This is a genomic window from Streptomyces lothianensis (genome assembly GCF_047779955.1).
Classification (GTDB): Bacteria; Actinomycetota; Actinomycetes; order Streptomycetales; family Streptomycetaceae; genus Streptomyces.
Genome location: NZ_JBLMKT010000041.1, coordinates 170,779 through 228,449 on the forward strand (window position 1 = coordinate 170,779; position 57,671 = coordinate 228,449).

A 57,671-nucleotide genomic window follows, 5' to 3' on the forward strand; every position below is an offset into this window, starting at 1 on the left:
TGCTCGCCCAGGCCCGCACCGGACTGGACGAGGCGGCCCGCCTCGAAACTCCCAACGAGCGCTATGCGGCCGCCCACCTCGCCGCCCTGCGCACCGCCGCCGCCGTGCTCGCCGCGCGCGGGCGGCCCGAGACCAGTGCCCGCAAGCGGGCGAAGATCCGGAGCGCCTGGGAAGTCCTCCCCGAGATAGCCCCGGAACTGACCGAGTGGAGCGCCCTGTTCGCCTCCGGCGCCACCAAGCGGGCCCGCGCCGTCGCGGGCATCCGGGGCGCGGCGGGCACCCGCGATGCCGATGACCTGCTGCGCGATGTCGCCATGTTCCTGCGCCTGGTCGAGCGGATGCTGGTGCTGCAGCCGGTCCTGCCGCAGGCGCGCACCGAGCGGCCGGACGCGGGGTGAAGGGCGGGGCGCAGGCAATAGGGTGGGGAGGAACATCCCCACCCCGCCCCATCAGGCGGATCCGCGCCGAGGAGAAAATGTCGTGTCGGACCCGATGCGCCCGCCCGTCGCCCCCCACCACCCTCAACGGTCGTCGCTCCGCTCCGGCACCCCTGGTTCCCGTGCCTCCCTCCGTACCGCCGTGGTCTGGGACGTACTGAAGGAGGCCCTCGACCGGCAGGTCAAGGCCTCCGGCCGGGAGCAGCTCGACGTGCTCGACACCGGCGGCGGCAGCGGGAACTTCGCGGTGCCCGTGGCCGCGCTCGGCCACCGCGTCACCGTCGTCGACCCGAGCCCCAACGCACTGTTCGCCCTGGAGCGCAGAACCGCCGAGGCCGGCGTCGCGGACCGGGTGAGCGGGGTGCAGGGCGATGTGCACGGCCTCTTCGACGTCGTGGAGCGCGGCGCGTACGACGCCGTGCTCTGCCACGGCGTCCTGGAGTACGTGGACGACCCGGCGGAAGGCGTGCGGAACGTCGCGGGGGCGCTGCGCGAGAAGGGCGTCCTCAGCCTGCTTGCCGCCGGCCTCGGCGGTGCCGTGCTCGCCAGGGCCCTGGCAGGCCACTTCACCGAGGCCCGGCAGGCGCTCGCCGATCCGGCCGGGCGCTGGGGCGAGGGCGACCCGGTGCCGCGCCGCTTCAGCGCCGAACAGCTGACCGGCCTGGTCGAGGACGGCGGCCTTCGGGTCGGCTCGGTGCACGGCGTACGGGTCTTCGCGGACCTGGTCCCGGGCGTCCTCGTGGACACCGAGCCCGGCGCCCTCGACGCCCTGATCAAGCTGGAGGCCGCCGCCGCCGAACAGCCCGCCTTCCACGCCGTCGCCACCCAACTGCACGTACTGGGCGAGAAGAACTGAGAACGGGCCGCGTGATCAGGGGCGCAGCCGCACATGGAGTACGCCACAGGCCCCCCGATCGGGGCCCGTGACCCGTATGATCGAGGGACAACGTCCGGCATGACGGCCGTCCACCGGGGAATGAACGCCTCGGAAGCGGGCGCCGTGGTGGGCCCGAACGGCGAATTGGCGTAGAGGGGCGGGTTTCACGGGGGCGATTCCCTGCCTATCCTGAAGGGGACCCCCGGTCGCCCCGGCGACTGCACGATGAGGAGGGACTCCGTGCCGCTCTCAGAGCACGAGCAGCGCATGCTCGAGCAGATGGAGCGAGCGCTGTACGCCGAAGATCCCAAGTTCGCGACAGCGCTTGAGGGAAGCGGGCTGCGTACGTACACCCGGAAGCGGGTCTACCAAGCGGTCGCAGGCTTCCTTGTGGGTATCGCGCTCCTCATGACAGGAATGGTCGCGCAGCAGATCTGGATCAGTGTGGTGGGATTCCTCGTCATGCTGGGCTGTGCAGTGCTCGCGGTGACCGGTTGGCGCAAGGCGCCCAAGCCCGGCGAGCAGGCCCCCGCGGCGGATGGCTCCGACGGCGGCCAGGCGGGCTCCCAGAGCCCCCGGCGCCAGGGCCGCCAACGGCGGTCGATGATGAACCGAATCGAACAGCGCTGGCAGAAGCGGCGCGACGAAGGACACTGAGCTGACCCGAACGTGGGGGCGGACGCCATTGGCGTCCGCCCCCACGTCGCTGTTTGGGTGGGCCCAGCCAGTGGGCGGCTGTCAGCCCATGGGGCAACTGTCAGCCCGTCCGGCGTTCGAGGGCGAGCGCGTTCAGCGCGATATGGGGGCCAGGGGCGAAGCCCCAAGGGGGGTCCGGGGGCTACGTCCCCGGTTTCGGGAAGGGGCGGGTAGGGGAAACGCCGCCCGCCGCAGGCGCATCCCACCCGCACCCGGCAACCCCTACTTCGCCCGCCGCGGCACCAGCCGCTCAAGCCCCCAGTTCCTGACCCCCCACCGTTCCTTGAACGCCGCCCAGCGGTCCGAGCAGGCCCAGGCCACCCGGACGGCCGAACGGGGCGCGAACAACGCGCGCAGGCGGGACATGCGGTTCACCGACGCCTGCAGCCCCGCCCGCACCGTACGGACATCCGCCGCCACTCCGGCCGTCGCCTGCGGAACCGGCGCGTACAGCACCCGCTCCACCGCCACCGCGAGCCGCTGCACGGCCTCCGCCGCATCCGTGTGCAGCTCACCGAGCCGGATGATCCGCTCCGCCGCCTTCCGCGGCGTCTGCGCCTCGTCGGGCACGATGCCGTGGTCCCAGGCCGAATCCGTCACCTCGAGCCACGCGGCCAGCGTCCGCGCCGCCGCCTCGGCGGGCGTACGGCCATGCGAGGCCAGCCGCACCCGGCGCACCCGCGTCCGCCACAGCAGCGGGAGCAGCGGCACCACGAGCAGGACCAGCACACCAGCCGAGATCCCGAGATAGGTGCCCCAGGGGGTGCCGTCGTCCGGGCCACCGCCACCGGCCCCGGCATCCTGTTGCCCGCACTCGTTGAAGCGCCGCAGCTCGGGCGGGCAGGACGGATCGGCGGACTCGGAGGGCCGGTCGCTGGGCGCCGCCGACTCCGTGGCCTCGGGGGCCTCGCTGCTCGGGGTGTCCGAGGGGGTGTCCTCCCGGGTGTACTCGGGCGCCGTGCCCCGGGTCGGGGTCGGCTCGAAGCGGGTCCAGCCCACGCCCTCGAAGTACAGCTCGGGCCAGGCGTGCGCATCGCGCAGCCCCACCGACATCGCGCCGTCCGAGGAGAGCGAACCGGGCGTGAAGCCCACCGCGACCCGGGCGGGGATGTCGAGGGTGCGGGCCATGGAAGCCATCGCGAAGGAGAAGTGGACGCAGAAGCCTTCCTTGTCCTTCAGGAAGCGGCTGATCGCCGCCGAGCCGCTGCCCGAGTCGACCTCGGTGTCGTAGGTGAAGCCGCCGCTGACCGCGAAGTAGTCCTGCAGCTTGACGGCCTTCTCGTAGTCGTTGGCGGCCCCGTCCGTCACTTCCAGGGCCCGCTTGTACACATCGGCCGGCAGCGACCTGGGCACCACGGTGAACTCGCGGGCGATCTCCGGGCTCGGGGCCGGCGCGTTCGCCAGCTGCTCCGCCGTCGGCTGCACGATCAGGCTCCTGACCGTGTATGTCTCGCCCTCGGTCGTCTGCGTGCGGTCACCGACGATGGCGCGTCCGACGGGTTCGTAGCGCCAGGTGCCGTCGAGGTCGACCCCCGTCGCGGGGAACGGCATCGGCAGCCACTTCTGTCCGTAGTCGTCGTCGGCGGTGATCTGGGTGGTGACCTCCCTGACCTGAACGTCGTCGGCGAGCCCGCGTGGATCCGGGAACGACGAGGGCACATCGGTGATCGCCCGCTTGGCGGGCCGCCAGCTCGTACCGTCGAACTCGTCGAGCGCGACGAACCGCATGTACATGTCCCGCGTGGACTCGGCGTCCGTACGGTAGGAGAGGACCTCGCGGTCGGTCGGCTGGTTCAGGCTGTCCTTCAGCGAGACCAGCGGATCCACCGTGGAGATCGTGCCGCCGCCCCCGCTGCCGCCGCCGCTGCCCCTGCCGTCGAGCAGCCCGCCGTCGAGCGCGGGCAGCGCCGCGGGCACCACCAGGGCGATACCCAGGGCGAACGCGCCGATCCGCCGTCCGGTGCGCACCGGGGCCGTGACCCCGCCGCTGTCCAGCCCGGCGGCGGACTCCTGCCCCCGCCGCGTGGCGCCACCGAAGACCCGGCCCCACTGCGAGAGCCGGTCGCGTCCCTCGGCGAGCAGCAGCAGCAGATAACCGGCCGCGGCGAGCAGGAACAGCGCCCAGCCCGCACCGTCCTCGGACAGCCCGGCCGCCACCGAGTACAGGGCGAGCAGCGGAAGGCCCGCGGGAGCGGCGCTGCGGAAGGTCACCGCGAGCGCGTCCACGAGCAGCCCGATCACCAGGACCCCGCCGACCAGCATCAGCCGGATGCCGTCGGTCAGCGGCGCAGGCGTCGCATAGGCGCCGACGTCCTCGGCGCCCGTCTGCAGCAGCAGCCCGAGCTCCCGTACGGAATCGGGGGTCGGCACGAACAGCGCCAGCGCCTGCTCCCGTACGAAGACCACGGTCAGGAGCAGGAAGGTCGCCAGGACCTGCGCTCCGACCGTCACCGGACGCGCCAGCGGAATCCGCCGGGCCCCGGCGCCCACGCCGGACTGCACGGCGAGCAGGAGCGCCCCCTGCGCCAGCCATCCCGCCGAGTCGATCAGCGGCAGCAGTGCGCAGGCAGCCGCCAACGTGGCCGCGTAGGCGCACAGCGCGAGGCGTGTGCGGCCGCTCATGACCCTCCCCCTGTTCCTGGTTCCTGAGGACGCCCCACGACGCCCGAGCGCTGCCGGTCAGCCTGCCGCCACAGATCGGCCAGGGACAGCCCCGGCGATACGGCGAGCGCGGTCCAGCCCGACTCGCGAAGCAGCCGCAGCCGCTCCTCGACCTGGGGCGAAGGCCCCTGGGCGGCTCCGTGCACCCAGGCCGGGCCATCCAGTACGAAGGCCACGGCGGCGCCGCTGCGCCGCCGCATCCGGGCGACCACAGCCGTCTGTTCCTCGTCGAGCGCGCCGAGGAAGGCGATCAGCAGCCCCTCGCTCCCGCCGCGCAGCACGTCGTACGCGCGGGCGAGGCCCGCGCCGTCCGAGTGGTCGATCACGGCGAGCGTGTCCATCATCAGCCCCGCGGCATCCGCCGACTCCTGTGTGGAGCCCGCGAACCCGTCCGCGCCCTCACCGGGCACAACGGTGCCGGTGTCGGTGAGCAGACGCACCGAGAAGCCCCGTTCAAGCATGTGCACCAGGGCCGACGCGGCACCCGAGACCGCCCATTCGAAGGCCGAGTCGGGGCCCGCGCCCTGATGGCCGACGCGACGCGTGTCGAGCAGGACGGTGCAGCGCGAGCGCTGCGGCTGCTCCTCGCGGCGCACCATCAGCTCGCCGTACTTGGCGGTGGAGCGCCAGTGCACCCGGCGCAGGTCGTCGCCGTGCCGGTAGCCGCGCGGGATCACATCGTCGTCGCCGGCCAGGGCGAGCGAGCGCTGCCGCCCGTCGCCGTAGCCCTGCGCCTCGCCCGAGAGCCGGACGGCGGGCAGCGGCTCGACGCGCGGGATCACCGTCAGCGTGTCGAAGGCGCTGAAGGACCGCGTCAGTTCGCACATGCCGAAGGGATCGCTCAGCCGCAGCTGCAGCGGCCCGAGCGGATAGCGCCCGCGCAGATCCGAGCGCACCCGGTAGGAGACCTCGCGCCGACCGCCCGCCTCGACCCGGTCGAGCACGAACCGCGGCCGCGGCCCGAGCACGTAGGGCACCCGGTCCTGGAGCATCAGGAGCCCGGTGGGCAGCCGCGAGACGTTGTCCATCCGCAGATGCACCCGCGCCTCCGAACCGGCCGGCACCCGTCCGGGCGCGAGCCGGCGCGAGGCCGCCACCCGGTAGCGCGTGCGGTACAGGACGATCGCGCTGACCACCGGCAGTACGGCGAGCAGCAGCCCCACCCGCAGCAGATCGCTCTGGCCGAGCACATAGGCGCACACGGCCGCGGCCACACCGGCGGCGAGGAAGGAACGCCCGCGTGTGGTCAGCCCGGCGAACGCGGTCCGCAGCCCGCCCCTGTCGTCTTCCTTCCCGTCCCCGTGGGACACCCGGCCCCAGGTCCGCGGCGTGGTGTCCTGCGCCGGCGCCCCGGCCGCCATCACAGCCTCCGCGCGCCGTGCTGCTGCTGGCCGTAGGGGGCCTGGCCCCCGGGCATCTGCGCAGGTGCCTGGGGGTAGCCGGCCGCGGGCGGCTGTGCGGCCGGGACCGGGACGCGCTGCAGGATGTCGAGGACGACCTGCTCGGACGTACGACGGTTCAGCTGGGCCTGCGCGGTGGGCAGCAGACGGTGTGCGAGGACCGCGACGGCGAGCGCCTGCAGATCGTCGGGCAGGACGTACTCGCGGCCGCTCAGCGCGGCGGAGGCCTTCGCCGCCCGCAGCAGATGCAGGGTCGCGCGCGGCGAGGCCCCGAGTCTGAGGTCCGGGTGGTTGCGGGTGGCGGAGACGATCTCCACCGCATACCGCCGTACGGCCTCGGCGACATGGACCCCGCGGACCGCGTCGATCAGCTTCACGATGTCGTGCGCGTGGGCCACCGGCTGCAGATCGTCCAGCGGTGAGACGCCGCCGTGCACGTCGAGCATCTGCAGCTCGGCCTCGGCGCCCGGATAGCCGATCGAGACCCGTGCCATGAACCGGTCGCGCTGGGCCTCGGGCAGCGGGTAGGTGCCCTCCATCTCGACCGGGTTCTGGGTCGCCACGACCATGAACGGGTCGGGCAGCTCGTAGGACCGCCCGTCGGTGGTGACCTGCCGCTCCTCCATGGACTCCAGGAGCGCGGACTGCGTCTTCGGCGAGGCGCGGTTGATCTCGTCGCCGATCACGATCTGCGCGAAGATCGCACCCGGCTTGAACTCGAACTCCCCGCGCTGCTGGTCGAAGATGGACACACCGGTGATGTCGGACGGCAGCAGATCCGGTGTGAACTGGATGCGCCGCACCGAGCAGTCGATGGACCGCGCGAGCGCCTTGGCGAGCATGGTCTTGCCCACGCCCGGTACGTCTTCGATGAGCAGATGGCCCTCGGCGAGCAGCACGGTCAGCGAGAGCCGTACGACCTCGGGCTTGCCCTCGATCACTCCCTCCACCGACCTGCGGACTCGATCCACGGTGGTGGTCAGATCTGTGAGGCTAGCTCGATCTTCATAGGTCGTCACCCCGGCCCTCCTCGGCCACTTTCTTCGGGCCGATGTCTCCTGTGCGACCCGGCCCGCCCCGGTACTTGGACAGCGCGCACGGATGGTTCCGGCGCGGTGTCCCACCCGCATTCTTGTTTGCCCTCCCCGTTCGTGTCACTCGCCTGTGGCCAAGTGACCGCCCTTTGTCGGGGTTTGGGCGGGTTTATCCGGGGCTTTTCAGGCGGCGTCGATCTCGCGCAGGAGGCCGGTGGACACATCGAAGACGAAGCCGCGGACATCGTCGTTGTGCAGCAGGAACGGTGAGGTGCGCACCCGCTGCATCGACTGCCGTACGTCCTGGTCGACATCGCGGAAGGCCTCGACCGCCCAGGCCGGACGCTGGCCGACCTCGTCCTCCAGCTCGTGCCGGAAGTCCTCGGTCAGGGAGAGCAGACCGCAGCCGGTGTGGTGGATCAGGACCACGCTGCGGGTGCCGAGCGCACGCTGGCTGATGGTGAGGGAGCGGATGACGTCATCGGTGACCACCCCGCCCGCGTTGCGGATCGTGTGGCAGTCGCCGAGTTCGAGACCCAGTGCGTCGTGCAGGTCGAGCCGGGCGTCCATGCAGGCCACGACGGCGACCTTGAGGACCGGGCGGGCGTCCATGCCCGGGTCCACGAAGTCCGTGGCATAACGCTGGTTCGCCTCGACGAGCCGGTCGGTGACGGTGCCCTGGTCGGCTGTGGCACCGCTCGGGCCAGGGGAGAACGATCGCGAAGTCGACATGGCCAAACGGTACCGTTGCGGGTGTAGGCGGGCGCGCTGTGAGGTGCGACAAAAGAACGTCAAACGGCGCTGCCGTGACGCACTCCACAGGAGTGGCGCCAGAGGCCTGTACGGGTGAGGGAGGGGCGCGGCGACGCGCTTGCCCGGTTGATTGACCGGGACAACCGGTGGACTAAAGTGACGCGAACCGACAGACGTGTACGTGTTTGACGGTAACCGAACTCCAGGAGACCGTCCCCTCTCGAACGACGGGCTCCCCGCGCGTGCGGTCGTACGTACGGCCCGGGGATCCGGCCGGCCGTCGCGGCCGTGCCCGACCTGAGAGGGTGCGTTGAGCGAGCAGCAGCGACACGTCCCGGTGATGCTCCAGCGGTGCCTGGACCTGTTGGCCCCCGCGCTCACCGAGCCCGGTGCGGTCGTCGTCGACTGCACCCTCGGCCTCGGTGGACACAGCGAGGCCCTGCTGCGGAGCTTCCCCGAAGCCCGCCTCGTGGCACTCGACCGCGACAAGGAGGCGCTGCGCCTCTCCGGCGAGCGGCTCGCACCCTTCGGCGAGCGCGCCACCCTCGTGCACGCCGTCTACGACGAACTCCCCGATGTACTCGACCGGCTCGGCATCGGCCAGGTCCAGGGCGTCCTCTTCGACCTCGGCGTCTCCTCGATGCAACTCGACGAGGCGGACCGCGGCTTCGCCTACGCCCAGGACGCACCGCTCGACATGCGCATGGACCAGACGGCCGGGCTGAGCGCCGCCGAGGTCCTCAACACCTACCCGCCGGGTGAACTCGTCCGGATCCTGCGGGCCTACGGTGAGGAGAAGCAGGCCAAGCGGATCGTCAGCGCGATCGTGCGCGAACGCGAGAAGGAGCCGTTCAGCAACAGCGCGCGGCTCGTGGAGCTGATCCGTGACGCGCTGCCGCAGGCCGCCAAGCGCACCGGCGGCAACCCCGCCAAGCGCACCTTCCAGGCGCTGCGGATCGAGGTCAACGGCGAACTCTCCGTCCTGGAGCGGGCCATCCCCGCGGCCGTCAGGGCGATCGGCGTCGGCGGCCGGGTCGCGGTCCTCTCGTACCACTCGCTGGAGGACCGCCTGGTCAAGCAGGTCTTCGCGGAAGGCGCCGCCACCACCGCGCCGCCCGGCCTGCCGGTGGTGCCCGAGCGCTACCAGCCGCGCCTGAAGCTGCTCACCCGCGGCGCCGAACTGCCCACCGAGGAAGAGGTCGCCGAGAACCGCAGGGCCGCTCCGGCCCGGCTGCGCGGCGTGCAGCGCATCCGGGAGGACCTGTCGTGAGCCCGCGCGGGATGGCGCAGCTGCGGGGGCGGGCCGCACGGCTCGCCCAGCTGCTTCCCGCGGGGCCCGCGTCGGCGGCCCGTACCCCGTTCGTCGTGCTCATCGTGGCGCTGCTCGGCGGCGGCCTGATCGTGCTGCTCGTACTCAACTCGGCGCTGAACGAAGGATCCTTCCAGCTCAGCAAGTTGAAGCGGGAGACCACCGAGCTGACCGACGAGCAGCAGCAGCTGAAGACCGAGGTCGACGGGCACGCCGCGCCCGACGCCCTGGAACGGCGCGCGCGTGAGCTCGGCATGGTGCCCGGGGGTCCGCCCGCCTTCCTCGGCCCCGACGGCAAGGTGCACGGCGAGCCGCGGGAGGCCACCGCGCCCCCGAAGCCGAAGAAGTCGCCGAAGGCGACGGATCCGGCGGATTCGACGGATTCGACGGATTCGGTGGATCCGGCGGATCCGGATTCGGCGAGGGAGGCGTCCCCGACCGGCTCGGCGGACGAGGCGTCGGGGTCTCCGGCGGCCGAGGAGTCCGCAGGGGCTGCGAGGCCCGAGGGGGCCGAGTCGGCCGACGGTGCCGACGCCTCCACCGCACCGGGCTCCCGGTCGTCCGCCTCAACCGCGTCCAGCCCGTCGCCTTCCACGACCCCCGGCAGGTGAGCCCGTGACCGACCGGAAACCACCGGGCCGCCGCGTCCCCGGCCCCTCGAAGCCCCCGCGCTCCGGCGCCTCCCGCCGCACGGAGGGCGAGGGGCGGGAGGGCCGCCCGTCCGAGGGCGGTCGTCCGTCCCCGGACGGGCGTCAGGGCGAGGACGGCCGCCGGGCCAGGGACAGCCGCGCGGAGCAGGACGGCCGCCGGGGCCAGGGCAACCGCCAGGACCAGGACGGCCGCCCGTCCCGGGACAGCCGCCGGGGCCGAGGCAGCCGCGCGGATCAGGAGGGCCGCCCCGCCAGGGACGGCCGCCCTACCAGGGACGGCCGCCGGAGCCAGGGCAGCCGCGCGGACCGGGACAGCCGCCAGGGCCAGGCCGCCCGGCCGGCCCCCGTCACCCGCGGACCCCAGCGAGGCTCCGGACCTCAGCCGGGCTCCCGGCCGCAATCGGGCTCCCGCCCGCAGTCGGGTTCCCGCCCGCCGTCCAGCTCGCGCCCCCGGTCCGGGTCCGCCCCGAAGCCCGCCTCGGGCCCGCACCCCGGTTCCCGCCCGAAGCCCAGCGCCCGCCGGGACGGGGCCTCGGACCCGAGCGCCCCCCGCCCACGCTCCCAGGGCTCCCGCCGGGACGCCGCCCCGGGGCCGAAGGCCCCCCGATCTCAACCCCGCTCCCGCCGGGACGCCGCCTCGGGCGCGAAGCCGCCCCGCCCACGCACCCATGGCCCCCGCCGCCCCGCCCCGCCGCCCGCGCTCCGCCTCGGCAGCCCCCGCCCCCGCCTGCGCCTGGTCAGCCTCGGCCTGACCCTGGTGCTGCTCGCCTTCGTCGTGCGGCTTGTGCAGGTGCAGGCCGTGGACGCCCGCGCGTACGCGGCCAAGGCACAGCAGAACCGCTACCTCGACCTCACCCTGCCCGCCACCCGCGGCGAGATCACCGACCGCAACGGCAAGCTGCTCGCGACCAGCGTGGACGCGTACGACATCACCGCGGACCCCTCGATGTTCAGCGAGGAGGCCGCCGAGACGAAGGACGCGCCCGAGCAGGCCGCCGCGCTGCTCGCCCCGATCCTGGGCCTGGACGCCGAGAAGCTCGCGGCCAAGCTCGACAAACCCGAGGACCGCTACGCCCTGCTGGCCCGCCGCCAGACCCCGCAGGTCTGGAAGCAGATCAAGGATCTGAAGCGCGCGCTCGCCGAGAAGAATCCGCGGACCGGCGGCGTCCTGGCCGGGATCTTCCCCGAGTCGAGCACCCGGCGGCTCTATCCGAACGGTGATCTCGCCGCCGGGATACTGGGCTGGGTCAACGCCGACGGCAAGGGCGGCGGCGGTATCGAATCGCAGCTGAACAAGCTCCTCGCGGGCGAGGACGGCAGCATCGAGTACGCCCAGTCCGGCGGCCGCCGGGTACCGACCGCGGACAGCAGCGAGACGCCCGCCGTTCCCGGCTCGGACGTGGAGCTCACGATCGACCGCGACATCCAGTACGTGGCCCAGAAGGCCATCGCGCAGCAGGTCGCCAAGTCGGAGGCCGACAGCGGTTACGTGGTCGTCCAGGACACGCGGACCGGCGAGATCCTCGCCATGGCCAACGCTCCGGGCTTCGATCCCAACGACCTGTCGAAGGCGAATCCGAAGCACCTGGGCAACCCGGCCCTCCAGCAGGCCTTCGAGCCCGGCTCGACCAGCAAGCTGATCTCGCTGGCCGCGGTTCTGGAGGAGAAGGCCGCAACCCCCGACACCCATGTCACGGTGCCCAACCGGCTGCACCGCGGCGACCGGCTCTTCCGGGACGACGTCGACCACGAGACCTGGTACCTGACGCTCAGCGGTGTGCTCGCCAAGTCCTCCAACATCGGCACGATCCTCGCCACCCAGCAACTCGGCAGGACACAGAAGGAGGCCAACCAGGTCCTCCACGGCTATCTGCGCAAGTTCGGGATGGGCAGCAAGACGGGCATCGGCTTCCCCGGCGAGACCGCGGGCATCCTGCACAAGCCCGGCGACTGGTCGACCTCCACCCAGTACACGGTCCCCTTCGGCCAGGGCTATTCGATCAACGCCGTCCAGGCCGTGTCCGCCTACTCGACGGTCGCCAACGGGGGAGTACGGGTGGAGCCCACCCTCGTACGCGGGAAGAAGGGCCCCGACGGCCGCTTCACGCCCGGCGACGAGCCGGAGAAGACCCGGGTCATCAGCGAGCCGACCGCCGAGACGCTCTCCGAGATGCTGCAGTCCGTGGTCGACGACCCGGAGGGCACCGGCAAGCTGGCGCGGATCGACGGCTACCGGGTGGCGGGCAAGACCGGTACCGCCAACCGCGTCGACCCGGAAACCGGCCGATACAGCGGCTACACGGCCTCGTTCGCCGGCTTCGCCCCGGCCGACAAGCCCAGGATCTCCGTCTACTGCGCCGTGCAGAACCCGACCGAGGGCAGCTACTTCGGCGGCGAGATCTGCGCCCCCATCTTCAAGGAGGTCATGGAGTTCGCCCTGAAGACCCTGAAGGTGGCTCCGACCGGAGCGAAGGCGCCGGGACTGCCGGTCACGTTCGAACCGAAGGACTGACCCGGACGCCCACGAAGCAGTCCCACGTACGCAAACCCGCACTCCCACGAGCACGAACAGGTACCGCCGCCGTGACAACCATCACCCCGGGTTCCGGGAACCGGAGCGAGCAGCCGGGCAGCCACGCCGCCCCATTTCGCTCCCCGACGCCCGCGCCCGGTACGCTCACCGCCGTGCCACACGCTGATCAGTCCCCCACTTTCCGTGAGGGCGGCCCCGTGACCTATCCGGGACCGCCGCGGCCGGAGCGGGTCACTCCGTTCCCCCTCGCCGGCCTCGCCGCCGCACTCGGCATCGATCCCCCCGCCGAAGCCGAGGTCACGGGCATCACCCACGACTCCCGTGCGGTGCGCCCCGGTGACGTCTACGCCGCTCTGCCCGGCGCCCGCGTCCACGGCGCCGACTTCGCCGCCCAGGCCGCCGACCTCGGCGCCGTGGCGATCCTGACCGACCCGGCGGGCCTGCCCCGCGCCCAGGCGACCGGTCTGCCGGTCCTGGTCGCGGGCGATCCGCGCGGCCGGATGGGCGAGCTGGCGGCCACGATCTACGGGCGGCCCGGCGAGGACCTGCTGCAGATCGGGATCACCGGCACCTCGGGCAAGACCACCACCGCGTATCTCGTCGAGGGCGGCCTGAAGGCGGCCGGCAAGCAGACCGGCCTCATCGGCACGGTCGAGATGCGCATCGGCGAGGAGCGCATCAAGTCCGAGCGCACCACCCCCGAAGCCACCGATCTGCAGGCCCTGTTCGCGGTGATGCGTGAACGCGGCACCGACTCGGTCGCCATGGAGGTCTCCAGCCACGCCCTGGTGCTCGGCCGGGTGGACGGCTGCGTCTTCGACGTCGCCGTCTTCAACAACCTGAGCCCGGAACACATGGAGTTCCACTCCGACATGGAGGACTACTTCCGGGCGAAGGCGCAGCTCTTCACCCCGGAGCGCTCCAGGCTCGGCATCATCAACCTCGACGACGAGTACGGGCGCCGCCTCGCCAAGGAGGCCACCGTCCCGGTGGTCACCTTCTCCGCCGAGGGGCACCCGGACGCCGACTGGCGCGCCGACGACGTCGAGGTCGGCCCGATGGACTCGACGCTGACCGTCATCGGCCCGCACGGTGAACGCATCGCCGCCAGGTCCCCGCTGGCCGGGCCCTTCAACGTCGCCAACACTCTCGCGGCGATCGTCTGTCTGGCCGCCGCGGGCATCGACCCGCAGACCGCCGCCGACGGCATCGCGGCCGTCCCCGGGGTGCCGGGGCGCCTGGAGCGGGTCGACGAGGGCCAGCCGTATCTCGCCGTCGTCGACTACGCCCACAAGACGGACGCCGTCGAATCGGTTCTGCGCGCCCTGCGCAAGGTCACCGAGGGCAGGCTGCACATCGTCCTCGGCTGCGGCGGCGACCGCGACACCACCAAACGCGGCCCCATGGGCGCGGCGGCCGCACGCCTCGCCGACACCGCGGTCCTCACCTCCGACAACCCGCGCTCCGAGGACCCCCTCGCGATCCTCGCCACGATGATCGCGGGCGCCGCCGAGGTGCCCGTGCACGAGCGTGGCGACGTCGTGCTCTACGAGGACCGGGCCGCCGCCATCGCCGCCGTGGTCGACCGTGCCGAGCCCGGGGACACCGTGCTCGTGGCCGGCAAGGGCCACGAACAGGGCCAGGACATCAACGGGGTGGTACGCCCCTTCGACGACCGCGACGTGCTGCGGACCGCGATCCGGCGGCACCGCGCAGCCGCCAAGCTGCATTCTCCCGGGGGACAACCCCCGGACCCCCGGCCGGGCAAGCAGGTCGACCGGCGTGACCGGGACGGAAGCAGTGAGGCAGACCTGACAGAACCTCCGGGGATGAACCTGTGATCGCCCTCTCCCTCGCCGAGATCGCCTCTCTCACCGGCGGACAACCGCACGACATACCGGACACGAGCCGCGAGGTCACCGGCTCCGTCGTCATCGACTCGCGCAAGGTGGAGGCGGGCGGCCTGTTCGCCGCGTTCGCCGGCGAGCAGGTCGACGGCCACGACTACGCGGAGCAGGCCATCGCCTCCGGGGCGGCCGCCGTGCTTGCCACCCGGCCCCTCGGCGTGCCCGCGATCGTGGTTGACGACGTGCAGACCGCGCTCGGCAGACTCGCCCGCGAGGTCGTACGGCGCCTGGGCACCGATGTCGTCGCGCTCACCGGCTCCGCGGGCAAGACCTCCACCAAGGACCTCATCGCCCAGGTGCTGCAGGAGCACGCGCCCACCGTCTGGACGCCCGGCTCGCTCAACAACGAGATCGGCCTGCCGCTCACCGCGCTCACCACCGACGCCGCCACCCGCCATCTCGTCCTGGAGATGGGCGCCCGCGGCATCGGCCACATCCGCTATCTCGCGGACCTGACCCCGCCGCGGATCGGCCTGGTGCTCAACGTCGGCACCGCGCACATCGGCGAGTTCGGCGGCCGCGAGCAGATCGCCCAGGCCAAGGGCGAGCTCGTCGAGGCGCTGCCGCCGGCGGACGAAGGCGGCACGGCGGTGCTCAACGCTGACGATCCGCTCGTACGCGCCATGTCCTCCCGTACGAAGGCGAAGGTGCTCTTCTTCGGAGAGGCGGAGGATGCCGACGTACGGGCCGCGAACGTCCGCCTGACCGAGCACGGGCGGCCCGCGTTTACGCTGCACACACCCTCCGGGTGCAGCGAAGTGACCTTGCGCCTGTACGGTGAGCACCACGTGTCGAACGCGCTCGCCGCGGCCGCCGTCGCCCATGAACTGGGTATGTCCGCCGAACAGATCGCACACGCGCTGTCCGGGGCGGGCAACCTGTCGCGCTGGCGCATGGAGGTCACCGAGCGCGCGGACGGTGTGACCGTCGTCAACGACGCCTACAACGCGAACCCCGAATCCATGCGGGCCGCACTGCGCGCGCTCGTCGCCATGGGCAAGGCCTCCCGGGCCGAGGGGGGTCGCACCTGGGCGGTGCTCGGGCAGATGGCCGAGCTGGGCGACGCGGCACTGGCCGAACACGACGCGGTCGGACGGCTCGCCGTCCGGCTCAACGTGAGCAAGCTCGTCGCGGTCGGGGACAGGGAAGCGTCCTGGCTGCAGCTGGGCGCATACAACGAGGGTTCGTGGGGTGAGGAGTCGGTGCACGTGTCCGACGCACAGGCGGCTGTCGATCTGCTGCGCAAAGAGCTGCGCCCGGGAGACGTCGTGCTCGTGAAGGCCTCCAGGTCGGTGGGCCTGGAGCAGGTCGCGCTCGCGCTCCTCGAGGGTGAGGTCTGAGCCGATGAGGCAGATCCTGTTCTCCGGTGTCATCGGTCTGTTCCTGACCCTGATCGGCACCCCGCTGCTCATCAAGCTGCTCGCGAAGAAGGGCTACGGGCAGTACATCCGCGACGACGGCCCGCGCGAGCACGCCAGCAAGCGCGGTACGCCGACGATGGGCGGTATCGCCTTCATCCTGGCGACGATCATCGCGTACTTCGCCACGAAGCTGATCACCGGAGCACCGACCACGTTCTCGGGTCTCCTGGTGCTCTTCCTGATGGCGGGCATGGGCCTGGTCGGCTTCCTCGACGACTACATCAAGATCATCAAGCGGCGTTCGCTCGGTCTGCGGGCCAAGGCGAAGATGGCCGGACAGTTGATCGTCGGCATCACCTTCGCGGTGCTCGCCCTGCAGTTCGCGGACATCCGGGGCAACACACCGGCCTCCACGAAGCTGTCGTTCGTACAGGACTTCGGCTGGCAGATCGGCCCGGTCCTGTTCGTGATCTGGGCACTGTTCATGATCCTGGCGATGTCCAACGGCGTGAACCTCACCGACGGCCTCGACGGTCTGGCCACCGGCGCCTCGGTGATGGTCTTCGGCGCGTACACCTTCATCGGCGTCTGGCAGTTCCAGGAGTCGTGCGCCAACGCCGTCACGCTCACCAACCCCTCGGCCTGCTTCGAGGTACGTGACCCGCTCGACCTGGCGATCGTGGCCTCCGCGCTGATGGGTTCCTGCTTCGGCTTCCTGTGGTGGAACACCTCGCCCGCCAAGATCTTCATGGGCGACACCGGTTCGCTGGCGCTCGGCGGAGCTCTCGCCGGCCTCGCGATCTGCTCCCGTACGGAGCTGCTCCTCGCCATCCTCGGTGGCCTCTTCGTCCTGATCACCATGTCGGTGGTCATCCAGGTCGGCTCGTTCCGTCTCACCGGCAAGCGCGTCTTCCGGATGGCGCCGCTGCAGCACCACTTCGAACTCAAGGGGTGGTCCGAAGTCCTTGTGGTGGTCCGCTTCTGGATCATCCAGGGCATGTGCGTGATCGTCGGTCTCGGTCTCTTCTACGCAGGGTGGGCGAACAACAAGTGACCGCACACGGCGCCCCGGACAACCCGGACGCCCCGGACACCCCGGATGCTCCGGACACCCCGCACGCGCTGGACGTCGCGGGCCGGCACGTCACCGTCGCCGGTCTCGGCGTGAGCGGCATCAGCGCCGCCCGTGCCCTGGCCGGCCTCGGCGCCGCGGTGACCGTGGTGGACGGCGGCTCGGGCGAGCAGCACAAGGAGCGGGCCGCGACCCTGGAGGCGGACGGGATCTCCGTACGGCTCGGGGATGCCGAGACCCTGCCCGAGGGCACCTCCCTGGTCGTCACCTCGCCGGGCTGGAAGCCCTCGTCCCCGCTGTTCGCGGCGGCCGCCGAGGCGGGCGTGGACGTGGTCGGGGACGTCGAGATCGCCTGGCGCCTGCGCGGCCCGGACGCGGCCGAGTGGCTCGCGATCACCGGCACCAACGGCAAGACGACCACCACGCAGATGCTCGCCTCGATCCTGCGCGCGGCCGGCCTCAGGACCGCCGCCGTCGGCAACATCGGTACGCCGATCATCGACGTGATCCTCGAAGGCGACGAGGCCTACGACGTGCTCGCCGTCGAGCTCTCCTCGTACCAGCTGCACTGGGCGCCGTCCCTTCGCGCCCACTCCGCCGCGGTCCTCAACCTCGCGCCCGACCACCTCGACTGGCACGGCTCGATGGCGGCGTACGCCGCCGACAAGGGCCGCGTCTACGAGGGCAACCGGGTCGCCTGCGTCTACAACATCGCGGACCGGGCCACCGAGGACCTGGTCGTCGAGGCCGACGTCGAGGAGGGCTGCCGCGCGATCGGCTTCACCCTCGGCACTCCGGGCCCCTCCGAACTCGGCGTCGTCGAGGGCCTCCTCGTCGACCGCGCCTTCGCCCCGAACCGGCAGAAGAACGCCCAGGAACTCGCCGAGGTCGCCGACGTCAACCCCCCGGCCCCGCACAACATCGCCAACGCCCTCGCGGCCGCGGCCCTCGCGCGCGCCTACGGCGTCGAGCCGTCCGCCGTACGGGAGGGCCTGCGCGCCTTCCGCCCGGACGCGCACCGCATCGCCCACGTCCAGGATGTGGCGGGCGTGGCCTACGTGGACGACTCCAAGGCGACCAACACCCATGCCGCCGAGGCCTCGTTGGCCGCGTACGAGTCGATCGTCTGGATCGCGGGCGGCCTCGCCAAGGGCGCCACCTTCGACGCGCTCGTACAGAAGTCGGCAAAGCGACTTCGCGGTGCGGTGCTCATCGGCGCCGATCGCGCGCTCATCGCCGAAGCGCTTCGGCGACACGCCCCACACGTCCCGGTCGTCGACCTCGAACGGACCGACACTGGGGCGATGTCCGCGGCCGTACGCGAGGCGGCACGGCTCGCCGAACCCGGGGACACCGTCCTCATGGCGCCCGCCTGCGCCTCGATGGACATGTTCGTGAACTACAACAAGCGCGGCGAGGCCTTCGCACAAGCGGTCCACGCACTCGCCGCCGAGAACTCCTAGCCCGGTCCGAGCAGACGTCCGCCCGGTCCGGGCGGTGGCGATGACTGGAGGGGACACGAGATGGGTGCGAGCCGTTCCGGCACTGTGAAGCGGGCCCCGGCGCGCCCTGGCAGCCCGCGCCCCCGCACCCCGCGCCCGGCCCGCGGCCCTTCGGGCGAGAACCCGCTCAGGCGGCTGTACCTGCGGGCCAAGCGGGCCTGGGACCGGCCGCTGACCGCGTACTACCTGATCCTCGGCGGCAGCCTGCTCATCACGACGCTCGGGCTCGTGATGGTCTACTCGGCCTCGCAGATCCAGGCGCTCGAATACTCCCTCGTGCCCTCGTACTTCTTCCGCAAGCAGTTCTTCGCGGCCGTGCTCGGATCAGTCCTGCTGGTCATCGCGATGCGGATGCCGGTGCGGCTGCACCGGGCACTCGCGTATCCGATCCTCGTCGGCAGCGTCTTCCTGATGGTCCTGGTGCAGGTCCCGGGGATAGGGCACGAGGTCAACGGCAACCAGAACTGGATCGCGCTCGGCGGCCCCTTCCAGCTCCAGCCCAGCGAGTTCGGCAAGCTGGCGCTCGTGCTGTGGGGCGCCGACCTGCTCGCCCGCAAGGGCGACAAGCGGCTCCTGACGCAGTGGAAGCACATGCTGGTGCCGCTCGTTCCGGTGACGTTCATGCTGCTCGGCCTGATCATGCTCGGCGGTGACATGGGCACCGCGATCATTCTCACGGCCATCCTCTTCGGCCTGCTCTGGCTCGCCGGCGCCCCGACCCGGCTGTTCGGCGGAGTGCTCGCGGTCGCCGGCCTGCTCGGCTTCATCCTCATCAGGACCAGCCCCAACCGCATGGCCCGGCTGGCCTGCCTGGGCGCCTCGGACGCCGGTCCCGACGACCAGTGCTGGCAGGCACTGCACGGAATCTACGCGCTCGCCTCCGGCGGATTCTTCGGTTCCGGCCTCGGTGCCAGTGTGGAAAAATGGGGACAACTGCCCGAGCCTCACACGGACTTCATCTTCGCCATCACCGGCGAGGAACTCGGCCTCGCGGGGACGCTGTCCGTACTCGGTCTCTTCGCGGCTCTAGGCTATGCGGGTATCCGCGTGGCCGGACGCACGGAGGAGCCCTTCGTGAGGTACGCAGCGGGAGGCGTGACCACCTGGATCACGGCCCAGGCCGTGATCAACATCGGTGCGGTGCTCGGTCTGCTGCCGATCGCCGGAGTCCCGCTCCCGCTGTTCTCCTACGGAGGCTCGGCCCTGCTGCCGACCATGTTCGCGGTCGGGCTGCTGATCGCGTTCGCGCGCGACGACCCCGCGGCACGGGCCGCGCTTGCCATGCGGTCGGCCGCCTCTGATAAGAAGCGGGCTGCGGGGAGATGGAACACGATGCGACGGCGCGCCAAGGCGCGGCCGTCCGGAGAGCGGTGAATTTCGGTGCATGTCGTACTCGCCGGTGGGGGGACCGCCGGCCACATCGAGCCGGCGCTCGCCCTCGCGGATGCCCTGCGCAGGCAGGACCCGACCACGGGCATCACGGCCCTGGGCACGGAGCGCGGCCTGGAGACCCGGCTCGTGCCCGAGCGCGGCTATGAACTGGCGCTGATCCCGGCCGTGCCGCTCCCGCGCAAGCCCACGCCCGAACTGCTCACGGTCCCGGGCCGGCTGCGCGGCACCATCAAGGCGGCCGAGCAGATCCTGGAGCGCACCAAGGCGGACGCCGTCTGCGGCTTCGGCGGATACGTGGCGCTTCCCGCGTACTTCGCGGCCAAGCGCCTCGGTGTGCCGATCATCGTGCACGAGGCCAACGCGCGCCCCGGCCTGGCCAACAAGATCGGCTCGCGCTACGCCTCGGCCGTCGCGGTCTCCACCCCCGACAGCAAGCTCCGCGACGCGCGCTACATCGGCATCCCGCTGCGCCGTACCATCGCCACCCTGGACCGCGCCAAGGTCCGTCCCGAGGCGCGCGCCGCCTTCGGGCTCGACCCCCATCTGCCCACGCTCCTGGTCTCCGGCGGTTCGCAGGGCGCACGGCGGCTCAACGAGGTGGTCCAGCAGGCCGCCCCGTACCTCCAGCAGGCGGGCATCCAGATCCTGCACGCGGTCGGCCCCAAGAACGAACTGCCGCAGGTGCAGCAGATGCCCGGGATGCCCCCGTACATCCCGGTACCGTACGTGGACCGGATGGATCTCGCGTATGCCGCGGCCGACATGATGCTCTGCCGCGCGGGCGCGATGACCGTCGCCGAGCTCTCCGCCGTCGGACTCCCGGCCGCCTACGTCCCGCTGCCGATCGGCAACGGCGAACAGCGGCTGAACGCCCAGCCGGTGGTCAAGGCGGGCGGCGGACTCCTCGTCGACGACGCGGAACTGACGCCGGAGTGGGTGCAGCAGCAGGTGCTCCCGGTTCTCGCCGATCCGCACCGGCTGTACGAGATGTCCCGCGCCGCCTCCGAGTTCGGCCGCCGGGACGCCGACGAACTCCTGGTCGGCATGGTGTACGAGGCGATCGCCGCACGCCACCGGGCGTGAAGCGGCGACCGGACGACACGGCACGCCGGATGGCGTGAGAAGGCAGGCGAGCGTGGCCGGATCCCCAGCTGTCACCGGTGAGCGGCAGCGGCCCGAGGCTCCGGCCCGCCCGCCGCAGCCGGGGCCCGCCCGCCGCCGGCTGCCCTCGCCCCGGCTGCTGCTCCTCCTCGCGGTGCTCGTGACGCTGCTCGGCGCCGCGGTCATCTGGCTCCTGTACGGCTCGCAGTGGCTCCGTGTGGAGAAGGTGACGACCTCGGGCACACGGGTGCTGACCGCACAACAGGTGCTCGACATCGCGGCCGTTCCGGTCGGCGCACCGCTCGTCTCCGTCGACACCGAGGCGATCGAGGACCGGCTGCGACGCGAACTGCCCCGTATCGACTCGGTCGACGTGGTGCGTGCGTGGCCGCACGGGATCGCCCTGAAAGTGACCGAACGCAAGCCCGTTCTGCTCCTGCACAAGGGCGGGAAGTTCGTCGAAGTGGATGCTCGGGGCGTGCGGTTCGCGACCGTCACGCGCCCGCCCGAGAACGTACCGAAGCTGCGATTGAACGCCGGGCGTTCACCGAGTCTGCACCGTTTCGGCACCGATCGGCTCCTGGTGGCGGCCGTCGACGTGGCCGGCGACCTCCCACGGGCCGTGGTCGCGCGCACCCGCACCATGGAAGTGCGTTCATATGACTCCATCTCCCTGGAGTTGACCGACGGCCGGACCGTCGACTGGGGAAGCAGCGAGAAGGGTGAGTCGAAGGCCGCCGTGTTGACCGCGCTCCTGAAAGCCGCGCCGGATGCCCGGCACTTCGATGTGAGCGCCCCCACCTCGCCCGCCGTATCAGGGAGTTGACGGACATACGCCCTGGCCAGCACCCTGGTGTGCCGACGCGACGGCTGATCACATAGGGTGAAAAGAAAAACGGGAGGTTCGGCGTGTTCGTTGAACGCGCGCCACTTGTCGACTTAGTGTCCTGTTCGGAAGGGTCAGACAAAGGCCAGCAACAGACGCACTGGTAACCCTAAACTTCAGCGTTAGGGTTCGGGTCGGCGTTCGGACCGTCCCAATTCGGCATCAGTCGCCGCCGCGCACGACCGGCGGGCGGCGACACGTAACTCGAGGCGAGAGGCCTTCGACGTGGCAGCACCGCAGAACTACCTCGCAGTCATCAAAGTCATCGGTGTCGGCGGCGGTGGTGTCAATGCCATCAACCGGATGATCGAGGTCGGCCTCAAGGGTGTCGAGTTCATCGCCATCAACACCGACGCGCAAGCCCTGTTGATGAGCGACGCCGACGTCAAGCTCGACGTCGGCCGTGAACTCACCCGCGGACTCGGCGCCGGCGCCAACCCGGCCGTCGGCCGCAAGGCCGCAGAGGACCACCGCGAGGAGATCGAGGAGGTCCTCAAGGGGGCCGACATGGTCTTCGTCACCGCCGGCGAGGGCGGCGGCACCGGCACCGGCGGCGCACCCGTCGTCGCCAACATCGCCCGCTCGCTCGGCGCGCTCACCATCGGCGTCGTCACTCGGCCGTTCACCTTCGAGGGGCGCCGACGCGCCAACCAGGCCGAGGACGGCATCGCGGAGCTCCGCGAAGAGGTCGACACCCTCATCGTCATCCCCAACGACCGGCTGCTTTCCATCTCGGACCGCCAGGTCTCCGTCCTCGACGCCTTCAAGTCGGCGGACCAGGTCCTGCTCTCCGGTGTCCAGGGCATCACCGACCTCATCACCACCCCCGGCCTGATCAACCTCGACTTCGCGGACGTCAAGTCCGTCATGTCCGAGGCGGGTTCCGCGCTCATGGGCATCGGCTCCGCACGCGGCGACGACCGCGCGGTGGCGGCCGCCGAGATGGCGATCTCCTCGCCCCTGCTCGAAGCCTCCATCGACGGCGCCCGCGGCGTGCTGCTGTCCATCTCCGGCGGCAGCGACCTCGGTCTCTTCGAGATCAACGAGGCCGCCCAGCTGGTCAGCGAGGCCGCACACCCCGAGGCCAACATCATCTTCGGCGCGGTCATCGACGACGCGCTCGGCGACGAGGTGCGGGTCACGGTCATCGCGGCCGGCTTCGACGGCGGCCAGCCACCGTCCAAGCGGGACAACGTGGCCGGTGCCTCCTCCTCGAACAAGCGCGAGGAACCGGCACCCGCCGCGGCCCCGGCCCGCACCGAGTCCCGCCCCGCGTTCGGCGGCCTCGGCAGCGTCACCCCGCGCGAGGACACCGCCCCGGCGCCCGAGCCGGTCGCCGAGGCCAAGCCGGCCGAGTCCACGGCCGCACCGATCACCCCGCCGCAGGTCCCGCCGGCCCGTCCCTACCAGGACAGCCAGGCCGAAGAGCTGGATGTACCGGACTTCCTGAAGTGACACCGGTACCGATAGCGGCACAGCGCTACATCGTGAACATGGCGAGCGGCAGCAGCGGCGTTCACTTCGCCTTCACCGACCGGTGGGGCGGGGTGAGCGCCGCTCCGTACGAGCAGCTCAACCTGGGCGGCGCGGTCGGCGACGACCCCGCCGCGGTGCTGAGCAATCGCGAACTCGCTGCCCGCTCCCTCGGGATCGACCCCGCCCGGGTCGTCTGGATGAACCAGGTGCACGGCAAGGACGTCGCCGTGGTCGACGGACCCTGGGACGCCGGTACGGAGATCCCCGCCGTGGACGCGGTGGTGACCGCCCGCCGGGGCCTGGCCCTCGCCGTGCTCACCGCCGACTGCACCCCCGTACTCCTCGCCGACCCCGAAGCCGGCGTCATCGGCGCCGCGCACGCGGGCCGTCCCGGCATGCTGGCCGGGGTGGTACCCGCGACCGTCGAGGCGATGGTGGCGCAGGGCGCCGCACCGGGCCGGATCATCGCCCGCACCGGACCCGCGGTCTGCGGCCGCTGCTACGAAGTGCCCGCGGACATGCGCGCCGAGGTCGCGGCCGTCGAACCCGAGGCCTACGCGGAGACCGGCTGGGGCACACCCGCCGTCGACGTGACGGCCGGGGTGCGGGCCCAGTTGGTGCGGCTCGGGGTGCACGACATCGTGAGCTCCGAGGTGTGCACCCGGGAATCGGCCGACCATTTCTCGTACCGCCGCGAGCACACCACCGGGCGGCTCGCAAGCTACATCTGGCTGGACTGATACGACATGACGGACCCCACGGATCCGACGGACCCCATGGACACGGCGGACCCCATGGACACGGCGGGCCTCACGGACGCGGCGGGCCTCGCGGACCGCAAGGCCGAACTCGCCACGAACCTCGCGGAGGTGGAGAAGCGGATCGCGGCCGCCTGCGCCGCCGCGGGACGTGACCGCGAGGAGGTGACGCTCATCGTCGTCACCAAGACCTACCCCGCGAGCGATGTCCGGCTGCTCGCCGAACTCGGCGTGCGCCATGTCGCGGAGAACCGCGACCAGGACGCGGCGCCGAAGGCCGCCGCCTGCGCGGATCTGGACCTGGACTGGCATTTCGTGGGTCAGCTGCAGACCAACAAGGTCCGTTCCGTGGTGGGTTATGCCGATGTGGTGCAGTCGGTCGACCGGGCGAAGCTGGTCAACTCGCTCTCCGCGGCCGCCGTTCGCGCGGGGCGCGAGGTGGGCTGTCTGATCCAGGTCGCGCTCGACGCCGAGGTCGGCGGCCGGGGCGACCGCGGAGGCGTCGCCCCCGATGGAATCGGGGAGTTGGCTCGGCTTGTGGCGGAATCGCCCGGATTGCGGATCGACGGTCTGATGACGGTGGCGCCGCTCGCCGGTCCGTACGCGGGTGAACAACTCAAGGCGTTCAAGCGGCTGATGGATTTGTCGACTGACCTGCGCCGCGCCCATCCGGCTGCGAACATGGTCTCGGCGGGGATGAGCTCGGACCTCGAACAGGCCGTGGCGGCAGGGGCGACACATGTGCGCGTCGGCACTGCGGTACTCGGAGTCCGACCCCGGCTCGGGTAACGTCGCCAAGAAGTCGGACCACAGCAGAAAATATGGTGATTCTCGCAGATCAGCGGGGATGTCCAGTGGATCGTGGGCACTTGGCGGCCCCGGCGTATCCACCTCAGAGCGGAGGACTCAGAGCATGGCCGGCGCGATGCGCAAGATGGCGGTCTACCTCGGCCTCGTGGAGGACGACGGTTACGACGGCCGGGGCTTCGACCCCGACGACGAGTTCGAGCCCGAGCTGGAGCCCGAGCCGGAGCGGGACCGCAGGCGGCACGAGCCGCAGCGCGAGCTGCACCGGGAGGAACCGGAACGAAAGGCGCAGACCCCCGCACCCCGGGCGCCTCTTTCCTCGTCCGTCCCCGTTGCCGCGGGCGGATCGAGCGCAATTTCGTCAGAAATCGGGCGTCCTGCTCGAATCGCCCCCGTGGCATCCATCACACCTGAACGTCAGAACCAGGAGAAGAACGCACCGGTGATCATGCCCAAGGTTGTCTCCGAGCGGGAGCCGTACCGCATCACGACGTTGCACCCACGGACCTACAACGAGGCCCGTACCATCGGGGAACACTTCCGTGAGGGCACTCCGGTGATCATGAATCTGACCGAGATGGATGACACGGACGCCAAGCGTCTGGTGGACTTCGCGGCCGGTCTGGTCTTCGGGCTGCACGGCAGCATTGAGCGGGTGACACAGAAAGTGTTCCTGTTGTCTCCTGCTAACGTCGATGTCACGGCGGAGGACAAGGCCCGCATCGCAGAGGGCGGGTTCTTCAACCAGAGCTGAGACGCAGGACCGGAAAAACCGAGAAGTACAGGACACGGGGAGAGGGAAGCGCGAGTCATGAGCGTTGTCTGGGATGTGCTCTACATCGCGTTGTCGCTGTTTCTGGTCGTGCTGATCTTCCGGCTGGTCATGGACTACGTCTTCCAGTTCGCCCGCTCATGGCAACCCGGCAAGGCGATGGTGGTCGTTCTGGAGGCCACCTACACTGTCACTGATCCACCGCTCAAGCTACTTCGGCGGTTCATCCCGCCGTTGCGTCTCGGGGGCGTGGCGCTCGATCTGTCCTTCTTCGTGCTGATGATCATCGTCTACATCCTGATCTCCGTCGTGAGCCGGCTGTGAGCACGATGTCTATTACGGTCTTGCCGAATGCCGACGACTACGTTGAGGTGAAGAGATGCCGTTGACCCCCGAGGACGTGCGGAACAAGCAGTTCACAACCGTCCGCCTCCGAGAAGGCTATGACGAGGACGAGGTCGATGCCTTCCTCGACGAGGTCGAAGCCGAGCTGACCCGCCTGCTCCGCGAGAACGAGGACCTGCGCGCCAAGCTGGCCGCCGCGACCCGCGCCGCCGCGCAGAACCAGCAGCAGGGCATGCGCAAACCCCCCGAACCGCAGGACCAGCGACCCGGTGGGCCCGGTGGCCCGGGCGGTCCTGGTGGCCCCGGCGGCCCCGGTGGTCCGGGCGGCCCCGTGCCCGCCGGTATATCGGGCCCGCCGCAGCAGCAGATGGGCGGCCCCATGGGAGGCCCGCCGCAGCTGCCCAGCGGCGCCCCGCAGCTTCCGGCCGGCCCCGGTGGACACGGTCCGCAGGGCCCCGGCCCGCAGGGCGGCCCGATGCAGGGCGGCCCCATGGGCGGTCCGATGGGCGGCCCCCACGGTCCGCAGCTGCCGCAGCAGGGCGGCCAGGGCGGTCCCGGCGGCGACAGCGCCGCCCGTGTCCTCTCGCTGGCCCAGCAGACCGCCGACCAGGCGATCGCCGAGGCCCGCTCCGAGGCCAACAAGATTGTCGGCGAGGCGCGTTCGCGTGCCGAGGGCCTGGAGCGGGACGCCCGCGCCAAGGCCGACGCCCTGGAGCGGGACGCGCAGGAGAAGCACCGCGTCGCGATGGGCTCCCTGGAGTCCGCCCGCGCCACCCTCGAGCGCAAGGTCGAGGACCTGCGCGGCTTCGAGCGCGAGTACCGCACGCGCCTGAAGTCCTACCTGGAGTCGCAGCTGCGCCAGCTGGAGACGCAGGCGGACGACTCGCTCGCCCCGCCGCGTACGCCCGCGACCGCCTCGCTGCCGGCCTCGCCCTCGATGGCTCCGGCCGGTGCCGGTGCGCCCTCCATGGGCGGCAACAACGGCGGCGGCCCCAGCATGGGCGGTCAGCAGTCGATGGGCGGCCAGCAGTCCATGGCCGGAGCGCCCTCGTACGGCGGCCAGCAGCAGATGGCCCCGGCGATGACCCAGCCGATGGCGCCGGTGCGGCCGCAGGCACCGCAGCCGATGCAGCAGGCGCCCTCGCCGATGCGTGGGTTCCTCATCGACGAGGACGACAACTGACGCGTCTACGCGCGTGAAGCACGCGTAGCCGTCGGCGGCATACGAAGGGCCGGGCCCCGGGATCAGATCCCGGGGCCCGGCCCTTCTGTGTGCGTCGCACCCACGCGGTGGGTGGGCCCAGTCGTGCGGAGCACCCACGGATGGGTGGGCCACCCGGGGCTGTGCCCCTGGACCCCCCTTTGGGGCTGCGCCCCTTGCCCCCATGCGCTGAACGCGCTCGTCCTCAAGCGCAGGACGGGCTGGATCTTCCGGCCCGGCCTTGAAGCCCGCCCCTTGGCTGGAAGCGCCGACCCGGGCTGGGAAAACCCGGGCCGGCGGTCGGCCTGTGTCTAGGCAGGCGTCTTGCGGAGGCGGAAGGTGAGGCCCAGGGGCTCGTCCGTGAAGGGGGAGCCGTAGGAAGCGTCGGCTTCGCCCTCGGCGTAGTCCACCGCCAGGACCTCGTCGGCGATCAGCCCGGCGTGCTCCCGGAGCGCTGCCGTCAGGGCGGGGTCCGTCGCGGACCAGCGGACCGCGATCCGGTCGGCGACGTCGAAGCCGCTGTTCTTGCGGGCCTCCTGGATCAGCCGGATCGCGTCGCGGGCCAGGCCCGCGCGGCGCAGTTCCTCGCTGATCTCCAGGTCGAGGGCGACCGTCGCACCGGCCTCGGAGGCCACCGACCAGCCCTCGCGCGGGGTCTCCGTGATGAAGACCTCATCGGGGGTCAGGGACACCGTCTCGTCGTTGACCTCGACGGTGGCGTTGCCCGCACGCAGGGCCAGGGACAGCGCCGCGGCGTCCGCGTTGGCGACCGCCTTGGCGACGTCCTGGACGCCCTTGCCGAACCGCTTGCCCAGCGCGCGGAAGTTCGCCTTCGCGGTCGTGTCGACCAGCGAACCGCCCACCTCCGAAAGCGACGCGAGGGACTGGACGTTCAGCTCCTCGGTGATCTGTGCTCGCAGTTCCTCGCCGAGCTGTTCGAAGCCGGCCGCCGCGATCAGCGCACGCGACAGCGGCTGGCGCGTCTTGACCCCGGACTCGGCACGGGTCGCGCGCCCCAGCTCGACGAGGCGGCGGGCCAGCGCCATCTGCGTCGAAAGGGACGGGTCCACAAGGGACTTGTCCGCTTCCGGCCAGGTGGTGAGGTGCACCGACTCGGGGGCGCCCGGAGTGACCGGGACGACCAGGTCCTGCCACACCCGCTCGGTGATGAACGGCGTCAGCGGCGCCATGAGCCGCGTGACCGTCTCGACGACCTCGTGCAGGGTGCGCAGGGCCGCCTTGTCGCCCTGCCAGAAGCGGCGACGGGAGCGGCGTACGTACCAGTTGGACAGGTCGTCGACGAACGACGAGAGCAGCTTGCCGGCCCGCTGGGTGTCGTAGGCCTCCATCGCCTCCGTCGACTGCTCGACGAGCGTGTTCAGCTCGGAGAGCAGCCAGCGGTCCAGGAGCGGGCGCTCGGCCGCGGCCGGATCGGCCTCGCTCGGCGCCCACTTCGACGTACGGGCGTACAGCGCCTGGAAGGCGACCGTGTTCCAGTACGTGAGGAGCGTCTTGCGGACGACTTCCTGGATCGTGCCGTGGCCCACCCGGCGCGCGGCCCACGGGGAGCCGCCGGCCGCCATGAACCAGCGCACCGCGTCGGCGCCGTGCTGGTCCATCAGCGGGATCGGCTGCAGGATGTTGCCCAGGTGCTTGGACATCTTGCGGCCGTCCTCGGCGAGGATGTGGCCGAGGCAGACCACGTTCTCGTAGGAGGACTTGTCGAAGACGAGCGTGCCGACCGCCATCAGCGTGTAGAACCAGCCACGCGTCTGGTCGATGGCCTCCGAGATGAACTGCGCCGGGTAGCGCGACTCGAAGAGCTCCTTGTTCTTGTACGGGTAGCCCCACTGCGCGAACGGCATCGAACCCGAGTCGTACCAGGCGTCGATGACCTCGGGCACGCGGACCGCTTCGAGCGAGCAGCCCTCGTGGGTGCAGGTGAAGGTGACGTCGTCGATGTACGGGCGGTGCGGGTCGAGCGCCGACTGGTCGGTGCCGGTGAGCTCGGAGAGCTCGGCGCGGGAGCCGACGCACGTGAGGTGGTTCTCCTCGCAGCGCCAGACGGGCAGCGGGGTGCCCCAGTAGCGGTTGCGGGAGAGCGCCCAGTCGATGTTGTTGGTCAACCAGTCGCCGAAGCGGCCGTGCTTGACCGAGTCCGGGAACCAGTTGGTCTTCTCGTTCTCCTCGAGAAGCCGGTCCTTGACGGCGGTCGTACGGATGTACCAGGACGGCTGCGCGTAGTAGAGCAGCGCCGTGTGGCAGCGCCAGCAGTGCGGGTAGCTGTGCTCGTACGGGATGTGCCGGAAGAGCAGACCGCGCTCGTCGAGGTCGGCGGTGAGCTTTTCGTCGGCCTTCTTGAAGAAGACGCCGCCGACCAGCGGGACCTCGGGCGCGAAGGTGCCGTCGGGCAGGACCGGGTTGACGACCGGCAGGCCGTAGGCCTTGCAGACCAGGAGGTCGTCGGCGCCGAAGGCGGGGGACTGGTGGACCAGACCGGTACCGTCCTCGGTCGTCACATAGTCGGCGTTGACGACGAAATGCGCCGGTTCTGGGAACTCCACCAGCTCGAACGGACGTTGGTAGTTCCAGCGCTCCATTTCGGCGCCCGTGAAGGTCCGGCCGGTGGCCTCCCAGCCCTCGCCCAGGGCCTTTTCGAGCAGCGGCTCGGCGACCACGAGCTGCTCGGTGCCGTTGGTGGCGACCACGTACGTGACGTCGGGGTGCGCGGCGACGGCGGTGTTGGACACGAGCGTCCAGGGCGTCGTCGTCCACACCAGGAGCGCGGCTTCGCCCGCCAGAGGACCGGAGGTGAGAGGGAAACGGACGAAGACCGACGGGTCGACGACCGTCTCGTAGCCCTGCGCGAGCTCGTGGTCCGAGAGGCCCGTGCCGCAGCGGGGGCACCAGGGGGCCACGCGGTGGTCCTGGACGAGCAGGCCCTTGTTGAAGATCTCCTTGAGCGACCACCACACGGACTCCACGTACTCGGGGTCCATGGTGCGGTAGGCGTCGTCGAGGTCCACCCAGTAGCCCATACGGGTCGTGAGCTCGGCGAAGGCGTCGGTGTGCCGGGTCACGGACTCACGGCACTTGGCGTTGAACGCCGCGATGCCGTACTCCTCGATGTCCTTCTTGCCGGAGAAGCCGAGCTCCTTCTCGACGGCGAGCTCGACCGGGAGGCCGTGGCAGTCCCAGCCGGCCTTGCGGGCCACGTGGTAGCCGCGCATGGTGCGGAAGCGAGGGAAGACGTCCTTGAAGACGCGGGCCTCGATGTGGTGGGCGCCCGGCATGCCGTTGGCGGTCGGCGGGCCTTCGTAGAACACCCACTCGGGGCGCCCCTCGGACTGTTCGAGGCTCTTCGCGAAGATCTTCTGCTCGCGCCAGAAGTCGAGCACCGCGTGCTCGAGGGCGGGCAGGTCGACCTGGGCGGGCACCTGGCGGTACTGCGTCATCAGTCTTCCTCCGGCGGATGTGCTTCTCTCCGTCGGAGGGACGAGAGGCCGTCGCCGTTGCCGTGCGACGTACGCCGTGTGCGGCGCGCTCCCGCGGTACCACCCTCCTTGGCCTGCTCCGGCGCCGGTGTGCGCCTCGGTGGGCCCCCTCATTGGGTTCGCGAAGCCGGGTCTACCGGCCGCTGCTGTGCTGCGGCTTTCTTCCGGCGGCTCCGGGGTGATCTTCGCATCGCGCTCGCCCCCGGGCTTCCACCGTCCCCGGGTCGCTCATGGCTGCGTACGTCGCTACTCGTCCCCATCCAAGCCTTTCGCTGCGCCCAGTGTACGGCGCCCGGGTGGGGGCGGCCGACCGGTTTTGCGGCGCGGGGAGGGTGGGGACGAGGGCGGGGGCGGGGACGGGCGAGGTCAGGCGTGCTGGGGGACCTCGTCCTTGAGGCCGCTGCGGATCATTTCCCGCAGTTCCGGGCCGTCGGTGTGGCTGTGGACGGAGACGGCGTGCTCGGCGGCGGCGCGCACGACTTCTTCTTCCTCGCCCGAGATGGTGAGAGTGCAGTTCATCTCGCTGGGCGTGTCACGGCAGTCGATCACTTTGCGCATGATGGCGCACCTTCTTTCCTTGTCTCGCATTTTATGTCCGTGGGGTGGCTCCCGGCGAGGCGGGACGGGGCTCGCGCGGGGTGGCCGCGGGTGAGCGGAGTGACCCGAATGGCCATATGGAGGTCACCCCCGGTGGGGCGGGGGATCGGTCGCGGATTACCGGGCGGGGAGCTGGGCACAACGGATGCAGACCCGTCGCGAGCGCGCTGCGGGGCGGACGGATCGGGCGGCGTGCCCCGTTGCCGCGGGCCTGGAGTCGATTTATCGTCCCAGCACGATTCGCGAGCAAGATCACAATATGTGAAGGGGCCGCGGCCATGGTGGCGAAGAAGACCGCCGTACAGCACTCGGCATCGAGTGGTTCCGCTTCCGCGGCCAAGGATGTCGGCGGCAAGAAGTCGACGGCGGCCGCGGCCGCCCGTACGGCGAAGGCGGCGAAGGCCTCGGCGAAGAAGACGGCGGTCGAGTCGACGCCCGTCGAGAAGGCGGTGGCGAAGAAGGCGACGGCCAAGCAGGCGATGACGAAGAAGGCGACGTCGAAGGCGGCGACGGCGGCCGAGAAGGCCCCCGCCAAGAAGACTGCCGCCAGGAAGTCCCCTGCCGAGAAGTCCGCGGCCAGGAAGACCCCTGTCGAGGAGTCCGCCGCCGAGGAGGCCGCGGCGAAGGAGCCCACGGCGAAGAAGGCGGGAGCCAAGAAGGCCGCGGCGAAGAAGGCCGCGGCCAAGAAGGCGGTGGCGAAAAAGGCGGTGACCAAGAAAGCCGCGGCCGGGAAGGCGACGGCGGCCAAGACGACGGGCAGGGCGCCCGGCAGGACGACGAGCAAGGCGACGGGTAAGACGGCGGCCAAGGCGACGGACAAGGCCGTGACCGGCGCAGCGACCAAGGCAGCGAGCAAGCCCGAAGGCAAGGCGCAGAGCAGGCCGGACAGCGGCGGACAGGCCGTGAAGCAGACGGGAGCCAAGTCGGTGGGTGCGAAGAAGGCTGTGAAGACGGTGGAGACGGCCGCATCGGCCAAGGACGGCGGCGCGGTGCCCAAGGCGCGCGCGGCCCAGCCCGGTGAGCTCGCGGTGCGTCCCGGTGAGGACCCGTGGACCCCCGAGGAGGTCGAAGAGGTCCGCACGGAGCTGCAGACCGAGGTCGAGCGGCTGCGCGCGGAGATCACCGCGGGCGAGGCGGCGCTGCAGGGCCTGATGCGTGACTCGGGCGACGGGGCCGGTGACGACCAGGCCGATACCGGTACGAAGAACATCACGCGCGAGCACGAGCTGGCCCTGGCGAACAACGCCCGGGAGATGCTGGAGCAGAGCGAGCGCGCCCTGGAGCGGCTGGACGCGGGCACGTACGGACTCTGCGAGAGCTGCGGCAACCCGATCGGCAAGGCCCGCGTGCAGGCCTTCCCGCGGGCGACCCTGTGCGTCGAGTGCAAGCAGAAGCAGGAGCGCCGCCACTGAGTGCCGGAGCCGTCCACGGGGTCCGTGGCCTCGGGTGCCGTGCCGTGCCGGATCGGCGCCGGGCGCCGAGCCGGATGCGAGGCTCGGCCCCCGTACGTACGTGCCGTACCCTCGTGCTCAGTCAGGCATCTAGGTTGAGGGACTCACGTGGCAGAGGCGGAGAGCGTCATCGGTACGCCGGATGTTGAGGGTGCGGAGCCGGAGAAGGACCCGCAGTCCGAGGGAGTCCAGGAAGCCGGGAAGACCGAGGCCGGGAAGGGCGAGGCCGGGAAGGGCGAGGCCGGCAAGGAAGCCGAGGCCGGCGAGGAGCCCGGGGCCGAGAACCCGGACACCGAGCCCGGGGCCGAGAACCCGGACACCGAGCCCGGGAAGCCGGAGGCCGAGCAGCCCGAGGCCCCCAAGGGGCGGCGCAGGATCCTCGCGCTCTTCGCGGTGGCCGCCGTGGCCTATGCCCTCGACCTGATCAGCAAGATGATCGTGGTCGCCAAGCTGGAGCACCACGAGCCGATCGAGATCATCGGCGACTGGCTGCGCTTCGAGGCGATCCGCAACGCGGGCGCGGCCTTCGGCATGGGCCAGGCCTTCACGATCGTCTTCACCTTCATCGCCGCCACCGTGATCGTGGTGATCGTCCGTCTTGCCCGCAAGCTTTACAGCCTGCCCTGGGCCATCGCGCTCGGCCTGCTGCTCGGCGGTGCGCTCGGCAACCTCACGGACCGTCTGCTGCGTGCGCCCGGCGTCTTCGAGGGGCATGTTGTCGACTTCATCGCGCCGAAGAACTTCGCCGTTTTCAATCTGGCGGACTCGGCGATCGTCTGCGGCGGCATCCTGATCGTGATCCTGTCCTTCAAGGGCCTGGACCCGGACGGCACCGTCCACAAGGACTGAGCACCCACCACCCGGCCCACCATCCGGACCGGCGCCGCCCCACCCCCGGCCCGACGACCCCACCGCCCGGCCCTCCAGGGTGCCCGGACAGGGGCACTCGCGCCGTCCGTCATAATTCCGGGGTGAGCACACACCCCGAGATCCGCAGTCTGCCCGTACCCGACGGCCTGGAGGGCGAGCGCGTCGACGCCGCCATCGCCCGTATGTTCGGCTTCTCCCGTACGAAGGCGGCCGAGCTGGCCGCGGAGGGAAAGGTGCAGGTCGACGGGTCCGTGGTCGGCAAGTCCGAGCGGGTGCACGGCGGTGCGTGGCTCGAGGTCGAGATGCCGCAGGCGGCCGCGCCCGTGGAGATCGTGGCGGAGCCCGTCGAGGGCATGGAGATCGTGCACGACGATGACGACATCGTCGTGATCGTCAAGCCCGTCGGTGTGGCCGCGCACCCCTCGCCCGGCTGGACCGGCACCACCGTGATCGGCGGTCTCGCGGCCGCCGGCTACCGGATCTCCACCTCCGGCGCGGCCGAGCGGCAGGGCGTCGTGCACCGCCTCGACGTCGGCACCTCCGGTCTGATGGTGGTCGCCAAGTCGGAGCGTGCGTACACCTCGCTCAAGCGGCAGTTCAAGGAGCGCGTTCCGGAGAAGCGTTACCACACGCTCGTCCAGGGGCACCCGGACCCGCTGAGCGGCACGATCGACGCCCCGATCGGGCGCCACCCGCAGCACGACTACAAGTGGGCGGTGACCGCCGAGGGCAAGCCCTCGGTCACGCACTACGACCTGATCGAGGCATACCGGGCGGCCTCGCTGCTCGATGTGAAGCTGGAGACCGGGCGTACGCATCAGATCCGCGTGCACATGGCGGCGCACCGCCACCCCTGCGTCGGCGATCTGACCTACGGCGCCGATCCGACCCTAGCCAAGCGCCTCGGGCTGACCCGCCAGTGGCTGCACGCGGTCAAGCTCGGCTTCGAGCACCCGGCCGACGGGCGCTGGGTCGAGTTCGAGAGCGCCTATCCGGCCGATCTGCAGAAGGCGCTGGATGTGATCGCGGCGGAGACCTACCGCTGAGCGTAGGTCCGAGGGTGAGCGTAGGTCCGAGGGTGAGCATAGGGCCGAGGGTGAGCGGGGGTTCGAGGGTGAGTGAGGGGTCGAGGGCGGGAGAGGCGTCGACGGTGAGCGAGTCCTGCACGGTGCGCGAGGCGGTGGGCGAAGAGGACCGCGCCGCCTGTTTCGCCGTACGCAAGGAGGTCTTCGTCGGCGAGCAGGGCGTGCCCGAGGACATCGAGTACGACGCGTACGACGCCGAAGCCGTGCATGTCCTCGCGGTCCGCACCGCGGACGGGCAGCCGCTCGGCACCGGACGGCTGCTCATCGGCGAGGCGGGGCGCGCGAAGAGCGGCGAGGCGGGCGTGGGCTCGCTGGGGCGCCTCGCCGTCCTGAACGCCGCGCGCGGGCTGGGTGTCGGGGCCGCGCTGGTGCGGGCCATCGAGGGCTGCGCGCGGGAGCGCGGGCTCGCCGGCATCGACCTGCACGCCCAGACGCACGCACTCGGCTTCTACGCACGGCTCGGCTATGTCGCGTACGGCCCGGAGTTCGACGATGCGGGCATGCCGCACCGGGGGATGCGGCGGGACCTGCAGGGCGAGTAGTACGTCCCGTTCTGTCCTGAAGGTGGCAGTCTTGGGTTCTTGATCGGAACCGGCCGCCGGAGGACGCGTGGAACAGTTGGCGCTGCTGTTCATCCTGTTGCTCGGGGCCGTGGTGAGTGTGCCGATCGGGGAGCGGCTGCGGCTGCCCGCGCCGGTGCTGATGACGCTCGTCGGGATCGTCCTCGCCCTGGTCCCGGCGGTGCCGAACGTGGACATCCCGCCGGACTACATCCTTCCGCTGGTTCTTCCGCCGCTGCTCTACGCCGCCGTGCAGCGGACGTCCTGGCGGCAGTTCGCCGCCAACAAACGGCCGATCATCCTGCTCGCGGTGGCGCTGGTCTGCGTGACCACCGTGGCCGTCGCCTTCACGGCGCACGCCCTCGTGCCCGGTCTGCCGGTCGCCGCCGCCGTCGTGCTCGGCGCCCTGATCGCCCCGCCCGATCCGGTGGCCGCCACGGCCGTGGCCGGTCAGCTCGGCCTGCCCCGGCGGCTCGTGTCGATCCTGGAGGGCGAGGGCCTCTTCAACGACGTCACCGCGATCGTGCTCTACCACGTCGCGATCGCCGCGGCCGTGAGCGGCACGTTCTCACTGCCCGAGGCCGCGCTGGAACTGGTGCTCTCGGCCGTGGTCGCCGTCGCCGTCGGTACCGCGCTGGGCTGGGCCGCCAACAAGCTCATGGGGCTGCTCGGCGATGCCACGCTCCAGGTCGGGCTCACCCTGCTCGTGCCGTTCGTCGCGTATGTGATCGCCGAGGAGCTCAAGGGCTCCGGGGTGCTCGCGGTCCTGGTGACGGCGCTGTTCCTCGCCGAGTACGCCTCCGATGCCGATGACGTCATGGGGCGCCTGGTCAGCCGGAGCTTCTGGGAGATCGTCGACACCCTCGTCACCGGTGTCGCCTTCGGTCTGATCGGCCTCGAACTGCACAACGCCATCGGCTCCGCGGCCGGCAGGTGGGCCGAGTGGAGCGGCTGGGCGGCGGTGATCGTCGGGGTCGTCGTGTTCCTGCGGCTGCTGTGGCTGCTGCCGGCGACCTGGCTGGCGCAGCGGCTGCACGGCCGGCGGGACTACGAGGAGGAGATCCCGGTCAGCTGGCGCGAGACCGTCGTCATGTGGTGGTCGGGCATGCGGGGCGTGGCCTCGGTGGCGCTCGCCCTGGCCATTCCGCTGCACATGGACGACGGCTCGCCGTTCCCCGGCCGCGACGAGATCATCTTCATCGCCTTCGGGGTCATCATGGCCACCCTGATCGTCCAGGGCCTGACCCTGCCGTGGCTGGTGCGCAGGCTCGGAGTCGAGGCGGACGCCGAGGCCGAGGACGCCTTCGAGCAGGAGCTCGCGCTGCGGGCCACCAAGGCGGCGAAGGCGCGCCTCAAGGAGATCGAGGCGGTCGAGGAGCTCTCCCAGGAGTCCCTCGAACAGCTCCAGCGCTCGGCCCTCGACATCGGGCTGCGCATCAGCCCCGACATGCTGGACGAGCAGCGCAGGGAACACTTCGCACAGCGGGCCGACATGATGAAGCGGCTGCGCGCGATCCGCGCCGAGATGTTCTCGGCGGCCCGGCACGAGGTGCTGGCGGCGCGCAGCGAGGCCGGTGCGGATCCGGAGATCGTGGACCGGGTGCTGCGCCATCTCGATGTGCGCAGCATGCGCTGAGGCGCGCCGCCCCGTTCCTACCCTGCTCCGCGCCCGGCGCCCGCCCTGCTCCGCCCTGCTCTGCCCTGCCCCGCAGCCCGCGCTGAGACGCCCCGCCCCGCAGCCCGTGCGGGAGGTGCTCAGCCGCGCCCGGTCTTCGGCGTCTCCCCCTCCGGGGCCGAGTGGTCCGGCAGGTGCTTCGGCCGCGGCGAGGCCTGCGCGGTCGTGACCCGGGGGAGCGCGTACGGGTGGTGCTCGGAGAGCCAGCTGATCATCTGCTCGCGGACCGTGACCCGCACTGTCCACACGTCGTCCGCGTTCTTCGCCGTGGCCACCGCGCGCACCTGCATCGTGGTCGGTGTGGTGTCGGTGACCGCGAGACCCCAGTCACGGCCGTCCCAGGCCGGGCACGCCTGCAGGATCTCGTGCAGCTTCTCGCGCATCTCGTGCAGCGGCGCGGTGTGGTCGAGGTGGAAGTAGGCCGTGCCGGTGAGCTGGCCGCCGCCGCGTGACCAGTTCTCGAAGGGCTTCGAGGTGAAGTACGAGACCGGCATGGTGATCCGGCGGTCGTCCCAGGTGCGTACGGTCAGGAAGGTCAGGGTGATCTCGTCGATCGTGCCCCACTCGCCGTCCACCACCACGACGTCGCCGATCCGCACCATGTCGCCGAAGGCGATCTGCAGACCCGCGAACAGGTTTCCGAGGGTCGACTGGGCGGCGATGCCCGCGACGATGCCGAGGACACCCGCCGATGCCAGCATCGAGGCGCCGACCGTACGCATCGTCGGGAAGGTGAGCAGCATCGCGGCGGCCGCCACCACCCCCACGACCGCGGTGACCACGCGCTGGATCAGCGTCACCTGGGTACGCACCCGGCGGACCCGGGCCGGATCGCGATGCGTGGCAGCGTAGCGGGCGTAGCTCGTCTCGACCACCGCCGCGGCGATCCGCACCACCAGCCAGGCGCAGGCGCCGATCAGGACGAGGGTGAGGGCATGGCCGATGCCCTCCGCATACTTCTCCAGCACCTGCGCGTGCCGGTACGCGCCACGCAGCAGCGACGCGAGCAGCACGCACTGCAGCGGGAGGCGGGCCCGGCGGAGCAGATCCCACAGCGGGGTGTCCGGGTGGCGGCGGTCGGCCCGGCGCAGCAGGCGGTCCACCAGCCAGCCGACGGCCAGCGTGATGAGAACCGCGGAGCCGATCACGATCAGTGGGCGCAGCACGTTCTCCATACGTCAGAGAGTATGTGGGGTGCTCCGGAAGGCTCGGCGCGGGTGGCACGATGGCGCCATGAACATCATGCTTTTCCATTCGGTCCTCGGTCTGCGGCCCGCCGTGCACAGCGCCGCCGAGCGCCTGCGGGCCGCCGGCCACGAGGTGTGGGTACCGGACCTCTACGACGGCAGGACCGCCGACTCCGTGGAGGAGGCCCGGAAGATCAAGGACGAGATCGGCACGGACGAACTGCTGCGCCGCGCGGTCGCCGCCTCCGCGCCGCACTCCGAGAAGGGCCTCGTCTACGCCGGCTTCTCGCTCGGGGCGGCCCTCGCGCAGAACGTGGCCCTCGCCGACGAGAAGGCCCGCGGGCTGCTCCTCCTCCACGGCACCTCGGACCTCACCGACGACGCCTCCGTGGACGATCTCCCCGTACAGCTGCATGTGGCCGATCCGGACCCCTTCGAGTCCGACGACTGGCTGAACGCCTGGTACCTGCGGATGGGCCGGGCGGGGGCCGATGTCGAGGTCTTCCGCTACCGCGGTGCGGGCCACCTGTACACGGACGCGGACCTGCCGGACTACGACGCCGAGGCGGCGGAGGAGACCTGGAAGACCGCGCTGGGCTTCCTGGAGACGCTGTAGCCCTACGGCAGTCCCACCCGGTGGTCCCACCGGCCGCGCGGGCGCTGCCCGGACGCGTCACCGTCGTCGGCAGGTCCCCGAGGGGGATGCGGCCGGCGGGTAGCACTGCAGGCCGAAGTCCGCGGAATCGGTGCTGATGTAGCGGCCGATGCAGCTGTTCTTGTCGGTCCGGCCGATTCCGGCGCAGTACGTCAGGGCCGCGCGGCCGTCGGGGAACGAGCCGGTGTGGATGACCCAGTATCCCGGGCGCAGCGAGGCGTAGTCGTCACTGAGCAAGTAGTCCGCATCGGGCACCGTCTGCCGGATCTTCGCCAGCCGTTTGTCGCGCGCGGCTGTGCCGGTCGAGGTCGGCTCGGAGAACAGCATGGCCACCCAACGTCCCTCGTCCCGGGCCGGCTGCGGGGTGCTCGGCGGGGGAGTGGAGGGCGTGGCCGTGCCGGTCGAGGGCGTGCTCGACTGCGTGCGGCTCTCCGAGGGCCCGGCGGACGGGCTCCCGGCGGGCGTCGTCGAACCGGCCGGGACATCGGGGTCCTTGCCGTTCGAGCCTTTGCCGTCCTCGCGCAGTGCGAGAACGAGCGCGGTGGCGGTCACGAGGGTGACGGCCACCGCGACCACGGCGAGGACCACCGCCCTACGACCGGAGGCGGCCGTACGACGGGAAGCGACCGTGGGGCCGGGAGCTGGAGCGGGAGTGGGGGCGGGAGTGGGAGCGGGCGGTCGGCCGGAAACCGGCGGCTGTCCGGAAACCGGTGGCGGTGGCAGCGGTGGTGGTGCCTGGGCAGTCCGCGTCGGCTGCTCCGCCGTCCAGTGCGGTGCCGGGCCCGGATCAGGTGCCCGTCCCGCCTCCACCTCGGCGAGCAGCGCGTCGAGGCGGTCGTGGTCCGGCCGGGCCGCCGGATCGCGTACGAGCAGCGCCGTGAGTACGGGGGCGAGCGGGCCGGAGCGTACGGGCGGCGGGACCGGATCGTCGAGCACCGCCGCGAGGGTGGCCAGCGTCGTGGCCCGGCGCAGCGGCGAGACGCCCTCCACGGCGCGGTAGAGGACGAGCCCGAGGGACCACAGGTCGGAGGCGGGATCGTCGCCCGTGCCGCGGATGCGCTCCGGCGCCATGTACTCGGGCGAGCCGATGAGGTCGCCGGTCGCGGTGAGCGAGGACGAGCCCTGCAGTGCGGCGATCCCGAAGTCGGTGAGCACGGCCGAACCGTCGGTGCGCAGCAGCACGTTGGCGGGTTTCACATCGCGGTGCCGGATCCCGGCCGCGTGCGCGGCTTTCAGGGCCGAGAGCACCTGGCGACCGATCCCGGCCGCTTCGGCGGGCGGCAACGGTCCCTGCGCCAGACGGTCCTGGAGGGTGCGGCCGGGCAGCAGCTCCATGACGATCCACGGATGCGGCTCGCCCACGGGCTCGAGGATCTGGTGGACGGTGACCACATGGGGATGGCTGAGCCGGGCCAGCGCCCGTGCCTCGCGCAGCACCCTTCCGCGCCGTACGGCGGGTTCCTCGGCCGCCGCCGGGTCGGGCGGACGCACCTGTTTGAGCGCGACCTCACGGCCCAGCACGGTGTCGAGGGCCCGCCACACCGTGCCCATACCGCCGCTGCCGAGCCGCTCGACGAGTTCGAAACGGCCGTCGATCCTGTCGCCGGGAGCATGCACCCCAGAACCCCTCCACCCCGTCTGCGGAAGCCCAGGGTAGAGGGGTCGGCGTGCGGCTGGTGTCTCGATCCGCGGCGTCAGCCGGATGGGGGCCGGCGGTCAGCCGCGTACGAGCCGGGAATCAGCCACGCGGGTCGGGGTGCGCCACGCGGCCGGGGTGAGCCGCGCGGTCGGGGTCAGCCGCGGTAGGCCGCCCAGTGCTCCTGCATGCGCAGGGCCTGGCCGGGCGTGAACTGATACATGCAGGCGTCGTAGGTGTAGTCCATGAAGTTGTGGATCGGGTCGACGCCCGGCTTGCGGCGGCAGCTGTCCTGGCCCTCGGGGCAGCCGTACGCCGGGCTCTTCTCGGCCGCGGTGTCGTCGACGTAGTCGCCCTTGCCGTTACAGCCGCCCTGGAAGGTGTGGTACAGCCCCATCCAGTGGCCGACCTCGTGGGTGGCGGTGTCGCCCTCGTTGTAGTTGCCCGCCGAGCCGCCCGGCAGCGAGGCGTCGAGGACGACCACACCGTCGTCCGACGGGTTGCGGTCGTACGAGGACGGGAAGGTGGCCCAGCCGAGAAGGCCGCCGCCGAGGTTCGCGGTGTAGAAGTTCAGGGCGTCGGGACCGCCCTGACGCAGCGAGGATTTCATCTCCTTCTCGGCGGTCGAGCCCGGCTCGATGCCGTTGTACCAGGAGGCGTTGTCGGTGTAGTCCGTGGCGGCCAGGGCGAACTGGAAGCCGGAGTCCGCGTTGCCGGTGCCCTGGCCGCCGAAGCCGGAGTTGAGGACATCGAGCTGGTTCGCGATGTCGGTGGCCGAAAGCTTGCCGGTGGCGCCGTCGTGGATGACGTGGAAGTAGACCGGGATGGTCGTGGTGGTGGCCGTGGCCGTGGCCGAGAGCCTGCCGTTCTTGCGCAGCTTGTCGAGTCTGCGCTCCAGATCCGCGTGCATGGCCTTGGCCTTGGCCGCGCTGACCTCGTTCGGCTCGGCCTTGTGGTCGCTGCCCTTGACCTTGCGGGCCGAACTGACCTGCTCGTCCTCGCAGTCGGTGGCCGCGGACGAGGGCGCCGCGGCGATCGCCGAGCCGCCGGGGGCGGCGAGGGGGCTCAGGGCGAGAGTTCCGGCCACCAGGGCCGAACCGATGAAGCGCCTGCGCAGACGCGGAGATATGGCGGGAAGAGCACGCATGTGGGGACTCCTGGGGGACGAGGGCGGGAGGGACTTCCTCACTGCCGCCGGGAGATTACGTGCCCACGTCAGTGATCGACGAGATGTGATCAGGCCTGCTGAACCATCAGGCAAAAGGGGACAACCACAAGAAACTTTCCTGCCTCCTCCCAGGTTTGAGGCGAGGTTGATGCGAATGCCGTCACCGTGGCGGGCGGTGTGTCCGGGTTCGGCATGCGGAACACACCACCCGCCGTGACGCGGTGATCCGATGTCAGCACATCGGAAGTTGGCTTGAAATCGACCCTCAGTTCACCGGCTGGTACACCCGCTCCACCCGCTGTGTCCCGGTCTGTGTGCGGTACGAACGGGTCCACTCGGAAGTGGCGTCCACGTGCGTCTTGTCCGAAAGGACGTAGTAGTCCATCTGCGTGTGGTCCGGGGTCACGTTCAGCACGCCGTAGCCGTGGCTGTCCATGTCCACCCACTTCACATGGCGGTTGGCCGCCCGGACCGCACCGGCCGCGAGCAGCGAGACGGTGTGCGGGTCGACGCCGAGGTAGTCGTCGATGTTGTCCGAGGTGACCGAGGTGACGACGAACTCGGACGCGACCGACCGGGAGAAGAAGGGATACAGGCCGGCCTTCTGCGGTACGTCGTTGGCCCAGGCCATGTGGATGTCACCGGTCAGGAAGACGGTGTCGTCGATGCCGTGGTCCGCGAGGTGCGCGAGCAGTTCCTTGCGGTCGTCGGTGTAGCCGTCCCACTGGTCGACGTTCACCGCGATGCCCTCCTTGGGCAGACCAAGCAATTCGGCCAGCGGTGCCAGGAACTGGGCCGGTACCGAACCGAAGGCGACCGGCGAGATCATCACCGAGGTGCCGACCAGCTTCCACTGCGCCTGGGACTGCACGAGCCCCTTCTTCAGCCAGTCGAGCTGCGCGCGGCCGGTGATCGTACGCTCCGGATCGTCCACCGCGCCGCTGCCGATGGACGCCTGCTCGGAGCGGAAGGAACGCAGGTCGAGCAGGTGGAGATCGGCCAGCTTCCCGTAGCGGATGCGCCGGTAGACCGTTCCCTCGGTCGCGGGCCGGACCGGCATCCACTCGAAGTAGGCCTGCTTGGCGGCCCGTATCCGCTCGGCGTACGGGCCCTCGGTCTCCGGCGTGTGGTTCTCGGCGCCGCCCGACCAGGCGTCGTTGGCGACCTCGTGGTCGTCCCAGATCGCGATCACCGGGTGGCGCGCGTGCACGGCCTGCAGATCGGCGTCCGTCTTGTACCTGCCGTGCCGCAGCCGGTAGTCGGCGAGCGTGACGATCTCGTGCGCGGGCTGGTGCGGCCGCAGCACGTCGTCCGTGGCCGGGTAGCCGCCGCTCTTGTACTCGTATATGTAGTCGCCGAGGTGCAGCACCGCGTCCAGGTCCTGGCGGGCGGCGAGATGGCGGTACGCGGAGAAGTAGCCCGCCTCGTAGTTGGCGCAGGAGACGACGCCGAAGCGGACGTTCGAGGCGTCCGACTCGTAGGCGGGGGCCGTGCGGGTGCGGCCCGTCGGTGAGGTGGTGGGGCCGGCTATGAAGCGGAAGTAGTAGTCGGTGGCGGGGCGCAGGCCGCGCACATCGGCCTTGACGGTGTGGTCGCTCGCGGCCCGAGAGGTCTGGGTGCCCTGTGCGACGATCCGGGCGAAGGCCTTGTCCTCGGCGAGTTCCCAGCGCACCTCGGTGTCGGCGCCCGCCCCGGAACCGGGGGTGGCGTCATGGCTCGGTGTCACGCGGGTCCACAGCAGGATGCCGTCCGGCAGCGGATCGCCGGAGGCGACACCGTGCAGGAAGGCGGGGGCCTCGGCGGCCACGGCGGGCAGTGCGCCGGCCACGAGCGGTGCGGCCACGGCGGCGGTCGCGGCGGCCTTGACGACCGTACGACGGCGGGGATGCGAGGCGGAGTTCGCCCGGTCTGGGTTATGGAGTCTACTGGTCACGGGCGCTGATATTACTGATCGGTAGAACAGAAGAGCGGGCGAACCGGGAAAGTTCGCCCGCTCTTCGACTACCCTTCGCGCGCGGCTACTTGGTGACGCCCGCTTCCTTCAGCGCCGCGGCCCAGGCCTCCGGGCTCGCCGGTGTCTCGATCTTCTTGTTGTTGATCTTGATGGTCGGCGTGCCCGTGACGTCCTCGGCGGCCTGGAACGAGTCGCTCATCTTCACCGCCCACGGGTCGTACGTCCCGCTCTCGACGTCCTTCCGGAAGTCCTTGTTGTCCTTCAGTGCCTCCACGGTGTCCGCCACCTCGATCAGGTAGTCGTCCTTCGCGAAGTCGTCGGTGGACTCGGCGGGGTGGTACTCCTTCGAGTACAGCGCCGCCTTGTACTCCAGGAAGGCCTCGGGGCTGACGTTCAGCGCCGCGCCCAGCGCGCTCAGCGCGTTCTTCGAGCCCTCACCGGTGAGGTTGTTGTCGAGGAAGGTGCCGATCGTGAAGGAGAGCTTGTAGTCGCCGTCCTTCATGCCCTTGTCGATGGCCTCGCCGATCGACTGCTCCATCGAGGCGCAGGCCGGGCAGCGGGGGTCCTCGTAGAGGTGGACGGTGTTGTCCTTCGCGTCACCGATGGTGACGGTCGAACCGTTCTTGCCCGAGGCGTTCGCCGGCACGACGACCGCGGCGTCGGCGGCCTTGTCCCAGTGGGACGGCTGGTTCGCCTGCATGATCAGATAGCCGGCGCCGCCCGCGACGGCGAGGACACCGATGATGCTCGCGCCGACGATGAGCTGCCGGCGTGCCTTGTCCTTCTTGGCCTGCAGCTCCCGCTCGGCCCGCAGCCGCTCGCGTGCCGCCGCCTTGGCCTGCTGGCTGTTGCGCTTGCTCATGACTTCAGTCTCCGTAAAACGTGAAAAGGATGGTTCTGCCCGGCCGGTGACCCGCCAAGCGGCCGTCCGCGCGGGGCGGAGGGGCTCGGCTCAGCAGGCGGCCGGCCGCGGCGGACCGCGCCGGCCCACGCAGTGGGCGATGAGCAGCGGAGACAGGGAGCGCGGCTGCCGCGCGGCGCGCGGCAGCGGGCGTACGCGCGCGGGCCGCGAGGTGACCGCGGCCACCGCGATCGCCAGCGGCCGGAAGGCCACCGCGGCCATCGCCCGCACCAGCTGGGCGAAGGCCCGCTCACCGCGCCGCAGCCAGGCCGCGGCGCCCAGGCCGATGGCGATGTGGGCGGCGAGCAGGTACCAGGCGGCCGCGGGATCGGCCGAGGCGAGCAGCTCCGAGGCCGGCCCGGGGCCCGCGCCCGCGACCTGCGCGAGCGGGGCGCCCACCTCGGAGCCGCCGCACAGGACGTCGAAGCCGAAGGAGCGCAGGGTGCCGGTGACCGGGCCGCCGGTCTGCCCGTAGCAGACGTGCTGGCCGGTGGTGAAGACCGTGTCCGCGGCGAGTTCGAGCGGCACCACGAGCGCCGCGATCGACCAGAAGCCGCGCTCGCGTCCGGCGAGCAGATACGCGAGCACGAACACGCCCCCCGCCACCGCGGCGAGCGTGCCGAGCGGCAGCGGGACCTGGGAGAGCAGCACATGGGAAGCCGCGGACAGCGTCACGACCAGGGCCGTGAAGAGCGCCGCCCGCAGCATTCTCGGCTGCGTCCCAGACATGTCCATCCCCGCGAGTCTGCCAGACGGAAGCGTAAAGCCCGCTTCAGTGGTTCCTGTGAGCGCTCGGACCCTTGGAAGCTGTTGTCGGACCCCGCTTCCTACAGACCCGGAATCCGACCGTTACGGAACAGGTCGACGAAGATCTGGTGGTCCTGGCGGGCCCGCGCCCCGTACGCGTGCGCGAACTCCACGAGGAGGGGTGCGAAGCCCTCCTCGTCCGCGGCGATCGCGGCGTCGATGGCGCGCTCGGTGGAGAAGGGCACGAGGCCCGTGTAGCCGCTCTCGTCGTCCGCCGCCGCGTGCATCGTGGCGGTCGCCCGGCCCAGGTCAGCGACCACGGCCGCGATCTGCTCCGGATCGTCCATGTCCGACCAGTCCAGGTCCACGGCGTACGGCGAGACCTCCGCGACCAGCTGGCCCGCGCCGTTTAGCTCGGTCCAGCCCAGCCACGGGTCCGCGTGCGCCTGCAGGGCGCGCTGCGAGATCACCGTGCGGTGGCCCTCGTGCCGGAAGTACGAGCGGATCGCCTGGTCCGTGATGTGCCGCGAGACAGCGGGCGTCTGGGCCTGCTTCAGGTAGATCACGACATCGTTCTCGAGGGCGTCCGAATTGCCTTCGAGCAGGATGTTGTACGACGGGAGCCCGGCCGATCCGATGCCGATCCCGCGCCGCCCCACCACGTCCTTGACGCGGTAGGAGTCGGGGCGGTCCAGGGAGGACTCGGGAAGGGTCTCCAGATAGCCGTCGAAGGCGGCGAGTACCTTGTAGCGGGTGGCCGCGTCCAGCTCGATCGAGCCGCCGCCGGGCGCGAAGCGGCGCTCCCAGTCACGGATCTCGGTCATCGAGTCGAGCAGCGAGAAGCGGGTCAGCGAGCGGGCGTCGCGCAGCGCCTTCAGGAGCGGGCCCTCGGCGGTGTCGAGGGTGAAGGGCGGCACCTCGTCGTCCTTGGCGCCGGTCGCGAGCCGGTGGATGCGCTCGCGGTAGGCCGCCGCGTAGATCGTCACCAGCTCGGAGATCTGCTCGTCGCTGAGCGCCTTCGCGTAGCCGAGCAGCGCGACGGAGGCGGCGAAACGCTTGAGATCCCAGGTGAAGGGGCCGACGAAGGCCTCGTCGAAGTCGTTGACATTGAAGATCAGGCGGCCCGTGGAGTCCATGTAGGTGCCGAAGTTCTCCGCGTGCAGGTCGCCGTGGATCCACACCCGCCCGGTGCGCTCGTCGAGGAACGGGCCGCCGTGCACCTCGCGCTCCAGGTCGCGGTAGAACAGGCAGGCGGTGCCGCGGTAGAAGGCGAAGGCGGAGGCCGCCATCTTGCGGAACTTCACCCGGAACGCCGCCGGATCCGCGGCGAGCAACTCACCGAACGCGGTGTCGAAGACGGCGAGGATCTGCTCGCCGCGCTCGCCGGCGTCCGTCTGCGTGACCGACATTCCTGGTGCCTCCTGGTGCATGAACCTCGGGACAGATGTTCCGCCCGTACCAACGCTCGAAGGTACCCCCGAGTGCCCGCGGTCTGTCAGTGGCCGGACGTAGACTTCATGGCCGTCACCCCCATCAGTCGCCCGCCCGTCACCCGACCACCACCCCTCATCGGGGCGCTTCACGCCACAGTGTTCGATTCAAGTTATTCCGGAGGTCCTCGACCGTGACCAAGCCGCCGTTCACGCACCTGCACGTGCACACCCAGTACTCGCTCCTGGACGGTGCCGCGCGGCTCAAGGACATGTTCAAGGCGGCGGGCGACATGGGCATGACGCATATCGCCATGTCCGACCACGGCAACCTGCACGGGGCGTATGACTTCTTCCACTCCGCGAAGGGCGCGGGCATCACCCCGATCATCGGCATCGAGGCCTATGTCGCCCCGGAGTCCCGGCGCAACAAGCGCAAGATCCAGTGGGGCCAGCCGCACCAGAAGCGCGACGACGTCTCCGGTTCGGGTGGTTACACCCACAAGACGATCTGGGCGGCGAACAAGACCGGGCTGCACAACCTCTTCAAGCTGTCCTCGGACGCGTACGCCGAGGGCTGGCTGCAGAAGTGGCCCCGGATGGACAAGGAGACGATCTCCCAGTGGTCCGAGGGCCTGATCGCCTCCACCGGCTGCCCCTCCGGTGAGCTGCAGACCCGGCTGCGCCTCGGCCAGTACGAGGAGGCCCGCAAGGCCGCCGGCGAGTACCAGGACATCTTCGGCAAGGACCGGTACTTCCTGGAGCTGATGGACCACGGCATCGAGATCGAGCGCCGCGTCCGCGACGACCTCCTGAAGATCGGCAAGGAACTGGGCATCCCGCCCCTGGTCACCAACGACTCGCACTACACCTACGCGCACGAGGCCACCGCCCACGACGCCCTGCTGTGCATCCAGACCGGCAAGAACCTCAGCGATCCGGACCGCTTCCGCTTCGACGGCACCGGCTACTACCTGAAGTCGACCGAGGAGATGTACGCCATCGACTCCTCGGACGCCTGGCAGGAGGGCTGCGCCAACACCCTCCTGGTGGCCGAGCAGATCGACACCACCGGCATGTTCGAGAAGCGCGACCTCATGCCGAAGTTCGACATCCCGGAAGAGGGCTACACCAACGTCACCTGGTTCAAGGAGGAAGTGCGGCGCGGCATGCACCGCCGCTTCCCGAACGGCATCCCGGAGGACCGCCAGAAGCAGGCGGACTACGAGATGGACATCATCATCCAGATGGGGTTCCCGGGGTACTTCCTCGTCGTCGCCGACTTCATCATGTGGGCGAAGAACAACGGCATCGCGGTGGGCCCGGGCCGAGGCTCCGCGGCCGGTTCGATCGTGGCGTACGCGATGGGCATCACCGACCTCGACCCGATCGAGCACGGACTGATCTTCGAGCGCTTCCTCAACCCCGAGCGCGTCTCCATGCCCGATGTCGACATCGACTTCGACGAGCGCAGGCGCGTCGAGGTGATCAGGTACGTGACGGAGAAGTACGGCGCCGACAAGGTCGCCATGATCGGCACGTACGGCAAGATCAAGGCGAAGAACGCGATCAAGGACTCCGCCCGCGTCCTCGGCTACCCGTACGCGATGGGCGACCGCCTCACCAAGGCCATGCCCGCCGACGTGCTCGGCAAGGGCATCGACCTCTCCGGCATCACCGACCCCTCGCACCCGCGCTACAGCGAGGCCGGCGAGATCCGGGCGATGTACGAGAACGAGCCGGACGTCAAGAAGGTCATCGACACCGCGAAGGGCGTCGAGGGCCTGGTCCGGCAGATGGGCGTGCACGCGGCAGGCGTGATCATGTCCAGCGAACCGATCATCGACCACGCCCCGGTCTGGGTGCGGCACACCGACGGTGTGACCATCACACAGTGGGACTACCCGCAGTGTGAATCGCTCGGCCTGATCAAGATGGACTTCCTGGGCCTCAGGAACCTCACGATCATGGACGACGCCGTCAAGATGGTGAAGGCGAACAAGGGCATCGAGCTCGACATGCTCTCGCTGCCGCTCGACGACCCCAAGACCTACGAACTGCTCTGCCGCGGTGACACGCTGGGCGTCTTCCAGTTCGACGGCGGCCCGATGCGTTCGCTGCTGCGCCAGATGCAGCCCGACAACTTCGAGGACATCTCCGCCGTGTCGGCCCTGTACCGACCGGGCCCGATGGGCATGAACTCGCATACGAACTACGCGGAGCGCAAGAACGGCCGCCAGGAGATCACGCCGATCCACCCGGAGCTCGAAGAGCCCCTGAAGGAGACGCTCGGCCTGACCTACGGCCTCATCGTGTACCAGGAGCAGGTGCAGAAGGCCGCCCAGATCATCGCGGGCTACTCGCTCGGCGAAGCCGACATCCTGCGCCGCGTGATGGGCAAGAAGAAGCCCGAGGAACTGGCGAAGAACTTCACCATCTTCCAGGAGGGTGCCAAGAAGAACGGCTACTCGGACGCGGCGATCCAGGCGCTCTGGGACGTTCTGGTGCCCTTCGCCGGATACGCGTTCAACAAGGCGCACTCGTCCGCGTACGGACTTGTCACCTACTGGACCGCCTACCTCAAGGCGAATTACCCGGCCGAGTACATGGCCGCCCTTCTCACCTCGGTGAAGGACGACAAGGACAAGTCGGCCGTCTACCTGAACGAATGCCGCCGCATGGGCATCAAGGTGCTCCCGCCGAATGTCAACGAATCCGAGCCGAACTTCGCGGCACAGGGCGACGACGTCATTCTCTTCGGGCTTTCCGCAGTGCGTAACGTCGGTACGAATGTCGTCGAGTCGATCATCCGCAGCCGCAAGGCGAAAGGGAAGTACGCCTCCTTCCCCGACTACCTCGACAAGGTCGAGGCCGTCGCCTGCAACAAGCGCACCACGGAATCCCTGATCAAGGCCGGCGCCTTCGACGAGATGGGCCACACCCGCAAGGGCCTCACCGCGCAGTACGAGCCGATGATCGACAACGTCGTACAGGTCAAGCGGAAGGAGGCCGAGGGACAGTTCGACCTCTTCGGCGGCATGGGCGACGAGGACGGCGGGGACGAGCCGGGCTTCGGGCTCGATGTCGAGTTCTCCACCGAGGAGTGGGAGAAGACCTACCTCCTCGCGCAGGAGCGGGAGATGCTCGGCCTCTACGTCTCCGACCACCCGCTCTTCGGCCTGGAGCATGTCCTCATGGACAAGGCCGACGCGGGTATCGGGCAGCTCACCGGCGGCGACTTCTCCGACGGCGCGGTCGTCACCATCGGCGGCATCATCTCCGGGCTTCAGCGCAAGATGACCAAGCAGGGCAACGCCTGGGCGATCGCCACCGTGGAGGACCTCGCGGGCTCCATCGAGTGCATGTTCTTCCCCGCCACCTACCAGCTGGTCTCGACCCAGCTCGTCGAGGACGCCGTGGTCTTCGTCAAGGGCCGCCTGGACAAGCGCGAGGACGTGCCGCGCCTGGTCGCGATGGAACTGCAGGTGCCGGACCTGTCCCACGCGGGCACCAACGCGCCCGTGGTCATCACCATCCCCACGGTCAAGGTCACCCCGCCGATGGTCAGCCGTCTCGGCGAGATCCTCGGCCACCACCGGGGCAACTCCGAGGTGCGGATCAGGCTCCAGGGTGCGCGCAAGACGACCGTGCTGAGGCTCGACCGGCACCGCGTACAGCCGGATCCGGCGCTCTTCGGCGATCTGAAGGTGCTGCTCGGCCCGCAGTGCCTGGCCGGCTGACCGTTCCCGTGTGACCGTCCTCGTACGACCAAGGGGCGCGCCCTTCGCGGGCGCGCCCCTTGCGTGTGCCTGGAACGGGGGCCCTGTCAGGGCCCGGCCGTGTGTCAGTTGTGGCCGAACTTCTTCTGCTTCTTACTGCGCTCAGCGAACTGCGATGGGCTCGGCGCCTGCTCGGCCGTGGATTCCATCTGCTCGGCGCCGCGCTCGCCCGACTGCTGCTGCGCACCGCGCTGCTGCTGGGCGCGCTGCTGCTGACGGTTCTTGTTCTTGGCCATGGTGATCTGCCTCCTGAGGGGGATCTAGGGGCCAGGACCGCGACCAGATTCACATATGCTGACATCACGCGCATTTCAGAGAATTACGGTGTGTGATAAAGGCTGTCGGTGCCGTGTTCGTGTTTACGCCACGCCGAAGATCCAGTTCCGGCCGTTAAGGTCCGTGGCTTCGGGCAGACTCGAAGACAACCCCGTTGTAAACCCGCCCCGCATTCCCGTCGTCCGCGGGAACGCCTCGGGCCTTTTGGGAAGAGGGTGGTACGCGTGGACCGCTGTGTTGTCCTGGTGGACGCCGGATACCTGCTCGGTGCCGCCGCGAGTCTGCTTGCCGGAGAACCCTCACGATCACGGATCACCGTCGATCATGCCGCCCTCATCCAGGCCCTGCGCGAGCGCGCCGAATCCGATACGGAGCAGCCGCTGCTGCGGATCTACTGGTTCGACGGCGCCCCCGACCGCGTACCGCAGCCCGAGCACCGGCGGCTGCGTGTGATGCCCCGCGTCACCGTGCGCCTCGGCGCCCTGACCCGCAGCGACGGGCGCTGGGCACAGAAGGGCGTGGACGCGGCCATGCACGCCGAACTGACCGAGCTCGCGCGCAACCGGGCCTGCTCGGACGTGGTGCTCGTGACCGGGGACGGGGATCTGCTGCCCGGACTGATGTCCGCGAAGGAACACGGCGTCGCCGTGCACCTGTGGGCGGTGCAGGCCGCGGACGGCGACTACAACCAGTCCGAGGACCTGGTCGCCGAGGCCGACGAACGGCGGGTGCTCGACCGTGAGTGGATCACCCGGGCCGTACGGGCCAAGGACATCGGCGGGATCTGCGCACCGCAGCCCGCGCCCCGCCCGGAGATCGCCGCGATCCTCTCGGCGCCGCTCCCGGACTCCTCGCTCGCCGCGGCGGCGGAACGCGCCGCCGGAGCGAGCGAGCAGAATGGTTCCGCCGCCGAGCACGCCTCCGCGGAACGGCACGCGCCGGCGAAGGGCGTGCCCACGCCGAAGGACCTCGCGGCCCTGCGCGGCCCCGGCAGCCAGGCGGCCCAGCACCCCACGAACGCGACCCTGCGCTGGTCCTCCGACAAGGGCTGGATCGACCGGCCGGGCACGGCACCGGAACCGGCCGAGGTCGCCGCACTGCCGACGCTCGCGCAGCTGACGAGCGCGGAGCAGCGCTGGGCGGACCGCGAGGAGGACATCACGACCGTCGGCGGCGACCCGTACGAGGTCGGGCAGGTCTTCGCCCGGCGGTGGCTGGCCCGCCTCCCGGACGCGGAGGGCGACGGCCGCCAGAAACTCTCCGTCCTCTACCCGCGCATCCCGCACCGCATCGACGGCGAGCTCCTGCGCTACGCGGCCCGCTTCGGCCTGCTCGCCCACAAGGACGACCAGATCGACGAGCACGACCGCTACGCGATCCGGGCGGGCTTCTGGCGCGAGATCGACGTCCCGGCGGCGAGCACGAACCCACCGCCCGGCCCCTCGGGCCCGTCCGGCACACCCAGCCCGTCCGGCACCTCCAGTCCGTCCGGCATCTGAGGCCGGGCTCGGGACGGGCCCGGTCCGGCATTCCAGCCCGTCCGGCGTTTGAGGACGAGCGCGTTCAGCGCGATACGGGGGCAGGGGGCGAAGCCCCAACAGGGGGTCCAGGGGGCGAAGCCCCCGGGTGGCCAACCCCATGGCCAACCCAACCTGGGGGAGGCTCAAGGGGTCGAGGCCGTGTGCGGGTCGGTGGGGGGCAGGCAGGGCGCGGCGCGGCCGGGGTGCCGTGCCCACCCTTCCCCAAGCTCTCAACTACGACCCCAAGCTCTTCGAGCAGGGGGTACCCCCTGAGCAGGGGAGACCCCACTCGCCCTGCGGCATGACTGCCCACGGCGGTGGGCACCGCTGCCCACGGAGGTGGGGAGGAGCCCCGTACGCGCACCCGGCCCGGGTGAAACGGGGGCCGGGGGCAAACCAACCCCCTGCGTTCCCGTAGGCTGGCTCGTCGTGAGTGCGCGAGCCCGACCGGACACCGCCGACGCCGTATGCGTCGTGCGTGACCTGGTCAAGACCTACCCCGCCGCACGCGGGCGCCGCGGCGCGCCCGCGACCCCCGAGGTCAGGGCCACCGACGGCATCACCCTCGACGTCCACCGCGGCGAGATCTTCGGCCTGCTCGGCCCCAACGGCGCCGGCAAGTCCACTCTCGTACGCCAGCTCACCGGCCTGATGCGTCCCGACTCCGGCAGCGTGGAGATCCTCGGCCACGACATCGTGCGCCACCCCGAACGCGCCGCCCGCATCCTCGCGTACCTCGGCCAGGAGTCCACCGCCCTCGACGAGCTGACCGTCGCCCTGGCCGCCGAGACCACCGCGAGACTGCGCGGGCTGCCGCTGCGGCAGGCCCGCATCGAGCGGGACGCCGTGATCGAGGAGCTGGGGCTCGGCTCCCTCGCCTCGCGCCCGCTCAAGAAGCTCTCCGGCGGCCAGCGCAGGCTCGCCTGCTTCGCCACCGCACTCGTCGGCGAGCGCTCCCTGCTCGTCCTCGACGAACCCACCACCGGCATGGACCCCGTGGCCCGCCGAGCCGTCTGGGCGGCCGTCGACCGGCGCCGGGCCGAACGCGGAACCACCGTGGTGCTCGTGACACACAACGTGATCGAGGCCGAGACCGTACTCGACCGGGTGGCCGTGATCGAGGAGGGCCGGGTCATCGCCTGCGACACCCCCGGCGGCCTCAAGAGCACCGTCGCCGGAGAGGTGCGCCTCGAACTCGTCTGGCGGGAGAAGGCACCCCTGGACGTGCCCGAGGTGTCCGCGCTGCGCGGCTCCGCGCAGGAGACGGGACGGCGCTGGACGCTGCGGCTCGGCCCCGAGGAGGCGCGCGCGGCCGTGGCCGCCGTCACCGGCGGCGCGGCCTTCGCAGCACTCGACGACTTCACCCTGGCCACCCCGAGCCTGGAGGACGTGTACCTCGCGCTCGGCGGCCGGACCGACGGAGCAGAGGGGCTGGTCAAGGCGTGAGCGTGGTGCCTGTCGAGACGGTCGCGGGGCGCACGGCGGCCGGTGCCGCGGTGCGTGCACAGGAGGCCGGGCTGGCGCCGCGCGCGCGGCTGCTGCCCTCGCTCGCCGCCGTGTACCGCGCCCAGCTCTCCCGCGCCCGGGTGGCCCGTATCCCGCTGCTCTTCGTGGCGACCTTCCAGTCCGTCGGCATCATGGTCCTGATGCGCGGGGTCGTGGACGGCGGTTCGGAGGCCCGGGCCGTGGTCGCCGGGTCCTCGGTGCTCGTCGTCGCGTTCGTGGCACTCAATCTGCTCGCGCAGTACTTCGGCCAGCTGCGGGCGAGCGGCGGGCTCGACCACTACGCCACGCTGCCCGTGCCACCCTCGGCCGTGGTGCTCGGAGCGGCGGCCGCGTACGCCTCCTTCACCGCGCCCGGCACCGTCGTCACGGCCGTCGTCGGCAGCGTCCTGTTCGGGCTGCCGATGGCCCATCTGTGGATCCTGCTCGCCGTCATCCCGCTCGCCGGAGCCGCCCTCGCCGGTCTCGGCGCCGCGCTCGGGCTGCTCGCACCGCGGCCCGAGCTCGCCACCCTCCTCGGCCAGCTGGGCATGTCCGCGGCGCTGCTGCTCGGGGTGCTCCCCGCGGACGGCATGCCCACGCTCCTGCAATACGCACGGGACCTGCTGCCCTCCACCTACGGCGTCGAGGCGCTGGCCCGTACCTTCGACACCGGACCCGACTGGACGGCCGTCGTGCGCGACCTCGGGGTCTGTGCGGCGGTCGGCGTGGCCTCCCTGGCCGCCGCGACCTGGGCGTACCGCAGGGCCGCCGTGCGCTGAGCGCCTGTTTCCGAACGCCGCTGCCCCGACCTCCGGGCGAACGACGGGGGTTCGGAAACGGGCTCTGGGCCGCCGGTATCCACCGATCGGCGGCCCACCCCTGGGCGCGCCGACGGCGCCTGGCACGATGGCAGGGTGACCGCACCGCTGACGCCGCCCCACAAGCCGCACCCGAACCAGCCGAGCGTGCCCTGGCAGGCACCGCCGCAGGTGCCCATGGCCTCGTACCACGACGGCGGTCCCGGCTTGCGGACCGAGCTGCGGGACGCGGTCCTGATCGCGCTGGGGACGGCGCTGACCGGTGTGGTGCTCGCCCTGCTGTGGGTCTGGCTGACCCCGCATGTGCCGCTCGTCTCCAACGGCGAGGCCGTCTTCCTCGCGGACACCGAGGGGGAGCAGGCGATCGGCGCCGACGGAACGTTCATCCTGCTCGCGCTTGTCTGCGGCGCGGTCACCGGTGCGCTGGTTTTCCTGCTGCGCAGGCACGGCGGAATCCCGCTCGTGGTCGCGCTGACCGTGGGCGGTGTGCTCGCCTCCGTGGTCGCCTGGCGCCTCGGCCTCGAACTGGGGCCCGGCGACGATGTCGTGGCGCGCGCCAAGGAGGCCGGTGAAGGGGTGCCGTTCGACGCGCCGATCGAACTCGGTGCCAAGGGCGCGCTGATCGCCTGGCCGATCGCCGCGACCGCGGTGCATCTGGCGCTGACGGCGCTGTTCGGGCCGCGCGATCCCGAGCCGCAGCCGGTGCACGCCGCGTGGGACGCCGCTGCCCCGAACCCCGAGGACGGGTACGGGACGCCGCACGCGCCCGGTCAGTAGGAAGCGCCTGGTCGGCCGTTCAGCAGGAAGTGCCTGGTCGGCCGTTCAGCAGGAAGTGCCCGGTCGGCCGTCGGGACAGGCTCGGCCGCGCCCGATCGGCGCGAGCACCGCGTCCGTGAGTTTCGCCAGGTCCGCCGGTGCGAGTTCGACCTCCAGGCCGCGGCGGCCCGCCGAGATGCAGATGGTGTCGTGCGCGCCGGCGGAGTCGTCGAGCACCGTGCGCAGCTTCTTGCGCTGCCCGAGCGGCGAGATCCCGCCCCGTACATAGCCCGTGGTCCGCTCGGCCGCCGCCGGATCGGCCATCGCCGCCCGTTTCCCGGACACGGCGGAGGCGAGCGCCTTGAGGTCGAGGCTGCCGGCGACGGGCACGACCGCCACCGTCAGCGCGCCGTCCACGTCGGCGACGAGCGTCTTGAAGACCCGCTCCGGCGCCACGCCCATCGCCTGCGCGGCCTCCTCGCCGTACGAGGGGCTCGCGGGGTCGTGCTCGTAGCTGTGCACGGTGAACGCGACGCCGGCGGCCGTCAGCGCCACCGTCGCCGGTGTGCCCCCGGCCTGCTGTTTCCTCGACTTCTTCGCCACCGCGTGCTCCCTCAGTTGAGGCTCGTGGGTGCCCGGGTCAGATCGACCGCGGGCAGCGAGGGCAGACTACGGAGCACGGCCGTCTCCGCGCGAAGGAGTTTCAGTTCGCTCTGCAGCCGACTCGCCGTGTCCGGGGCTTCGAGCAGCCGCTGCTTCGCCGGTACGTCGAGCACCGCCGCGGCCGCCACCAGATACGAGACCACCGACGGCTCGTCGGGCAGCTCGGCCCCGGTGGCGAGACTGCGCTCGCGGGCGCCGGCCAGCCGCTTCTGGTACGAGCGGAACGCGCGCAGCACGCCCTCGGCGAGCGCACCCGCCTCCTCGCCCTGCTCCTCGGGCAGCTCCTCCAGCTCCGCGGTCAGATACTCGCCGCTCGCATCGACCGAGAGGATCCGTACGCGGGTGGTGCCGGTCGCGAGGACCTCGAAACTGCCGTCGGCGCGTTCGCGCACGGTGGCCGCGTCGGCGATACAGCCGACCTCGTGGAAGGCCTTCACCGGGTCCTCGCCGAAACCCGCCGCCGGGCCCTTCTCGACCGTGGCGGTCTGGTCGGGCAGGCCGGGCGCGGCCGGGGCGACCTCGTGCCCGTCGCGGATCGCCACGACGGCGAAACGGCGCGGCTCCTCCGCGTCCTCGGGCACGGCCTCGACGAGGTCGCGCATCATGGCCCGGTAGCGCGCCTCGAAGATGTTCAGGGGCAGCACGAGACCCGGGAACAGCACGGTGTTCAGCGGGAAGAGCGGAAGTCGGACGGTGGTCACGGCTCTTTACCTTAGAGCCTGCCCCTGAACGTCAGAGCCTGCCCCCGAGCGCCCCGCTCCGGAGCCTCCTCAGAGCACCCCTCAAAACTCCCTGAGAGCACCCTCCCGGAACTCCCTCAGAGCACCCCCCGGAACTCCCTCAGAGCACCCCTCAAAACTCCCTGAGAGCACCCTCCCGGAACTCCGTCAGAGCCCGCCCCCGGAACCTCCTCGGAGCCCGCCCCCGGACCCCCCGTCGGAGCCCGCCCGCACCGGCCCGCCGACCGCGCCGCGCCCTGCCCACAGCGGGGTGTCCGCCGCCACCTGGAGGCGGATGCCGTCGCGCAGTTCCAGGAACTGGCCCAGCGGGTCGTCCGAGAGCCGGTCCCAGGGGAAGGACGTGGCCTGCCGGCCGGTCATCCGCAGCTGGTCGAGGGCCTCCGGCCAGCGTTCGAGGCGGATCAGGACGTATGTGAGCAGGTTGCGGACCTCGGCCGGATACGGATCGCCGACGGGGTACGCGGCGGAGAGCGCGATGGCGCGGTCGGCGGCTGCGTCGAGGCGCTCGGGGCCGAGCAGCGAGGCCGGTCCCGCCGGTCCGGGAGGCGTGCCCGCGCCGGTCGGCGGCATGTCAGGGACGGATCGGCCCGGAGTCCTGTCCGGGCCGTTGCGGCTCTGCCGGGCGGCCGTGCCGGTCAGGCCGGGCAGGCCCGGCAGGAGCCCCGTGCCGTGCCGTGGGGGCAGCGGGTTGGTGCCGGGGCGTCCCGGCAGCGGGTCCGGGTCGGTCAGATACGGGAGGGCGGCCCGGATCGGAAGGGCGTGCAGGAGCGAGCCGGGCAGCGCGTCCTCGGCGGCCCGCTCGGCGAAGTCGAAGGACTCGCGGTGCGAGCCGTACCAGGCGGCCGAGAGGTACTGCACCGCGGAGGTGTGGCAGCCGTAGTGGTGCGAGGCCCGGCTGGTGGCCTGCTCCCACAGCGTGTCGAAGACGGCACGGGTGGCGTGCGTGCCGCGCGCGTGGTCGAGGGCGAGACGCCAGGGCACCGGATCGCGGGGAGCGCCGTCGGCGGCGGCGCTGATCAACGGCCCGGCATCGCGCAGGAGTTCCGCGTACGCGGGGGAGTCCCAGGCGCGGCCGAGGGCCAGCTCGGCCTTCACGAGCCGGGCGTCCGGATCGTGCGGACGCCCGGCGAGCCAGCGCTCGAACCAGTCGGGGCGGCTGCGGGCGAAGGCCGCCAGGCGCCGGGTGTACAGGTCCCGGTTCTCCCAGGCGGCCTGCTCGCGGGTGGCCGCGAGCAGGGCCGCCGCCGGGCCGTACTCGCCCTGGCCCGCCGCGACCAGGGCGGGGGCGAGGCGG

Annotated in this window: 47 protein-coding genes (2 of these 47 only partly in view); 30 read left to right on the plus strand and 17 right to left on the minus strand. The window is 71.1% G+C overall.

The window, feature by feature from the left end; translation table 11 throughout:
• The 3 genes from ACLF6P_RS15445 to ACLF6P_RS15455 form a co-directional block, all read left to right on the plus strand.
• Positions 1–398: the 3' portion of an SAV_6107 family HEPN domain-containing protein gene (locus tag ACLF6P_RS15445; RefSeq protein WP_415950845.1), read on the plus strand. It extends 145 nt beyond the left edge of the window; 398 of the gene's 543 nt are visible here — the last part of the coding sequence; its start codon lies beyond the left edge, outside the window; the stop codon is at positions 396–398.
• 82 nt (positions 399–480) lie between these two features.
• A complete protein-coding gene (locus ACLF6P_RS15450; protein WP_415950846.1) occupies positions 481–1,293 on the plus strand; it encodes a methyltransferase in 813 nt (270 codons plus the stop codon).
• 261 nt (positions 1,294–1,554) lie between these two features.
• Positions 1,555–1,971, plus strand: a complete 417-nt coding sequence (locus ACLF6P_RS15455) for a DUF3040 domain-containing protein (RefSeq protein ID WP_415950848.1) — start codon at positions 1,555–1,557, stop codon at positions 1,969–1,971.
• Positions 1,972–2,232: 261 nt separating this feature from the next.
• Here the strand turns inward: ACLF6P_RS15455 and ACLF6P_RS15460 are convergent, their stop codons facing one another.
• From ACLF6P_RS15460 to ACLF6P_RS15475, 4 genes are all read right to left on the minus strand, one after another.
• A complete protein-coding gene (locus ACLF6P_RS15460; protein WP_415950850.1) occupies positions 2,233–4,632 on the minus strand; it encodes a transglutaminase TgpA family protein in 2,400 nt (799 codons plus the stop codon).
• Positions 4,629–6,032, minus strand: a complete 1,404-nt coding sequence (locus tag ACLF6P_RS15465) for a DUF58 domain-containing protein (RefSeq protein ID WP_415950851.1) — start codon at positions 6,030–6,032, stop codon at positions 4,629–4,631. The genes ACLF6P_RS15460 and ACLF6P_RS15465 overlap by 4 nt, the downstream gene beginning before the upstream one ends.
• Entirely contained in the window at positions 6,032–7,090 is a 1,059-nt protein-coding gene (locus ACLF6P_RS15470) for an AAA family ATPase (RefSeq protein ID WP_415950852.1), read from the minus strand. Before ACLF6P_RS15470 ends, ACLF6P_RS15465 begins: the two co-directional genes overlap by 1 nt.
• A gap of 198 nt (positions 7,091–7,288) precedes the next feature.
• Positions 7,289–7,837 (minus strand): beta-class carbonic anhydrase, encoded by a 549-nt coding sequence (locus tag ACLF6P_RS15475; protein WP_415950853.1) that lies wholly within the window; start codon positions 7,835–7,837, stop codon positions 7,289–7,291.
• Positions 7,838–8,168: 331 nt separating this feature from the next.
• Here ACLF6P_RS15475 and rsmH point away from each other — a divergent pair, with 331 nt between their 5' ends.
• The 16 genes from rsmH to ACLF6P_RS15555 all read left to right on the plus strand — a co-directional run bounded on the left by rsmH (position 8,169) and on the right by ACLF6P_RS15555 (position 26,912).
• Positions 8,169–9,128, plus strand: coding sequence for a 16S rRNA (cytosine(1402)-N(4))-methyltransferase RsmH (rsmH, locus tag ACLF6P_RS15480; protein ID WP_463315319.1), 960 nt, complete (start codon positions 8,169–8,171; stop codon positions 9,126–9,128).
• A complete protein-coding gene (ftsL, locus tag ACLF6P_RS15485) occupies positions 9,125–9,778 on the plus strand; it encodes a cell division protein FtsL (protein ID WP_463315320.1) in 654 nt (217 codons plus the stop codon). The genes rsmH and ftsL overlap by 4 nt, the downstream gene beginning before the upstream one ends.
• A 796-nt stretch (positions 9,779–10,574) precedes the next feature.
• On the plus strand, positions 10,575–12,329 hold the full coding sequence (locus tag ACLF6P_RS15490) for a peptidoglycan D,D-transpeptidase FtsI family protein (protein ID WP_415950854.1): 1,755 nt from the start codon (positions 10,575–10,577) through the stop codon (positions 12,327–12,329).
• Positions 12,330–12,400: 71 nt separating this feature from the next.
• A complete protein-coding gene (locus ACLF6P_RS15495) occupies positions 12,401–14,191 on the plus strand; it encodes a UDP-N-acetylmuramoyl-L-alanyl-D-glutamate--2,6-diaminopimelate ligase (protein ID WP_415950855.1) in 1,791 nt (596 codons plus the stop codon).
• On the plus strand, positions 14,188–15,597 hold the full coding sequence (locus ACLF6P_RS15500) for a UDP-N-acetylmuramoyl-tripeptide--D-alanyl-D-alanine ligase (protein ID WP_415950856.1): 1,410 nt from the start codon (positions 14,188–14,190) through the stop codon (positions 15,595–15,597). Before ACLF6P_RS15495 ends, ACLF6P_RS15500 begins: the two co-directional genes overlap by 4 nt.
• 4 nt (positions 15,598–15,601) lie before the next feature.
• Complete coding sequence (gene mraY / locus ACLF6P_RS15505; RefSeq protein ID WP_415950857.1) at positions 15,602–16,672, plus strand: phospho-N-acetylmuramoyl-pentapeptide-transferase; 1,071 nt, start codon at positions 15,602–15,604, stop codon at positions 16,670–16,672.
• Positions 16,673–16,740: 68 nt separating this feature from the next.
• The gene (gene murD / locus ACLF6P_RS15510; protein ID WP_415950961.1) at positions 16,741–18,153 is read left to right on the plus strand and encodes a UDP-N-acetylmuramoyl-L-alanine--D-glutamate ligase; all 1,413 of its coding nucleotides are present in this window, start codon (positions 16,741–16,743) and stop codon (positions 18,151–18,153) included.
• A gap of 60 nt (positions 18,154–18,213) precedes the next feature.
• Positions 18,214–19,566 (plus strand): putative lipid II flippase FtsW, encoded by a 1,353-nt coding sequence (gene ftsW, locus ACLF6P_RS15515; protein ID WP_415950858.1) that lies wholly within the window; start codon positions 18,214–18,216, stop codon positions 19,564–19,566.
• 6 nt (positions 19,567–19,572) lie between these two features.
• Positions 19,573–20,667: an undecaprenyldiphospho-muramoylpentapeptide beta-N-acetylglucosaminyltransferase gene (gene murG / locus ACLF6P_RS15520; RefSeq protein WP_415950859.1), complete on the plus strand. Its 1,095-nt coding sequence runs from the start codon at positions 19,573–19,575 to the stop codon at positions 20,665–20,667.
• Positions 20,668–20,719: 52 nt separating this feature from the next.
• Positions 20,720–21,511 carry a cell division protein FtsQ/DivIB gene (locus ACLF6P_RS15525; RefSeq protein WP_415950860.1) on the plus strand — a complete coding sequence of 264 codons (792 nt, stop codon included), beginning with the start codon at positions 20,720–20,722 and terminating at the stop codon, positions 21,509–21,511.
• A 285-nt stretch (positions 21,512–21,796) separates the two neighbouring features.
• The gene (ftsZ, locus tag ACLF6P_RS15530) at positions 21,797–23,026 is read left to right on the plus strand and encodes a cell division protein FtsZ (RefSeq protein ID WP_415950861.1); all 1,230 of its coding nucleotides are present in this window, start codon (positions 21,797–21,799) and stop codon (positions 23,024–23,026) included.
• A gap of 38 nt (positions 23,027–23,064) precedes the next feature.
• On the plus strand, positions 23,065–23,787 hold the full coding sequence (gene pgeF, locus ACLF6P_RS15535; RefSeq protein WP_415950962.1) for a peptidoglycan editing factor PgeF: 723 nt from the start codon (positions 23,065–23,067) through the stop codon (positions 23,785–23,787).
• Positions 23,788–23,841: 54 nt separating this feature from the next.
• Positions 23,842–24,594 carry a YggS family pyridoxal phosphate-dependent enzyme gene (locus ACLF6P_RS15540; RefSeq protein WP_415950964.1) on the plus strand — a complete coding sequence of 251 codons (753 nt, stop codon included), beginning with the start codon at positions 23,842–23,844 and terminating at the stop codon, positions 24,592–24,594.
• A 124-nt stretch (positions 24,595–24,718) separates the two neighbouring features.
• Positions 24,719–25,366 (plus strand): cell division protein SepF, encoded by a 648-nt coding sequence (locus tag ACLF6P_RS15545; protein ID WP_415950862.1) that lies wholly within the window; start codon positions 24,719–24,721, stop codon positions 25,364–25,366.
• Between the two features lie 57 nt (positions 25,367–25,423).
• The gene (locus tag ACLF6P_RS15550) at positions 25,424–25,708 is read left to right on the plus strand and encodes a YggT family protein (protein WP_415950863.1); all 285 of its coding nucleotides are present in this window, start codon (positions 25,424–25,426) and stop codon (positions 25,706–25,708) included.
• 55 nt (positions 25,709–25,763) lie between these two features.
• Positions 25,764–26,912, plus strand: a complete 1,149-nt coding sequence (locus ACLF6P_RS15555) for a DivIVA domain-containing protein (RefSeq protein WP_415950864.1) — start codon at positions 25,764–25,766, stop codon at positions 26,910–26,912.
• Between the two features lie 329 nt (positions 26,913–27,241).
• On the opposite strand, the gene ileS is transcribed toward ACLF6P_RS15555, so the two are convergent.
• Both ileS and ACLF6P_RS15565 read right to left on the minus strand, forming a co-directional pair.
• Entirely contained in the window at positions 27,242–30,385 is a 3,144-nt protein-coding gene (ileS, locus tag ACLF6P_RS15560) for an isoleucine--tRNA ligase (RefSeq protein WP_415950865.1), read from the minus strand.
• A 405-nt stretch (positions 30,386–30,790) separates the two neighbouring features.
• Entirely contained in the window at positions 30,791–30,982 is a 192-nt protein-coding gene (locus ACLF6P_RS15565) for a DUF1059 domain-containing protein (protein WP_415950866.1), read from the minus strand.
• A 317-nt stretch (positions 30,983–31,299) separates the two neighbouring features.
• Between ACLF6P_RS15565 and ACLF6P_RS15570 the strand changes: the two genes are divergently transcribed.
• From ACLF6P_RS15570 to ACLF6P_RS15590, 5 genes are all read left to right on the plus strand, one after another.
• Positions 31,300–32,433, plus strand: coding sequence for a TraR/DksA family transcriptional regulator (locus ACLF6P_RS15570; RefSeq protein WP_415950867.1), 1,134 nt, complete (start codon positions 31,300–31,302; stop codon positions 32,431–32,433).
• Positions 32,434–32,580: 147 nt separating this feature from the next.
• Positions 32,581–33,321 carry a signal peptidase II gene (gene lspA / locus ACLF6P_RS15575; protein ID WP_415950868.1) on the plus strand — a complete coding sequence of 247 codons (741 nt, stop codon included), beginning with the start codon at positions 32,581–32,583 and terminating at the stop codon, positions 33,319–33,321.
• A 122-nt stretch (positions 33,322–33,443) separates the two neighbouring features.
• Positions 33,444–34,388: an RluA family pseudouridine synthase gene (locus ACLF6P_RS15580; RefSeq protein ID WP_415950869.1), complete on the plus strand. Its 945-nt coding sequence runs from the start codon at positions 33,444–33,446 to the stop codon at positions 34,386–34,388.
• Positions 34,389–34,492: 104 nt separating this feature from the next.
• Positions 34,493–34,969 carry a GNAT family N-acetyltransferase gene (locus ACLF6P_RS15585; RefSeq protein WP_415950870.1) on the plus strand — a complete coding sequence of 159 codons (477 nt, stop codon included), beginning with the start codon at positions 34,493–34,495 and terminating at the stop codon, positions 34,967–34,969.
• 67 nt (positions 34,970–35,036) lie between these two features.
• Positions 35,037–36,623 carry a Na+/H+ antiporter gene (locus tag ACLF6P_RS15590; RefSeq protein ID WP_415950871.1) on the plus strand — a complete coding sequence of 529 codons (1,587 nt, stop codon included), beginning with the start codon at positions 35,037–35,039 and terminating at the stop codon, positions 36,621–36,623.
• Between the two features lie 119 nt (positions 36,624–36,742).
• Here the strand turns inward: ACLF6P_RS15590 and ACLF6P_RS15595 are convergent, their stop codons facing one another.
• Positions 36,743–37,837, minus strand: coding sequence for a mechanosensitive ion channel family protein (locus ACLF6P_RS15595; RefSeq protein ID WP_415950872.1), 1,095 nt, complete (start codon positions 37,835–37,837; stop codon positions 36,743–36,745).
• A gap of 58 nt (positions 37,838–37,895) precedes the next feature.
• Here ACLF6P_RS15595 and ACLF6P_RS15600 point away from each other — a divergent pair, with 58 nt between their 5' ends.
• Positions 37,896–38,465 (plus strand): dienelactone hydrolase family protein, encoded by a 570-nt coding sequence (locus tag ACLF6P_RS15600; RefSeq protein ID WP_415950873.1) that lies wholly within the window; start codon positions 37,896–37,898, stop codon positions 38,463–38,465.
• A gap of 57 nt (positions 38,466–38,522) precedes the next feature.
• Here ACLF6P_RS15600 and ACLF6P_RS15605 read toward each other — a convergent pair whose 3' ends face one another.
• The 6 genes from ACLF6P_RS15605 to ACLF6P_RS15630 all read right to left on the minus strand — a co-directional run bounded on the left by ACLF6P_RS15605 (position 38,523) and on the right by ACLF6P_RS15630 (position 46,319).
• Positions 38,523–40,121 (minus strand): serine/threonine-protein kinase, encoded by a 1,599-nt coding sequence (locus ACLF6P_RS15605; RefSeq protein ID WP_415950874.1) that lies wholly within the window; start codon positions 40,119–40,121, stop codon positions 38,523–38,525.
• Positions 40,122–40,297: 176 nt separating this feature from the next.
• Positions 40,298–41,287 carry a zinc metalloprotease gene (locus ACLF6P_RS15610; RefSeq protein ID WP_415950875.1) on the minus strand — a complete coding sequence of 330 codons (990 nt, stop codon included), beginning with the start codon at positions 41,285–41,287 and terminating at the stop codon, positions 40,298–40,300.
• A gap of 286 nt (positions 41,288–41,573) precedes the next feature.
• A complete protein-coding gene (locus tag ACLF6P_RS15615) occupies positions 41,574–43,241 on the minus strand; it encodes an alkaline phosphatase D family protein (protein ID WP_415950876.1) in 1,668 nt (555 codons plus the stop codon).
• 85 nt (positions 43,242–43,326) lie between these two features.
• Positions 43,327–44,124 (minus strand): DsbA family protein, encoded by a 798-nt coding sequence (locus ACLF6P_RS15620; RefSeq protein WP_415950877.1) that lies wholly within the window; start codon positions 44,122–44,124, stop codon positions 43,327–43,329.
• Between the two features lie 90 nt (positions 44,125–44,214).
• Positions 44,215–44,898, minus strand: a complete 684-nt coding sequence (locus tag ACLF6P_RS15625; protein ID WP_415950878.1) for a hypothetical protein — start codon at positions 44,896–44,898, stop codon at positions 44,215–44,217.
• Between the two features lie 92 nt (positions 44,899–44,990).
• Positions 44,991–46,319 carry a DUF2252 domain-containing protein gene (locus ACLF6P_RS15630; protein WP_415950879.1) on the minus strand — a complete coding sequence of 443 codons (1,329 nt, stop codon included), beginning with the start codon at positions 46,317–46,319 and terminating at the stop codon, positions 44,991–44,993.
• A gap of 215 nt (positions 46,320–46,534) precedes the next feature.
• Here ACLF6P_RS15630 and dnaE point away from each other — a divergent pair, with 215 nt between their 5' ends.
• Positions 46,535–50,080, plus strand: coding sequence for a DNA polymerase III subunit alpha (gene dnaE, locus ACLF6P_RS15635; protein ID WP_415950880.1), 3,546 nt, complete (start codon positions 46,535–46,537; stop codon positions 50,078–50,080).
• Between the two features lie 104 nt (positions 50,081–50,184).
• On the opposite strand, the gene ACLF6P_RS15640 is transcribed toward dnaE, so the two are convergent.
• Positions 50,185–50,355 carry a hypothetical protein gene (locus tag ACLF6P_RS15640; RefSeq protein WP_415950881.1) on the minus strand — a complete coding sequence of 57 codons (171 nt, stop codon included), beginning with the start codon at positions 50,353–50,355 and terminating at the stop codon, positions 50,185–50,187.
• A gap of 264 nt (positions 50,356–50,619) precedes the next feature.
• Here ACLF6P_RS15640 and ACLF6P_RS15645 point away from each other — a divergent pair, with 264 nt between their 5' ends.
• The 4 genes from ACLF6P_RS15645 (at position 50,620) to ACLF6P_RS15660 (ending at position 54,995) form a co-directional block, all read left to right on the plus strand.
• A complete protein-coding gene (locus ACLF6P_RS15645) occupies positions 50,620–51,894 on the plus strand; it encodes an NYN domain-containing protein (protein WP_415950883.1) in 1,275 nt (424 codons plus the stop codon).
• 450 nt (positions 51,895–52,344) lie between these two features.
• Positions 52,345–53,361: an ABC transporter ATP-binding protein gene (locus ACLF6P_RS15650; protein ID WP_415950884.1), complete on the plus strand. Its 1,017-nt coding sequence runs from the start codon at positions 52,345–52,347 to the stop codon at positions 53,359–53,361.
• Positions 53,362–53,366: 5 nt separating this feature from the next.
• Positions 53,367–54,179, plus strand: coding sequence for an ABC transporter permease (locus ACLF6P_RS15655; protein ID WP_415950965.1), 813 nt, complete (start codon positions 53,367–53,369; stop codon positions 54,177–54,179).
• A 135-nt stretch (positions 54,180–54,314) separates the two neighbouring features.
• Positions 54,315–54,995 carry a DUF2567 domain-containing protein gene (locus ACLF6P_RS15660; RefSeq protein WP_415950886.1) on the plus strand — a complete coding sequence of 227 codons (681 nt, stop codon included), beginning with the start codon at positions 54,315–54,317 and terminating at the stop codon, positions 54,993–54,995.
• A 45-nt stretch (positions 54,996–55,040) separates the two neighbouring features.
• Here the strand turns inward: ACLF6P_RS15660 and ybaK are convergent, their stop codons facing one another.
• The 3 genes from ybaK to ACLF6P_RS15675 form a co-directional block, all read right to left on the minus strand.
• A complete protein-coding gene (gene ybaK, locus ACLF6P_RS15665) occupies positions 55,041–55,577 on the minus strand; it encodes a Cys-tRNA(Pro) deacylase (RefSeq protein ID WP_415950887.1) in 537 nt (178 codons plus the stop codon).
• 11 nt (positions 55,578–55,588) lie between these two features.
• Entirely contained in the window at positions 55,589–56,338 is a 750-nt protein-coding gene (locus tag ACLF6P_RS15670) for an LON peptidase substrate-binding domain-containing protein (protein WP_415950888.1), read from the minus strand.
• 186 nt (positions 56,339–56,524) lie between these two features.
• Positions 56,525–57,671: the 3' portion of a hypothetical protein gene (locus ACLF6P_RS15675; protein ID WP_415950889.1), read on the minus strand. Its footprint extends 110 nt past the window's final position; 1,147 of the gene's 1,257 nt are visible here — the last part of the coding sequence; its start codon lies off the right edge, out of view — the gene reads right to left on this strand; it ends in the stop codon at positions 56,525–56,527.

Bases quoted from the DNA above. Each gene is read 5' to 3' on its own strand.
- ACLF6P_RS15550 (WP_415950863.1), top strand. From the start codon at position 25,424: ATGAGCGTTGTCTGGGATGTGCTCTACATCGCGTTGTCGCTGTTTCTG.
- ACLF6P_RS15475 (WP_415950853.1), bottom strand. From the start codon at position 7,837: ATGTCGACTTCGCGATCGTTCTCCCCTGGCCCGAGCGGTGCCACAGCC.
- ACLF6P_RS15610 (WP_415950875.1), bottom strand. From the start codon at position 41,287: ATGCGTGCTCTTCCCGCCATATCTCCGCGTCTGCGCAGGCGCTTCATC.
- ACLF6P_RS15600 (WP_415950873.1), top strand. From the start codon at position 37,896: ATGAACATCATGCTTTTCCATTCGGTCCTCGGTCTGCGGCCCGCCGTG.
- pgeF (WP_415950962.1), top strand. From the start codon at position 23,065: ATGGCGAGCGGCAGCAGCGGCGTTCACTTCGCCTTCACCGACCGGTGG.
- ACLF6P_RS15555 (WP_415950864.1), top strand. From the start codon at position 25,764: ATGCCGTTGACCCCCGAGGACGTGCGGAACAAGCAGTTCACAACCGTC.
- mraY (WP_415950857.1), top strand. From the start codon at position 15,602: ATGAGGCAGATCCTGTTCTCCGGTGTCATCGGTCTGTTCCTGACCCTG.
- ACLF6P_RS15630 (WP_415950879.1), bottom strand. From the start codon at position 46,319: ATGTCGGTCACGCAGACGGACGCCGGCGAGCGCGGCGAGCAGATCCTC.
- ftsW (WP_415950858.1), top strand. From the start codon at position 18,214: ATGGGTGCGAGCCGTTCCGGCACTGTGAAGCGGGCCCCGGCGCGCCCT.
- ACLF6P_RS15625 (WP_415950878.1), bottom strand. From the start codon at position 44,898: ATGGACATGTCTGGGACGCAGCCGAGAATGCTGCGGGCGGCGCTCTTC.
- ACLF6P_RS15540 (WP_415950964.1), top strand. From the start codon at position 23,842: ATGGACACGGCGGGCCTCACGGACGCGGCGGGCCTCGCGGACCGCAAG.
- ACLF6P_RS15545 (WP_415950862.1), top strand. From the start codon at position 24,719: ATGGCCGGCGCGATGCGCAAGATGGCGGTCTACCTCGGCCTCGTGGAG.
- ACLF6P_RS15620 (WP_415950877.1), bottom strand. From the start codon at position 44,124: ATGAGCAAGCGCAACAGCCAGCAGGCCAAGGCGGCGGCACGCGAGCGG.
- ACLF6P_RS15640 (WP_415950881.1), bottom strand. From the start codon at position 50,355: ATGGCCAAGAACAAGAACCGTCAGCAGCAGCGCGCCCAGCAGCAGCGC.
- ACLF6P_RS15465 (WP_415950851.1), bottom strand. From the start codon at position 6,032: ATGGCGGCCGGGGCGCCGGCGCAGGACACCACGCCGCGGACCTGGGGC.
- ACLF6P_RS15595 (WP_415950872.1), bottom strand. From the start codon at position 37,837: ATGGAGAACGTGCTGCGCCCACTGATCGTGATCGGCTCCGCGGTTCTC.
- ACLF6P_RS15460 (WP_415950850.1), bottom strand. From the start codon at position 4,632: ATGAGCGGCCGCACACGCCTCGCGCTGTGCGCCTACGCGGCCACGTTG.
- ileS (WP_415950865.1), bottom strand. From the start codon at position 30,385: ATGACGCAGTACCGCCAGGTGCCCGCCCAGGTCGACCTGCCCGCCCTC.
- ACLF6P_RS15565 (WP_415950866.1), bottom strand. From the start codon at position 30,982: ATGCGCAAAGTGATCGACTGCCGTGACACGCCCAGCGAGATGAACTGC.
- ACLF6P_RS15570 (WP_415950867.1), top strand. From the start codon at position 31,300: ATGGTGGCGAAGAAGACCGCCGTACAGCACTCGGCATCGAGTGGTTCC.